This is a genomic window from Thetidibacter halocola (genome assembly GCF_018224955.1).
Taxonomy (GTDB): Bacteria; Pseudomonadota; Alphaproteobacteria; order Rhodobacterales; family Rhodobacteraceae; genus Thetidibacter; species Thetidibacter halocola.
In genome coordinates this window covers 279,281-335,070 of the sequence record NZ_JAGTUU010000006.1, presented here as the reverse complement: position 1 = coordinate 335,070, position 55,790 = coordinate 279,281, and the positions used below count along the sequence as shown (strand labels likewise).

The following is a 55,790-nucleotide window of genomic DNA, read 5'->3' as shown; positions in this document are numbered from 1 at the left end:
TGTCATTGCTGGATCATATCCTGCATCCGGGATCGGGCAAGATATCTTGCCGTGTGGATACGGCACCTTGGCAGCGGGCCTCTCGGTGCATGCCGACACCTCAGGGGGGGCACCCTTGCGCACAACCAGCCGGTTCCGCGGTCTTTCATCGGTGCATCCGGCCCCGGCGGGCCTCAGCCATAGCTCTGCTTCTGCGACCGGAACATCGCGGCATACAGGCCCTCTGCCGCCATCAGCGCCTCGTGCGGGCCTTCCTCGATGATCCGGCCGGCATCCATGACATAGATGTGGTCGGCGCCCACGACCGAAGAAAGCCTGTGCGCCACCATGATCGTCGTGCGCCCCTGTCCAAGCCGCCGCAGGGCGGTCTGGACCTTTTCCTCGGTCCGCTGGTCAAGGGCCGAGGTTGCCTCGTCCAGAAGCACGATGGGCGCCTGCCGGAGAAAGGCGCGGGCGATGGCAATGCGCTGTTTCTGCCCGCCCGACAGCTGGCTGCCCTTGGGTCCAAGCGGTGCGTCGCCGCGGCGATCCATCAGCTCGGCGATCTCGGCCGCCTCGGCGGCGGCGCGGATCTCGGCATCTGTGGCGTCGGGGCGGACATAGCGGATGTTCTCCCAGATCGAGGCGTTGAAGATGACGATGTCCTGCGCCACGACGGAAAAGGCGTCGCGCAGCGCGCGCACGCGGATGTCGCGAATGTCGATGCCGTCGATCGTCACCCTGCCTGCCTGCGTCTCGTAGAGGCGGGTCATCAGGCTGAGCACCGTGGTCTTGCCCGATCCGGTTGCGCCGACGATGGCGGTGGTGCGGCCACCCGGCATCACCATGTCCAGATCGTCGAACAGCGAGTGTTCCGGGTCGTATGCGAAACCCACACCCTCCAGCCGGATATCGCCGGCCGGGTCGAACCGGTCGGTCGCACCGGGTCGGTCGGCGATGGTCGGGGTTTCGCGCAACAGGCTGCGCAGCCCGTCCAGCAGGATCATGCTGGACTGAAGCTGGGCGAAATAGCCCGCCAACAGGCGCAGCGGGTCGAACAGGATCACCAGCCCTAGCAGGAAGGTGATGAGGTCGGCGGCATCGAAGGCATATTCGGGACTGATGACCATGTAGCCACCGCCGCCGATCACCAGCACGAAGACAAAGGCCGAGACCATGTCGATCGACGGCATGGCCAGCGCCTGCGTCGCCTGAAGGCGGACGGCCAGGTCGCGGATCCCGGTCGATGCGGCGAACAGGCGGTCGCGCTCGCGATCCTCCTGGCCGGCGATCTTGACCGTGCGCATGCCGTTCGACATCTCCTCGATGTCGGTCATGTAGTCGCCCAGGGCAGCTTGCGCGCGGGTCTGGATCGCCTTGATGCGATGACTGACGAACTGCATCACCAGGACGATGACCGGGATGACCACGATGGCCACGGTGAACAGCACCGGTGCCTTCCAGATCAGGTAGCCCGAGACGATGACGATTGTCACCGCGTCGCGCACGGCATTGGCGGTTGACTGCCCGATGAAACGCGCCATGCCCTCGGCCTGGTTCACCAGGCGCAGGATGATCTCGCCGGTGGTCGTGCGCTCGAACCATGACAGGTCGAGTGTCAGCAGATGCGCGATCAGGTCCTTGCGGATCGCCAGCACGGCATTCGCGGCCAGCCAGGCGGTCAGGCGCGGCGTGACATAGGACAATACCCCACGCAGCACGAACAGGACAAAGACCAGGACGCAGACACGGGCCAGTTGCGTGACTGCGCCCTCTTCAAATATCACGCGCAAGCCGTTTTCCGTCAGCGACAGGAATTGCTGGTAGACCAGGCCCTGACCGGCGATCAGCAGCAGCACCAGAAGCAGCCAGGGCGCCCTGGTGCGCAGGTAGCGGGTCCAGAGCCAGCGCAGGTTCTCGCGGTCGACAGGACGGAACAGGGCCTGGCGCGTCCTTGCGGTCCGACGGGCGAAGGGCAGTTTCATCGCGGCGGGCTCCTTATCCGGCCGCCGGGCGCGGCCTGCGGCGTCCGGCCCGCAATAAGGGCGGGCCCACACCGGGTCAAGCATGCGAGGCGGTGGCCTATTCCGGTTGCCAGACGGTGCGCACCCCGCCCGAGAATCGCAGGATCAGGTCGTCATCCTTGCCCACGGCCTCGATTTCCATGCGTCCGGCCTCGATGATGGCGCCCGGTCCGGTTCCGGTGACGGGCCCGCCGCTTTGGGCGGCGATCCGGTTGATCGAGGCGGTCAGCGAGTCGGTCCGCAACTCGAATCCGGCGTCGTTGCGGAACAGGACGTCGCCGCTCAGCACCATGTCGTCCTCGGCCTGCCGCATCAGCGCGCGCCGCGCGTCCAGCGTCACCTCGCCACCGTCGAGCAGGGTCATCCGGGCGGCAATGCCTTCGGCCTCGAAGTTGCCGTCGCCCACGGCGCGCACGGTTCCGGCGGTCATCGTCAGCATGTCGCCCCGCTCGGTCATCCCGGCATATGACGCCCGGCGGACGTTCTCCTGCCCGAGATCGGTCTCGGACAGCGCGTCCGAGAACGGTACGCGCATGTCCGGCTCGGACTTGCGCGACAGCAGGAACAGCGAGGACAGCAGCGCCAGCGCGATCATGGGCAGCAGGATCTTGAGCCACGCGATGACCCGCGAATATGCCCCGTCCCGTCGTGCCATGCCGATCCGTCCTTTGCCGATCCCGAAAGGGTGCGGGCCGACCGGCCCCCGACAGCCCGCGGGATGCCGTCAGGCCGGAAGGGATCCTGGCCCGACGCCGTTCTAAGGGGCGGGGCCCCTGCTGCGCAAGCGCCCGTGCGTCAGCCCAGCAACCCGCCGATCCGCTCGATCGCCTTCAGGATGTTCTCGGTCGAATTGGCGTAGGAGAAGCGGACATAGCCCTCGCCATACCGGCCGAAAGATGTGCCGGCGACGGTGGCGACCCCGGCTTCGTCCAGGAAACGGTCCTGCGCCTGTTTCGACGTCATGCCGGTGCCCTCGATGTTCGGGAAGGCATAGAAGGCGCCTGCCGCGTCGGGGCAGCGCACGCCGGGCAGGGCGTTCAGCGCCTCGACGATCACCTTTCGCCGCGCGTCGAACTGCGCGACCATGTCGCGGACCGCGTCCTGTGGCCCGGTCAGCGCGGCCAGACCCGCGTATTGCGTCGCCGCGTTCACGCAGGAATGGTCGTTGATGCAAAGACGGGTGACGTGATCCACCGCCGAGGCCGGCCAGACCGCGTAGCCCAGCCGCCAGCCGGTCATGGCGTAGGTCTTGGACCAGCCGTCCAGCATGATCAGCCGGTCGCGGATTTCCGGGTATTGCAAAAGCGAGACATGTTCCCGCCCATCATAGAGCATCTGCGAATAGATCTCGTCCGACAGGATCGCAACGTTCGGATGAGCGGCAAGTCCCGCCACCAGCTTGTCCACCTCTTCTCGGGGGGTGACCCCGCCGGTGGGGTTGGCAGGCGAGTTGATGATGATCAGCCGCGTGCGCGGCGTGATCTGGCCCAGCACCTCGTCGGCGGAAAAGGCAAAGCCGTTTTCCTCCTTCAGGGCGATCGGAACCGGGGTGGCGCCGGAATAGCGGATTACTGATTCGTAGATCGGGAAACCGGGGTTCGGATACAGGATCTCGGCCCCCGGCTCGCCGAACATCAGAACGGCAAAGAACATGGTGGGCTTGCCGCCCGGCACGACGACGACGTGATCGGGGTTCACCTCGACATTGTGGCGGCGGTGCAGGTCGGCGGCGACGGCCTCGCGCAGCGGACCGATACCGTTGGCTGGGGTGTAACCGTGATGGCCGTCGCGCAGCGCCTTGATCCCGGCCTCGACGATATGCTCGGGCGTGCGGAAATCCGGCTGGCCGATGCCGAGATTGATGATGTCGCGCCCCTGCGCGGCCAGCTGTCCCGCCCGCGCCAGCACGACAAAGGCCGATTCGGTGCCGAGGCGCGACAGGCTTTCGGCGAAGTGCAGTTGGGTCATGGTGTCCTCCCCTCGGTTTGCGGCGTTATCGGGGGAAAGCGGGAACTTGTCCACGTCCCCGCGTCGGCCGGATGCAACGCCCTTGTCAAACCGGGGTTGCCGGCGTATATGCCCCTCAACAGCGGTGCGCTGGGGTCCACACCCGGCGCCCACCGGACACCATCCGACGGGCCGCTGGCCCGTTTTTTTGTGCCTGAGATCACCCCCGGAAGGGAGAGCATGTCAAACCTGATCGCCAAGACCGGCATGGACAGCCGCCTGGCCGAGATCCTGACCCCTGTCATCGAGGACATGGGGTTCGAGCTGGTGCGCATCCGCCTGATGGGCGGCAACACGCCGACGCTCCAGATCATGGCCGAACGCCCCGAGGGCGGCATCGAGGTGGACGAGTGCGCCCGCATCTCGACCGCCGTCAGCGCAGTTCTGGATGTCGAGGATCCGATCGTCGAGGCCTACACGCTCGAGGTTTCCAGCCCGGGCATCGACCGACCGCTGACCCGGCTCAAGGATTTCGAGACCTTCGAGGGCTACGAGGCCAAGATCGAGACGACCGACATGATCGACGGCCGCAAGCGGTTCCGTGGTATCCTGGCGGGAGTCGAGGACGACGAGGTTCTGGTCAACCTCGACGAGGGCACCATCGGCCTGAAATTCGACTGGCTGGCCGATGCCAAGCTGGTCCTGACAGACGACCTGATCCGCGCCATGCTGAAGGCCCGCAAGGCCGCGCAGATCGACGAAAGCAAGTTCGACGAGATCGAGGCCGACGACGGCCCCCAGGAGGAGTGAGACGACATGGCAATCACCTCTGCCAACCAGCTTGAACTGTTGCAGACCGCCGAGGCGGTTGCGCGCGAGAAGATGATCGACCCGTCTCTGGTCGTCGAGGCGATGGAGGAAAGCCTCGCCCGCGCGGCCAAGTCCCGCTACGGCTCCGAGATGGACATCCGGGTCAAGATCGACCGCAAGACCGGCCGCGCCTCGTTTACCCGTGTGCGCACCGTGGTCGAGGACGAGGAGCTGGAGAACTATCAGGCCGAGATGACAGTCCAGCAGGCCAAGCAATACATGGCCGAACCCAAGGTCGGCGACACCTTCGTCGAAGAAGTTCCGCCGGTGGAACTGGGCCGGATCGCGGCGCAGTCGGCCAAGCAGGTGATCCTGCAAAAGGTCCGCGAGGCAGAGCGCGACCGCCAGTTCGAGGAATTCAAGGACCGCGTCGGCACGATCATCAACGGCACCGTCAAGCGCGAGGAATACGGCAACATCATCGTCGACGTGGGCCGCGGCGAGGCCATCCTGCGCCGCAACGAGAAGATCGGCCGCGAAAGCTATCGCCCCGGCGACCGGATCCGCTGCTACGTCAAGGACGTCCGCCGCGAGACCCGCGGCCCGCAGATCTTCCTGTCGCGCACCGCGCCGGAATTCATGGCAGAGCTGTTCAAGATGGAAGTGCCGGAAATCTACGACGGCATCATCGAGATCAAGGCCGTCGCCCGCGACCCGGGTTCGCGCGCCAAGATCGGCGTCATTTCCTATGACGGCTCGATCGACCCCGTGGGCGCCTGCGTCGGCATGCGCGGCAGCCGCGTGCAGGCCGTCGTGAACGAGCTTCAGGGCGAGAAGATCGACATCATCCCGTGGAACGAGGACATGCCGACCTTCCTCGTCAACGCGCTGCAGCCGGCTGAAGTGTCGAAGGTGGTCTTGGACGAGGATGCCGAGCGCATCGAGGTGGTGGTGCCCGACGACCAGCTGTCGCTGGCCATCGGCCGCCGTGGCCAGAACGTGCGTCTCGCGTCGCAGCTGACCGGCCTCGATATCGACATCCTCACCGAGGAAGAAGAATCGAAGCGCCGCCAGAAGGAATTCGAGGAGCGTACCCAGCTGTTCATGGACGCGCTGGACCTGGACGAATTCTTTGCCCAGCTGCTGGTCTCGGAAGGCTTCACCAATCTCGAGGAAGTCGCCTATGTCGACCAGGACGAGCTTCTGGTGATCGACGGGGTGGACGAAGACACCGCGACCGAACTGCAGACCCGTGCCCGCGAGCAGCTCGAAGAGCAGGCCCGCAAGGCGCTGGAACGCGCCCGCGAACTGGGTGCCGAGGACAGCCTGGTGTCCTTCGAGGGGCTGACGCCGCAGATGCTAGAGGCGCTGGCCGAGGACGGCGTCAAGACGCTCGAGGATTTCGCGACCTGCGCCGACTGGGAACTGGCCGGCGGCTGGACGACGGTGAACGGCCAGCGCGTCAAGGATGAGGGCCTGCTCGAGAAATTCGATGTCAGCCTCGAAGAGGCGCAGACCATGGTGATGACCGCACGGGTCCTGCTGGGCTGGGTCGATCCGACCGAACTCGAGGCCGAAGAGGCCGAAGAGGGCGATGCGGACGGGGAAACCGAAGAGCGGGAAGACTGAGCATGACCCGAGGGGGCCGCGACAAGGATCGGGACGACGGGCCGGAGCGCAAGTGCATCGCCACGCAAGCGGTGCATCCGCAGGCGCACCTGATCCGTTTTGTCGTGGCCCCCGACGGTGCGGTGGTGCCCGATCTGGCTGGAAAACTTCCGGGCCGGGGTATATATGTGATCCCGGATCGCGCCGCCCTGACCCGCGCCGCGACCAAGGGTCTTTTCGCCCGCGCGGCCAAGCAGCCGGTCACGGTGCCCGACGATCTGCCCGGTCTTCTGGAACGGATGCTGTCCCGCCGGGTTGTCGATCTGATCAGCCTTGCGCGGAAGTCGGGCGAGGCAGTCACCGGCTATGAAAAGGTCAAGGACTGGCTCCAGACCGAGCGGGCGACGGTGCTGATCCAGGCCGAGGATGGGTCGGAACGGGGCAAGTCGAAGCTCAGCACGCCCTACGGCGGCGACTATATCGGCTGGCTCACGGCGGACGAACTGGGGATGGCCTTTGGCCGCGAAAAGGTGATACACGCGGCGCTTGGCGCTGGCGGTCTTTCGCGGCGTGTTGTAGAGGAAGCCCAACGGTTGAAGGGTCTCCGCGTCGGAAGGGCTGACGCGGACCACGGCGGCAACGGTCGCCTGAAAGGATGAAGTAGCTTTATGAGCGATAACGACGGCAAGAAAACTTTGGGTCTGCGCGGTGGTGCCCGGTCGGGCAATGTGAAGCAAAGCTTCAGCCACGGTCGCACCAAGAACGTCGTGGTGGAAACCAAGCGCAAGCGCGTCGTGGTGCCGAAGCCGGGTGCGGCTGGCGGCAAGACGGGCGCGACTCCGACAAGTGCGGCCGTCACGGCGGCTGCCGCTTCGGCCAAGCGGCCCGCGGGGATTTCCGATGCCGAGATGGAACGCCGTCTGAAGGCATTGCAGGCCGCCAAGGCCCGCGAGGTCGAGGAACAGGCCAAGCGCGAAGAAGAAGAGCGTATGCGCACGGAAGAGCGTGACCGCCTCCGCGCCGAGAAGGAACAGAAGGAACGCGAGCAGCGCGAGGCCGAAGAGGCCCTGCGCCGCAAGGCCGAAGAGGAAGAACGCAAGGCGCTGGAGGCCGCGCAGGCGGCCAAGCAGGCGGCAGAGCCCGCCTCCGCTGCCCCTGCCGACTCGGCCGCCGCACGCGCACCCAAGCCGGTCAAGGAAAAGGTTGCGGCCGACGCACCCCGCAAGGCCGAGCGCGAGCGCGAGGAACGCGGCCGCGGCGGCAAGGTCCGCGACGACAACAGCCGCCGAGCCGGCAAGCTCACGCTGAACCAGGCGCTGGGCGGCGAGGGCGGACGGCAGAAATCGCTCGCCGCGATGAAGCGCAAGCAGGAGCGCGCCCGCCAGAAGGCGATGGGCGGCGCCCAGTCGCGCGAGAAGGTCGTGCGCGACGTGCAACTGCCCGAGACGATCACGGTGGCCGAACTGGCCAACCGGATGGCGGAACGCGTGGCGGACGTGGTCAAGTCGCTGATGCAGAACGGCATCATGGCGACGCAGAACCAGGCGATCGACGCCGATACCGCCGAACTCATCATCGAGGAATTCGGCCACCGCGTGACCCGCGTGTCCGACGCCGACGTCGAGGACGTGATCACCCGGGTCGAGGACAATCCCAAGGACCTGCTGCCGCGTCCGCCAGTCATCACGATCATGGGCCACGTCGACCACGGCAAGACCTCGCTGTTGGACGCGATCCGCAACACCCAGGTGACGCAGGGCGAAGCCGGCGGCATCACGCAGCATATCGGCGCCTACCAGGTGACGACGAAGAACGGCGATCTGCTGACCTTCCTCGACACGCCCGGCCACGCGGCCTTCACCTCGATGCGCTCGCGCGGCGCGCAGGTGACGGACATCGTCGTGCTGGTGGTGGCAGCGGATGACGCGGTCATGCCGCAGACGGTCGAGGCGATCAACCACGCCAAGGCGGCCAAGGTGCCGATGATCGTGGCGATCAACAAGGTCGACAAGCCCTCCGCCAACCCGACCAAGGTGCGCACCGACTTGTTGCAGCACGAGGTCGTGGTCGAGGAAATGTCCGGCGACGTCCAGGACGTCGAAGTCTCGGCCCATACCGGCCAGGGCCTGGACACCCTTCTCGAGGCCATCGCGCTTCAGGCCGAGATCCTGGAACTGAAGTCCAACCCCGACCGCAACGCGCAAGGCGCGGTGATCGAGGCGCAGCTGGACGTGGGCCGTGGCCCCGTGGCGACGGTGCTGATCCAGCACGGCACGCTGCGCCAGGGCGACATCTTTGTCGTGGGCGAGCAATTCGGCAAGGTCCGCGCGCTGATCAACGACAAGGGCGACCGCGTTGCAGAGGCCGGCCCGTCGGTTCCGGTCGAGGTGCTGGGCCTGAACGGCACCCCCGAGGCGGGCGACGTGCTGAACGTCGTCGAGACCGAGGCGCAGGCGCGCGAAATCGCGGAATACCGCGCCAACCTCGCCAAGGAAAAGCGCGCCGCAGCCGGTGCCGCGACCACGCTGGAACAGTTGATGAAGAAGGCCAAGGACGACGCCAACGTGTCAGAACTGCCGGTGGTCGTGAAGGCCGACGTGCAGGGATCGGCCGAGGCGATCGTGCAGGCGCTGGAAAAGGTCGGCAACGAGGAAGTTCGCGTCCGCGTCATCCACTCGGGTGTCGGCGCCATCACCGAGACCGATATCGGCCTGGCCGAAGCTTCGGGCTGCCCGGTGATCGGCTTCAATGTGCGTGCCAACGCGCCGGCCCGCAACGCGGCCAACCAGAAGGGCGTGGAAATCCGCTATTACAGCGTGATCTACGACCTCGTGGACGACGTGAAGGCGGCGGCCTCGGGCCTGCTGTCCAAGGAAGTGCGCGAGAAGTTCATCGGCTATGCCACGATCAAGGAGGTCTTCAAGGTCTCGAACGTGGGCAAGGTTGCGGGCTGCCTCGTCACCGAGGGCGTGGCGCGGCGCAGCGCCGGTGTTCGCCTGCTGCGCGACGACGTCGTGATCCACGAAGGCACGCTGAAGACGCTCAAGCGTTTCAAGGACGAGGTCTCTGAGGTTCAGTCCGGCCAGGAATGCGGCATGGCCTTCGAGAACTACGACGACGTGCGCCCCGCGGATGTCATCGAGATCTTCGAGCGTGAGGAAATCGAGCGCAAGCTCGTCTGACTCGCGCCATGCGGAAAAGGAAAAGCGCCCCTGCGGGGGCGCTTTTTTCGTTCATGGCCCACCCTTCGGGCAGGGTGGATAGGTCAGGCGCGCTGGCCGACAGGAAGCCCGGTGAAGATCCGATCACCCACGCGGACGGAAATCCGTCCGTCGGGCAAGGTCTTTTCCAGGAGGCCCTGCACGGACACGCAACTTCCGATGATGATCGTGCGCAGCATGGCAGCTTTTCCGAATGTCAATGCTCAGATATATATATGGTTGAATTCGAAAAAAATCGACAAGAATTTTGACACAAAAAACCGGCATTCGCCCAATTGTAAAGCGTTCCCGGAAGATGGAACGGTCAGAGCCAGTCGCGCAGGATCGGAATTAGCGGAATATCCGCCGGTGGCATGGGGTAGTCGCGCAAGGCGGCCGGCTTGACCCAGGCCAGGCGCTGTCCTTCCCGCGACTCGGGGATGCCGTTCCACTTGCGGCAGGCATAAAGCGGCATCAGCAGGTGAAAGCTCTCGTAGCTGTGCGAGGCAAAGGTCAGCGGGGCGAGGCAGGAAGCCCAGGTGTCGATGCCAAGTTCTTCCTGCAATTCGCGGATCAGCGCCGCCTCGGGCGTCTCTCCTGCCTCGACCTTGCCGCCGGGGAATTCCCAGAGGCCGGCCATGGACTTGCCTTCAGGCCGCTGGGCCAGCAGGACGCGGCCATCCGGGTCGATCAGGGCGACGGCGGAGACGAGGACGGTTTTCATGACGGGCATCCCGGTACGAGCCGGGAAGGGGGCTCTGCCCCCGCATGCCTGCGGCACGCCCCCCGGAGTTTGTCTGGCAAGATGAAGATCAGGACCGGTAGTCGGCGTTGATGCTTATATAGCCATGGGTCAGGTCGCAGGTCCAGATCGTGGCCTGGCCCTGTCCTAGGCCGATATCGGCATGGATCGTGAGGCTCTGGTTCTTCATGTAGCTGGCGCCCTGGTCCTCGCGGTAGCCGGGCGAGACCCAGCCGTTTTCGGCCACCAAGATATCGCCAAAGCGGATGGTCAGGCGGTCGCGATCGGCCGCGGCACCGGACTTGCCGATCGCCATGACGACGCGGCCCCAATTGGGATCCTCGCCCGCGATGGCGGTCTTGATCAGCGGCGAGTTGGCGATGGACAGGGCGTGCGTGCGGGCATCGGCATCGCTGGCCGCCCCCGTGACGCGAACGGTGACGAATTTGGACGCGCCTTCGCCGTCCTTCACCACCTGGTGCGCGAGGTCGAGCATCACGCTGTGCAGCGCGTCCTCGAAGGCGGCATGGCCCGTGACGTTGACACCCGAGGTGCCGGTCGCGCCCAGCAGCAGCGTGTCCGAGGTCGAGGTGTCGCTGTCAACGGTGATGCAGTTGAAGGTCTTGTCGGTGAGTCGCGTCAGCATCGGCTGCAGGTCGGCGCGGGCGATTTTCGCGTCGGTGAAGATGTAGACCAGCATGGTCGCCATGTCGGGCGCGATCATGCCGGAGCCCTTGGCGATGCCGACGATCTTCACGGGCTTGCCGCCGATCTCCACCGTCACCGTGGCTCCCTTGGGGAATGTGTCGGTGGTCATGATCGCCTGCGCGGCCTCTTCCAGCCTGGCCGCGTCCAGCGCCTCGGCCAGGGCATCGACCTTGGCGGTGATGCGATCATACGGCAGGCGTTCGCCGATCACACCCGTCGATGAGGTGAACACGCGGCTGGCTGGCAGGCCGGTGCGCTCTGCCACGGCTGCGCAGATCGCGGCGACGGACTCTTCGCCCGCCTTGCCGGTGAAGGCGTTTGAATTCCCCGAATTGACGATGATCGCGGCGCCCGCGTCGCTGTCGAGGCCGATCTTGGCCTGGCAATCGAGCACGTTCGCCGAGCGCGTGGCAGAGCGGGTGAACACCCCCGCCATGGTGCTGCCCGGCGCGAGATGTGCCAGCATCACGTCGCGGCGACCGGGATAGCGTACGCCAGCCTCGACCGTGGCAAGCCGCAGCCCATCGATCACCGGCAGGGAGGGAAAGGTTTCAGGCGCCAGCGGCGAGCGGGGATATTTGCCCATTCAGTCCTCCAGAAGGTCGAGATTGGACAGGATCGAGGTGTCGATCTCGGCCTTGTCGGTGCGGGTCACTTCGGCCTGTTCCACCAGGCCATCGATCAGGGCGTTCACCGCGTCCTGCTGCAACTGGCCTTCGATCTGCTCGCGCACCGCGTCCAGTGCCGGTGCCTGTTGCGTGCGGGTCTCGTTCAGCTTGATCACGTGCCAGCCGAACTGGGTCTGGACGGGGGCAGAGACCTGGCCCGCGGTCAGCTGTTCCACGGCGGTCTGGAAGGGCGCGACCATCATGCCGGGGCCGAACCAGCCCAGTGCGCCACCACTCGGGCCAGAGGGGCCCGTGGAGCGGGTGCGCGCCAGCTCGGCGAAATCCGCGCCGCCGGCGATCTCGGCGGCGATGGCCGCGGCTTCTTCCTCAGTTTCCACCAGGATATGGGCGGCGTTGTATTCCGTGCCGGCATCGCCATTGACGTATTGCGCGTCATAGGCGGCCTGCACCGCCTCGTCGGTGATGGCGTCGCGGGCAACGCGACCGATGACCTCGGCGGCCAGCAGGGAACGGCGTTCGTTTTCCAGCGCGATCTCGGCCTTGCGGGTGACCTCGGCGCGCGGGTCCTGGGCCAGCGACTCCTGCTGGATCAACTGGTCGAGGATGCCGTCCCAGAGCACGTCGGCGGGCAGTTCCTGATACTGCTCGGGCAGCGAGGCACGGACCATCAGCATGTGAGCCAGCGTGATCTCGGTGCCGTTCACCGTCGCGACCACGGTCGAGGCGGTCATCTCTTCGGCGGCCAGCGGCGAGGCCAGCAGCGCCAGCGCGGCGACGGAGCGTTTCAGAAGGGTCATCGACATGACAGGTCCTTTGCACGTTTTGCCGCGTCGAACGGGCGCGGCGTTGACACTTTTCGGCCCGCCCCTTACGTAGCAGCGTGGCTTTGCGAGGCCGGTCTTTTCCACCGTCATATGGGCTGTGTGCGAGGCGGGCAAGCAGATGCCGCACACGAGACCGTCAGACAGGACAGGCACACAGCATGCTGGGAAAAATCGCGCGCAAGGTCTTTGGCACGCCGAACGACCGCAAGATCAAGGCGACGCGCCCGCTGGTCGAAAAGATCAACGCCCTGGAACCCGAGTTCGAGAAGCTGGACGATGCCGGGCTGATCGCCCGCACCGAAGCATTCCGCGAGCGGGTCAAGCAGGGAGAGAGCCTGGAAGCGCTGCTGCCCGAGGCGTTTGCCAATTGCCGCGAGGCGGCAAAGCGGGCGCTGGGGCTGCGCGCCTTCGACGTGCAGCTGATGGGCGGGATTTTCCTGCACCAGGGCAATATCGCCGAGATGAAGACCGGTGAGGGCAAGACGCTGGTCGCTACTTTCCCGGCCTACCTTAACGCGCTGACCGGGCGCGGCGTGCACATCGTCACCGTGAACGACTACCTCGCCCGCCGCGACGCGGAATGGATGAGCAAGGTCTACCGGGCGCTGGGCCTGACCACCGGGGTCGTCTATCCGCGCCAGCCCGAGGAAGAAAAGAAGGCGGCCTATGCCGCCGACATCACCTATGCGACCAACAACGAACTCGGCTTCGACTACCTGCGCGACAACATGAAGTCCGAGTTGAACCAGATCTACCAGCGCGACCATTACTTCGCGATCGTGGACGAGGTCGACTCGATCCTGATCGACGAGGCGCGCACGCCGCTGATCATCTCGGGCCCGTCGCAGGACCGCTCCGAGCTGTATGTCGGCATCAACAAGCTAATCCCCGACCTGTCCGAGGATCACTACACGATCGACGAGAAGACCCGCAACGTCACCTATACCGACGAGGGCAACGAGTTTCTCGAAGAGCACCTGCACGCGCGCGGCCTGCTGCCGGACGGGCAGACACTGTACGACCCGGAATCGACCACCGTCGTGCACCACGTCAACCAGGCCCTGCGAGCGCACAAGCTGTTCCAGAAGGACAAGGATTACATCGTCCGCGACGGCGAAGTGGTGCTGATCGACGAGTTCACCGGACGCATGATGCCGGGCCGCCGGCTGTCGGACGGCCTGCACCAGGCGATCGAAGCCAAGGAAGACTGCCAGATCCAACCCGAGAACGTGACGCTGGCCAGCGTGACCTTCCAGAACTATTTCCGCCTTTACGACAAGCTGGCCGGGATGACCGGCACCGCCGCCACCGAGGCGGCCGAATTCGGCGAGATCTATGGCCTGGGCGTGGTCGAGGTTCCGACGAACCGCCCGATCGCCCGGATCGACGAGGACGACAAGGTCTATCGCACCGCACGCGAGAAGTACGAGGCCATCGTCGAGGAAATCCGCCGCGCCCATGGCAAGGGCCAGCCTGTGCTGGTCGGCACCACCAGCATCGAGAAATCCGAGATGCTGAGCCAGCTGCTGAAGCAGGCCGAGTTGCCGCACAACGTCCTGAATGCCCGCCAGCACGAACAGGAAGCCCAGATCGTCGCCGACGCGGGCAAGCTGGGCGCCGTCACCATCGCGACCAACATGGCCGGCCGCGGCACCGACATCAAGCTGGGCGGCAACGTGGAATTCAAGGTGATGGAGGCCATCGCCGCCGATCCCGAGCGCCACCCCGACGAGATCCGCGCCGAGATCGAAGAGGGCCACAAGGCCGACGAACAGGCGGTCAAGGACGCGGGTGGTCTGTTCGTTCTGGCCACCGAACGGCATGAAAGCCGCCGCATCGACAACCAGCTGCGCGGCCGTTCGGGCCGCCAGGGCGACCCGGGCCGCTCGGAATTCTTCCTGAGCCTCGAAGACGACCTGATGCGGATCTTCGGCAGTGAACGGCTGGACAAGGTGCTCAAGGGCCTCGGCATGAAAGAGGGCGAGGCCATCGTCCACCCGTGGGTCAACAAGTCGCTGGAACGCGCACAGGCCAAGGTCGAGGGGCGCAACTTCGACATCCGCAAGCAACTGCTGAAGTTCGACGACGTGATGAACGACCAGCGCAAGGTGATCTTTGCGCAGCGCCGCGAGATCATGGAGGCAGCAGACCAGTCCGAGATCGTTGCCGACATGCGTCATCAGGTGATCGACGACCTGGTCGACCAGCATTGCCCGCCCAAGGCCTATGCCGACCAATGGGACGTGCGGGGTCTCTATGCCGCCTGCATCGAGAAGCTGGGCCTGGACGTGCCGGTGATCGCCTGGGCCGAAGAGGATGGCGTCGATCAGGAGGTGATCCGCGAACGCCTCGACGAGGCCAGCGACAAGCTGATGGCCGAAAAGCAGGAGGCGTTTGGCCCCGACACGATGCGCCAGATCGAAAAGCAGGTCCTGCTCCAGACCATTGACGCCAAGTGGCGCGATCATCTGCTGACGCTCGAGCACCTGCGTTCGGTCGTGGGTTTCCGCGGCTATGCGCAACGCGATCCGCTCAACGAGTACAAAAACGAGGCGTTCCAGCTGTTCGAGGGGCTGCTCGACGGCCTGCGCGAGGACGTGACCGCCAAGCTGAGCCAGGTCCGCCCGATGACCGAGGAAGAGCAGCGCGCGATGATGCAGCAGATCCTTGCGCAGCAGGGCATGCTGAATCGTCCGCAGGCACAGCCGGCCCAGCCGGCAGACCCGGCCGCGACAGAGCCCGGGACACAGCCCGCGCCAGCCGTGATCGCCGAAGCGCAGACCGCGCCCGTGCCCGTGCCCGTGGCTGAGGCTGAGGCGCAACCCTTGGTCGAGGGCTTCGACGAAACCGATCCGGCCACATGGGGCGATCCGGGCCGCAACGATCCCTGCCCCTGCGGGTCGGGGAACAAGTTCAAGCATTGCCACGGACGGCTTGCCTGACCCGGAGCGGCGCGGAATTGCCCAAAAGGCTCCGCTGACACGCCTCATGCCCGCCACGATTGGCGGGCACAACCGCCAGTGTATCCATTTGGCGGGAGGCCGGCATGGCACGTCTCAAGATTGCACTGCCCCAGTTGGGAAAGCGGAAGGAAAAGGTCGCCGCAGCGCCGAAACCGGCCCGCGCCCCTGGCCAGCCTTCTGTTGGCAAGAGCCGCTATTCCCTTGCCGGGGCCACCCTGTGCTGCGCGCTGGGCATCGGCTACGTGATGCAATACGGCCTGCCGGGACAGGCGCCGCAGGGCCCCGTCGTGGTGTCCGACATCACGCCGACCTCGTCTGCTGCCGTGAAGCCGAAACTGCCGACGGAGATGTACGCAATGGGACTGCCGGGCGGATCGGTCACGCTCGCCGCGCTGGAGGATGACGCCCTGCCCGCCGCCCTGCCGCCGCTGCCCGGCGATGACGCCGCAACGGCCGGTGCGACGCTTCAGGGCAGTCTCGACTGCACGATCGCGATGACCGCCGAGCCTGTGGCTGGGGCGATGGTCGACCTGGGTCTGACCGCCCCCTGCAACGCCAGCGAACGCGTCACCATCCATCATCACGGCATGATGTTCACCGAGATCGTCCAACCGGACGGCAGGCTGACCGTGACCGTGCCTGCGCTGAACGATAACGCCGTCTTCATTGCGGCCTTCCCAAGCGGTGACGGCGCTTCGGCGGTGGCCGAGGTGAACGCGCTGTCCTTCTATGATCGCGTGGTCGTCCAGTGGAAGGGCGAGGCCGGTCTGCAACTGCACGCGCGCGAATATGGCGCTGCCTATTTCACGCCGGGCCATGTCTGGGCTGCCGCCGCCGGAGACCTGGGCAACGCCGCACGGGGTGACGGCGGTTTCCTGTCTCGGTTGGGTCGTGAGGACGCGCCCGACGCGCTGCTGGCCGAGGTCTATTCCTTCCCTGCCGGCACGGCGCGCCGCTCGGGCCAGGTGGCCCTGTCGGTCGAGGCCGAGATCACGGGTGCGAATTGCGATACCGTGGTCGAGGCGCAGACGCTGGAACTGCATGACGCGGGCGACTTGCGGGTGCGCGACCTGCAACTCAGCATGCCTTCCTGCGAGGCCAAAGGCGACTTTCTGGTGTTGAAAAACCTCGTCGGAGACCTGACAATCGCCGCCAGGTAATGGATCTGGCGGGGCAGGTTTTCCGATGCGACGGCTTCGTGCGGCGGTTTTCGCCGCACTTTTCTTTGCGCTGGCAGGGCAGGGCGCGCAAGCGCAGGATGTCACGCTGCGGTCGCGCGATGGCGCCATCGAGCTCAGCGGCACGCTGCTGGGGTTCGACGGCGAATTCTATCGCCTGCGCACGCGCTACGGCGAGTTGACGCTGGATGGCTCGGGCGTGCTCTGCGAAGGGATCGGCTGCCCGTCTCTGACCGATTACGTCGCCGAACTGACGATTTCCGGCTCTGCCACGATCGGTGCCGTGCTGATGCCCGCCTTGGTCGAGGCCTTTGCCCTGCGCGGCGGCTTGATGGCCGAACGAGAAACACTTGAGGATAGCGCCTTTCGCTATGTCCTGACCAGCCGTGCCACGGAAAAACCCGTGGGCCGCTTTACCTTTCGGATGACGAACACGGCCGAGGGGTTCGCCGACCTGATGGCGGACGAGGCCGATATCGTCATGGCGCTGCGCGAGATCCGCCCAGAGGAACGCCGAACCGCCGAGGCGGCGGGGCTGGGCGATCTCGCCGACGCCAACCGCTCGCGCGTGCTGGCGCTGGATGCGCTGGTGCCGATCGTGTCCCCCTCGAACCCGGTCGACACCCTGTCGTTGCCGCAGCTTTCGGCCCTGCTGACCGGCCGAATCGACAATTGGGCGGCGCTGGGCGGACCGGATGCGCCGGTCGTGCTGCATCTGCCTGGCGCCGAATCCGGCCTGGCGCAGCGGGTCGAGGACCGGCTGCTGCGGCCTGTCGCGGTTGGACTCGCGGGAGAGTTGCGGCGGCATGACGACAACGCCGCCCTGGCGCAGGCCGTCGCGCGAGACGCCTTTGGTCTGGGCCTTGCCAGCTTCTCCGAGACCGGCAATGCCAAGTCGCTGGTGCTGACCGGTGCTTGCGGGTTCCAGCTGCGCGCGGCGCGGCGGTCGGTCAAGACCGAGGATTACCCGCTGACGGCTCCGATTTTTCTCTACCTGCCGGCGCGTCGCCTGCCCGCCTTGGCGCGTGACTTCCTCGCCTTCACGCGGTCGCCCCCGGCGCAGATCGTGATCCGCCGCGCCGGTTTCGTCGACCAGGCGCCCGAGGAGGTGCCGCTGGACATGCAGGGCGACCGGCTGGCCAACGCGATCCGGGTGGCCGAAGGGGTAGACGGTCTCGAGACGTTGCGGCGCATGGTGTCGGAACTGGCGACGATGCGGCGCCTGACGACCTCGTTCCGGTTCGAGGCGGGCTCGGCCCGGCTGGACGCGCAGTCGCGGTCGAACGTGCAGCAACTGGCCCGCGAGCTGGAGGCTGGAACCTATGACGACCGACGGCTGGTCTTCGTGGGTTTCTCCGACGGTGTCGGGCCGGTTTCCGCCAACCTGGAGATCGCCACGCAGAGGGCGGAGGCGGTTCGGGCGGCGATTATCACTGCGGCAGAGGCGGCCGACCTGACCCGCATCGAGATCGCAACCGACGCGTATGGCGAGGCGATGCCCATGGCCTGCGACGACAGCGCCTGGGGCCGCGAGGTGAACCGGCGGGTCGAGGTCTGGGTGCGCTAAAGAAGCCCCTCGGCCCGAAAGCTGAGCTCGCGCGATTTGCCGATCACGAGGTGGTCGTGCAGCGTGATTCCCATCGTGTCGGCGGCCATCTGGATCTGCTGCGTCATGTCGATATCAGCGGCGCTTGGCGTCGGATCGCCCGAGGGATGGTTGTGCACAAGGATGATCGCCGAGGCGTTCAGCTCCAGCGCGCGCTTGATGACCTCGCGCGGATAGACGGGGACATGGTCGACGGTGCCGCGCGCCTGCGCCTCGTCGGCGATGAGCACGTTCTTGCGGTCGAGGAACAGGATGCGAAACTGCTCGATATCCGCGTGGGCCATCGCGGTCTGGCAGTATTGCAGCAGCGCGTCCCAGCTGCTGACGACGGGTCGGCGCAGGACTTTTGACCGGGCGAGGCGGTGCGCCGCGGCCTCGACGATCTTGAGTTCCGTCACGACGGCGTCGCCCACGCCCGCGACCTCTGCCAAGCGGGGGGGCGGGGCCGAGAGCACGCCGTTGAAATCGCCGAAGCGTTCCAGCAAGGCGCGAGCCAGGGGTTTTATGTCGCGGCGGGGAATGGCGCGGAACAGGACCAGTTCCAGCATCTCGTAATCCGGCAGGGCGTCGGCGCCGCCCACCATGAAGCGTTCGCGCAGCCGTGCCCGGTGGTCGCGGATGTAGGAGGGTAGCCGTTCCTGTCCCGGAAGGGCGGTTTCCGGCGCCTCGTCCCTGTCGAAGAGGGCGGCCTGGGAATCGGAGAAATGCACGGCTCTGGTCATGGCCGGAGCATCGCGCAGGGATGGTTAGCAGGTGGTTAACGGGACGGCGTCACGGCGCTCGTCTCCTGCGGAGACATCGCCCCGCCCGCCGTCCCATATCCCGCTTCGCGGCCCGGTTGGCTCCGGCGCCTAGCCCTTCATCGAATCCCAGAAGTTCTTGACCGAGGAGAAGAAGCTCTTGGATTCCGGGTTGTTGTCTTCGCTCAACGCCTCGAATTCCCTGAGCAGTTCCTTCTGCCGCGAGGTGAGGTTCACGGGTGTCTCAACGGCCAGTTCGATATACATGTCGCCGGTGCCGCCGCCGCGCAGGGCCGGCATTCCCTTGCTGCGCAGGCGCATCTGGCGGCCCGACTGGCTGCCGGAGGGGATCTTGACGCGCGAGCGGCCGCCATCAATGGTCGGCACTTCGATATCGCCGCCCAGCGCCGCCGCCGTGATCGAGACCGGGACGCGGCAATGCAGGTCGACGCCGTCACGCTCGAAGATCTTGTGCTTCTCGACCTCGATGAAGATGTAGAGATCGCCCGGCGGGCCGCCGCGCATCCCGGCCTCGCCCTCGCCGGCGAGGCGGATGCGGGTGCCGGTCTCGACCCCGGCGGGGATGTTCACCGACAGCGCACGGTCCTTCTGGACGCGGCCGTTGCCGCCGCAGCTCTTGCAGGGATTCTTGATGATCTGGCCCAGGCCCGAGCATGTCGGGCAGGTGCGCTCCACCGTGAAGAAGCCCTGCGTCGCGCGGACCTTGCCCATGCCGGAACAGGTCGGGCAGGTGGTGGGTTCGGCGCCGCCCTCGGCGCCGGAGCCCTTGCACGATCCGCAGGGGACCGAAGTGGGCACGGTTATCGTCTTTTGCAGGCCGGAATGCGCCTCTTCGAGCGTCACGCGCAGGTTGTAGCGCAGGTCGGCGCCGCGTGAGGCGCGCTGGCGACCGCCCTGCCGTCCACCCATGAAATCGCCGAAGAGGTCGTCGAATACGTCGGAGAAGGCGCTGGCGAAATCGGCGTTTCCGCCCATGCCGCCGCCGGGCCGACGTGCGCCGGCGCCGCCCATCCCGCCTTCAAAGGCCGCGTGGCCGAAGCGGTCGTAAGCAGCCTTCTTCTCGGCGTCCTTGAGGACGTCGTAGGCCTCGTTCACTTCCTTGAATTGGCTTTCCGCGTTCGGGTCGTCCTGGTTGCGGTCGGGGTGCAGTTCCTTCGCCTTCTGGCGATAGGCCTTCTTGATCTCGTCCGCCGAGGCACCCTTCTTGACGCCCAGGACGTCGTAGTAGTCACGTTTGGACATTGATGCCCTCCTTTGCGGGGGGCGGGGGCGGAACGACTAGGACCGGTCCGGTAAACGGACCGGCCCCCGATCAGAACCGCGCGACCCGCATCAGGCGCGCTTGCTGTCGTCGAGATCCTCGAAGTCGGCGTCGACGATGCTGTCGTCGTCCGCACCGCCGGCATCCGCTGCCCTCGGCTCATCATCACCCGAGTCGGACTGTGCCTTGTAGATCGCCTCGCCCAGGCGCATGGCCACTTCGGTCACGTTCTGGATGCCCGACTTGATCTTGTCGGCGCTGGCATTGTCCTTTTCCAGGTCGTCCTTGAGCGCGGCGATGGCCAGTTCGATCGCCTCGATGGTCGAGGGGTCGACCTTGTCGCCATGTTCCTCGATCGACTTCTCGGTCGAGTGGATGAGGCTTTCGGCCTGGTTGCGCGCCTCGACGAGTTCGCGGCGGCCCTTGTCGGCTTCGGCGTTCTCCTCGGCCTCGCGGACCATGCGATCGATATCCTCGTCGGACAGGCCGCCCGAAGCCTGGATCGTGATCTTCTGCTCCTTGCCGGTGCCCTTGTCCTTGGCACTGACCGACACGATGCCGTTGGCGTCGATGTCGAAGGTCACCTCGATCTGCGGCATGCCGCGCGGCGCGGGCGGGATGTTCTCCAGGTTGAACTGGCCGAGCATCTTGTTGTCCGCAGCCATCTCGCGCTCGCCCTGGAAGACCCGGATCGTCACGGCGTTCTGGTTGTCCTCGGCGGTCGAGAACACCTGGCTCTTCTTCGTCGGGATCGTCGTGTTGCGATCAATAAGGCGGGTGAACACGCCGCCCAGCGTCTCGATGCCGAGGCTCAGCGGTGTGACGTCCAGCAGGACCACGTCCTTGACGTCACCCTGCAGCACGCCGGCCTGGATCGCGGCGCCCATGGCCACGACCTCATCCGGGTTGACGCCCTTGTGCGGCTCCTTGCCGAAGAACTTGGTCACTTCCTCGATGACTTTCGGCATGCGGGTCTGACCGCCGACCAGCACGACCTCGTCAATGTCGCTGGTGGTCAGGCCGGCGTCTTTGAGCGCGGCCTGGCAGGGCTTGATGGAAGCCTTGATCAGGTCGCCCACCAGGCTTTCCAGCTTGGCGCGGGTCAGCTTCATCACCATGTGCAGCGGCTGACCGTTCGCGCCCATCGAGATGAAGGGCTGGTTGATCTCGGTCTGGCTGGACGAGGACAGCTCGATCTTTGCCTTTTCGGCGGCTTCCTTGAGACGCTGAAGCGCCATCTTGTCCTTGCGCAGGTCGGTGGCGTGTTCTTTCTGGAACTCGTCCGCGAGGTAGTTGACGATGCGCATGTCGAAGTCCTCGCCGCCGAGGAACGTGTCGCCGTTTGTCGACTTCACCTCGAACAGGCCGTCGTCGATCTCCAGAATGGTCACGTCGAAGGTGCCGCCGCCGAGGTCATAGACCGCGATCGTCTTGCTGTCCTTCTTGTCGAGACCATAGGCCAGCGCGGCGGCCGTCGGCTCGTTGATGATGCGCAGCACCTCGAGACCGGCGATCTTGCCGGCGTCCTTGGTGGCCTGACGCTGGGCGTCGTTGAAATAGGCGGGAACGGTGATGACGGCCTGCGTCACCTCTTCGCCAAGATAAGACTCGGCGGTTTCCTTCATCTTCTGCAGGATGAAGGCGGAAATCTGGCTCGGCGAATATTTCTCGCCGCGGGCGCGAACCCAGGCGTCGCCATTGCCGGCGTCGATCACCTCGAACGGCATGTTCTTGCGGTCTTTCGCAAGGTGCGCGTCGTCATAACGGCGGCCGATCAGGCGCTTGACACCGAAGACGGTGTTTTCCGGGTTGGTCACGGCCTGCCGCTTGGCGGGCTGGCCGACGAGACGCTCATTCTCGGTGAAGGCGACGATGGAGGGAGTGGTGCGTGCGCCCTCGGAGTTTTCAATCACGCGCGGCTGCGAACCATCCATGATGGCGACGCAGGAGTTCGTGGTCCCGAGGTCGATACCGATCACTTTACCCATGTTTCTAATCCCTTTCTTCAGGCGATGATATGGCCGGACCCTTTGGATTTCGGCATCCGGCCCATGGTTGATTTCAGCGGACCACATGGTGCAGCCCGTCAGGATCAGCGAGTATATAGGCACCGGGGAAAAACCCTGCAACAGGGATGCAAGAGGGATTGGAGGTATTTTTGCAACAGTTTCGCAAGGCGGCGCTCGATGGCTGAGCCGCGCCTGATCCGTGGCTTTGCCTTGTTCGACGGATTCCTGGACCGCCCCGCGCAAGAGGCGATGGTCGCGGATCTGCGCGGCGTTCTCGCCGCAGCACCGCTGGTCCGGCCGGAAACGCCGCGCGGCCAGAAGATGTCGGTGCGGATGAGCGCCTGCGGCGATTTCGGCTGGGTCAGCGACCGGCGCGGCTATCGATACGAGCCGCGGCATCCTTCGGGTGTGGCCTGGCCGCCGATCCCGCAGTCGGTGCTGCGCGTGTGGCAGGCGGTGTCGGGCTGCGATCGCCTGCCGGAGTGCTGCCTGGTCAACTGGTATGGCGAGGGCGCCCGGATGGGGCTGCACCAGGACCGGGACGAGGCGGATTTCGCTGCGCCTGTAGTCTCCGTCAGCCTCGGGGACGAGGGCCTGTTCCGCATGGGCAATACCGGGCGCGGCGGAAGCACCGAGTCGGTCTGGCTGCGCTCGGGCGACGTGGTGGTGATGGGGGGCGAGGCGCGGCTGCGCCATCACGGGGTGGACCGCATCCGGTTCGGATCGTCGACGCTGCTGCCCAATGGCGGGCGGATCAACCTGACGCTGCGGGTCGTGACCCCGGCCTAGAGCGGAATCCGCGTCACCTGGCCGAAGAAACGTTCGGTCTCGTCTCGGCGGCACAGGGCTGTGCCCTGCGTCGTGACGGCCGATGCCGCGGCGGCAGTGCCCCGGCAGCAGGCGGTGACCGGATCCTCGCCCCGGCTGATCGACAGGGCGAAGGCGCCGACGAAACTGTCGCCGGCACCGATCTTGGAGATCGGCACGACCATCGGGGGGCGGGTCAGGCCCACCCAGTCAGTGCAGGCGATCACGTTGCCCTGCGCGCCGGCGGCGATGATGACGATCTCTGCGACGCCCCCCGCGCGCAGGTCGCGGGCATAGGCCGCGATTTCGGCGATGCCCACCAGCGGGTGGCCCGACAGCTCGCGCGCCTCGGCATGGTCCATGCGCAAGGCGAACAGGTTCGCGGCGCGGTCGACGGCATGGCGCAGCGCCTCGCCGGACGTGTCCAGCATCATGCGCCCGCCACCCGCGTTGATCGCCGGTTGCAGGTCGAGGAAGAAATCCAGCGGCATGCCTGGCGGCAGAGAGCCCGAGGGGATCACCAGCGCACCGGGGCGGATCGCCGCGAGGATCGCCGCGCGGGCAGTATCGCAATCGCCTGTTGTCCAGTCCGGCCCGGGCATCATGAAGCGGTATTGCAGGCCCGTCGCCTGATCGCGGACCGAAACAGATTGCCGTGTTGGGTGGTCGACGCCCAGCGGCTCGGGTGTCAGACCCTCTTCGCGCAGCAGCGCAACCAGCATTTCACCGGTGGGTCCACCCCAGGCCAGCATCGGGTGGCTGTCGCCGCCAAGATTCGCGATGGCGCGGCTGACATTGACCCCGCCGCCACCCGGATGGACCAGTGGCGCGGTGCAGCGCAGCTTGCGGTCGGGGATCACCGCCGGCGCCTCTGTCGAGAGGTCGAGGGCGGGATTGACGGTGAGGGTGAGGATTTCTGTCATCGGTCCGGTCTGCTGGGGTTCGTCCCAGATTGCCAGTCCAAAGGGGCGCTGTCAGCCCCGAAGCAGGGCGGGTCGAAAACCCGCCCTGCCTGAGTCGCGTCCTGTCTCAGGCGGCCTTGCGGCCACGCGAGCGGCGGGGACGGCCCGCCTGTGCCTGCGGCGGGCGACTACCCTGCGGCTTGCCCCGGCCGCGCCCGCCACGAGAAGGGCCCTTGCCGGCGCCCTCCCACGGGGTACCACCGGCGACGGGGATATCGCGGCCCATCACCTTTTGCACGGCGCGGAATTCCGACATCTCTTCCTGCGCGCAATAGGCGATGGCGGTGCCGTCGCGGCCCGCCCGTGCGGTGCGGCCGATCCTGTGCACGTAATTGTCCGGCACGTTTGGCATGTCGTAGTTGTAGACGAAGCGGACCGAGGGAATGTCGATGCCGCGCGCAGCGACGTCCGTCGCCACCAGCACCGTTGCCTCGCCTTCCTTGAAGGCGCGCAGGGCGCGGTCGCGCTGGCCCTGGCTCTTGTTGCCATGCACCGACTCGGCGGCATAGCCGGCAGCCTCGAGGTGCTTGCGCAGCCGTTCCGCGCCATGCTTGGTCCGGGCAAAGACCAGCGCCGCCTGCGGCTGGTGCTGGGACAGGTGCTCGATCAGCAGGCCGGTCTTGGACGACTGGTCGACGAAGTGGACCGACTGGTCGATCTTCTCGACGGGCTTGCCCGGCGGAGAGACCTCGACCCGGACGGGGTTGTTCAGATAGGCCTGCGCCAGTTCCGCCATCTGCTTTGGCATGGTGGCCGAGAACAGCATGGTCTGGCGGTCGGCCTTGAGCAGCGGCGCGATGCGGCGCAGCGCGTGGATGAAACCGAGGTCGAGCATCTGGTCGGCCTCGTCCAGCACCAGGAATTCGGTCAGGTCAAGGCGCACGGCCTTGCGGTCGATCAGGTCGATCAGGCGACCCGGCGTCGCCACCAGCAGGTCGGTGCCCTTGGCCAGGCGCTGCACCTGCGCGTTGATCGAGCCACCGCCGACCACCAGGCCGATGCGGACAGAGGTGCCGTCGGCGTAGTCGCGCAGGTTGTCGAGGATCTGCTTGGCCAACTCGCGCGTCGGCGCAAGGATCAGGCCGCGCACCGATTTCGGCGCCGGGCGGCCCTCCATCCGCAGGATCGCGGACAGCAGCGGCAAGCCGAAGGCGGCGGTCTTGCCGGTGCCGGTCTGCGCGAGGCCCATCACGTCACGGCCGTTCATGGCGTGCGGGATGGCCTGCTTCTGGATCGGCGACGGCTCGGTGATCTTGAGGGTTTCGAGGTTGGTCAGAAGGCGGGCCGGCAGGCCCAGCATGGAAAAGTCCAAAGTCATATCCTTGTGTGCGGAAACGCCGGATGCGTGCCGCATGGCATGCGCACCCCGGACGGGGCCGCAAGCGTGGGTTCCGCCGCGAAGTGCGCAAGCCGACAGGATGCCAGACCGCGATGCGACGCTGGACCCCCGCGTGAATTGGGAACCGATTGGGATTGTCTGCCGTGCGGGCCGCTTGGTTTTATTCTTGGCGCCCAGCTGCTCCGCTCACGCGGCGGGTGCGGCAGGTAGGGGGCATATGGACCAGGGGTTGCGGGAAGTCAATGGAGCTTTCCGCAAACACGGCTTGATCGCGGCGGTTGCCGCCGCTATACGCCCCCGGTGGCCGCCAAGGCCCGACTCAGCAATCAAGAAACGCCGTGGTCTGCCCATCTTCGCTTCGCGGGCAGCATCCGGCAAAGGAGAAGCGACATGAAACTCAACGAACTGCGCGACAATCCCGGCGCAACCCGAACCAAGAAGCGCGTGGCGCGCGGCCCGGGCTCTGGCAAGGGCAAGACCGCCGGCCGCGGCATCAAGGGCCAGAAATCCCGTTCGGGCGTGGCCCTGAACGGCTACGAGGGCGGCCAGATGCCGCTCTACCAGCGTCTGCCCAAGCGCGGCTTCAACAAGCCGAACCGCAAGGCCTATGCCGTGATCAACCTGGGCATCATCCAGAAGTTCATCGAGGCGGGCAAGCTGGACGCCGGCAACATCACCGAAGATGCGCTGGTCGCATCGGGCGCCGTGCGCCGCAAGCTGGACGGTATCCGCGTGCTCGCGAAGGGCGATCTGACCACCAAGGCCGCGATCACCGTTACCGGCGCCTCGCAGGCGGCGGTCGATGCGGTGGCCAAGGCAGGCGGTTCGCTGACGGTCACGTCGGCAGCAGCGGCGGAATAACGCCTTGAGGGCGCGCGCAAGCACGCCTAAATAGCCTACAGTTTTCCATGAACGCCGCCGCCGGAGAACGCCCCGCGGCGGCGTTTGCCTGAAAAGAGAGATCCGCATGGTATCCGCAGCAGAGCAAATGGCCGCCAACACCAGCTGGGCGGCGCTTGGCAAGGCCACCGACCTGCGCAACCGCATCCTCTTCACCCTCGGCCTTCTGATCGTCTACCGGATCGGCACCTACCTGCCCGTTCCCGGCATCGACGGCGCGGCGCTGATCGACTTCGTCGAGCAGGCAGGGCAGGGGATCGCAGGCATGGTGTCGATGTTCACCGGCGGCGCGCTGGGCCGCATGGGCATCTTCGCGCTGGGCATCATGCCCTACATTTCGGCCTCGATCATCGTGCAGCTCCTGGCGGCCATGGTGCCGCAGCTGGAGCAGCTGAAGAAAGAGGGCGAGCAGGGGCGCAAGAAGATCAACCAGTATACCCGCTACGGCACGGTGCTGCTGGCGACGTTGCAGGCCTACGGCCTGGCCGCGTCGCTCGAAGCGGGCGACCTGGTGACCGATCCCGGCTGGTATTTCCGCGCGTCTTGCGTGATCACACTGGTCGGCGGCACGATGTTTCTGATGTGGCTGGGCGAGCAGATCACCCAGCGCGGCGTCGGCAACGGCATCTCGCTCATCATCTTCGTCGGCATCATCGCCGAGGTTCCCGCCGCATTGGCGCAGTTCTTCGAATCCGGCCGCACCGGCGCGATCAGCCCGGCGGTGATTGTGGGCGTCATCCTGATGGTGGTGGCGACGATCGCCTTCGTCGTGTTCATGGAGCGCGCGCTGCGCAAGATCACCATCCAGTATCCGCGTCGCCAGGTCGGCATGAAGATGACCGAGGCGCAGTCCAGCCACCTGCCGGTCAAGGTGAACCCGTCGGGCGTGATCCCGGCGATCTTCGCCTCGTCCTTATTGCTGCTGCCGGTCACGATCTCGACCTTCTCGGGCTCGGATACCGGGCCGGTCATGTCGACGATCCTGGCCTATTTCGGGCCGGGACAGCCGCTGTACCTGCTGTTCTTCGCGGCGATGATCGTCTTCTTCGCGTATTTCTACACGTTCAACGTGGCGTTCAAGCCGGATGACGTGGCCGACAACCTGAAGAACCAGAACGGCTTTGTCCCCGGAATCCGCCCGGGCAAGAAGACAGCGGAATACTTGGAATACGTGGTCAACCGCGTGCTGGTCATGGGCTCGGCCTATCTTGCAGCGGTCTGCCTGCTGCCCGAGATCATCCGCAACGAGTTCGCCGTGCCGTTCTACTTCGGCGGCACCTCGGTCCTGATCGTGGTGAGCGTGACCATGGACACGATCCAGCAGGTCCAGAGTCACCTGCTGGCGCATCAATACGAAGGCCTGATCCAGAAGTCGCAACTGCGCGGAAAGGGTCGGAAGAAACGAGGGGCACCGTCGCGTCGATGAACATCATTCTTCTGGGACCGCCGGGGGCGGGTAAGGGCACTCAGGCGCGGATCCTCGTCGAGGAACGCGGCATGGTGCAGCTCTCGACCGGCGACATGCTGCGCGAGGCCAAGGATTCGGGCACCGAGATGGGCAACCTGGTTGCCGGCGTGATGGCGCGGGGCGAGCTTGTGACGGACGAGATCGTGATTGGCCTGATCCGAGAAAAGCTGGAAACGGTGAAAGCCAACGGATTCATCTTCGACGGCTTCCCGCGCACGCTGGCCCAGGCCGACGCGCTGGGCGAGTTGCTGGCGGAGGAAGGCCAGACGCTGGACGCGGTGATCGAGATGCAGGTGGATGACGCGGCGCTGGTCGCCCGGATCACCGCCCGTTCGACCTGCGGCAATTGCGGCGAGGTCTACAACGACCAGACCAAGCCGATCCCGGCGGATGGCGTCTGCACCTCTTGCGGCCAGAAGGCCGAGTTCAAGCGCCGTGCCGACGACAACGAGGACAGCCTGCGCACCCGGCTGATGGAATACTACAAGAAGACCTCGCCGCTGCTCGGCTACTACTATGCCAAGGGCGACCTGAAGTCGGTCGACGGCATGGGCGACATGGACACGGTCAAGGCGGCGATCTCGGGCATGCTGGACGCCTGAATGCGGCGCTTCTACTGGAACGATAAAGCCCGGACACCCTCCGGGCTTTTTCTTGTCCTGATCATTCCTGCGGTGTCTGGCATGGTTGTCTGGCACCTGATCATCGAAGCCGCCATCGGCGGCTGACCATCCATCCGCGGATTTCGGGAACTTTCTGCACGCCGCCACCGTTTCTTTGGCAGAGCGAAAGGAGGTTCATCATGAACTGGGACCAGATCAAAGGCCAATGGTCGCAACTCAAGGGCGAAGTGCAGGCCCAATGGGGCAAGCTGACCGATGACGAGGTCATTCAGGCTGGTGGCGACCGCGAGAAACTGGCGGGGATCATCCAGGAACGCTATGGCGTCGCCAAGGAAGAGGCCCGCGACCAGATCGACAAGTGGGCGAAGAAGCACTGACGCTTCGACGCGAGATCAGGAAGGGCGGCGTCGAGCCGCCCTTTTTCATGCCTGCGCTGCCCGGTGGGTCAGTCGAGTTCCAGCTTGGTGCGGAAATCGACCGTGGTGTTTCCCGAAGGATAGGGAACATCGGGAACAGGCACACCAAGACCCGCGCAGAGCGCGTCCCACCCGTTACCCAGTTCCAGCTCGATCAGCCTGTCAGGCGCCACGCTGGAGCGGGCCCGTGCGATGTTGTCCGCGTAGCGTTCCAGCACGAAGTCCTTGTCGTCAGGCCGTCCCTCGAAATAGTCGGCGCCGACGACCAGCCAAGCCATCGAGGGCTGATCCTGCTGTTCCCGGAACCGCATCAGCGCGGGCAGGATCGTTTTGGAATAGCTGTTCCACCAGCTTTCCGGGCTGCGATGGGTCAGGACAACCTTGGCCTCGGGGTATAGCGCCGCGAGTTCTTCCCAGTAGCGGGCCGAGGGCCAGTCGACGGCGCAGTTGAACCCCTCGAAAAGCGAATCCCAGCCGATGTTCTCACCCACCGCCTTGGTCAGCCATCGTTGCTGCTGAACCTCGCTGGCCATGATCTCGTGCATGTGGTGGCAGGGTCCATAGCCGAGGATGTTGAGCGCTGACTTGAGCGAATCGGTGCCTGTCCGGCCAAAGCCGGCGCCAATGACGGAAAGCGACATGGTTTATTCCTTCTGGAAAAATGCGTCTGCGGAAAGGCTAGCAACCCGCGCATCCTTCTCCTAACGAAAGCAGAGAGAGGTGGCCAAACAATGTGCTTGACAGGGGGGTTGACCTTCCGGGTCGGCCCAAATAGTTAGCCCCATCCCGAAAGGGACTCCGCGCCCGAATCGAGCTGTATCGGTTCGGGACCATCACCTGAGATATGACAGACACCCGGTTTGCTGACGCGCCGGGTTTCCGTTGTGAAAAAAGGACCTGGGATCACGGGTCCGCAACGAAAGGAAAAGACAAGTGGCACGTATTGCCGGCGTCAACATCCCGACGCACAAGCGCGTTCCCATCGCGCTCACCTACATCACCGGAATCGGCCACACCTCGGCCCGGGCGATCTGCGATGCCGTGAGCATCGACCAGTCGCGCCGCGTGAACGAGCTTAGCGACGCCGAAGTTCTGGCGATCCGCGAGCACATCGACGCGAACTACACCGTCGAGGGCGACCTGCGCCGCGAAGTTCAGATGAACATCAAGCGCCTGATGGACCTCGGCTGCTACCGCGGCCTGCGCCATCGCCGCAACCTCCCCGTCCGCGGTCAGCGGACCCACACCAACGCACGCACGCGCAAGGGCCCCGCAAAGGCCATTGCCGGCAAGAAGAAGTAAGGGAGGGCGAAGCAAATGGCACGGGATACCCGTTCGCGCGGAGGCAAGAAGAAGGTCTCCAAGAACATCGCCGCTGGCGTCGCACATGTGAACTCCAGCTTCAACAACACCAAGATCCTGATCTCGGACGTGCAGGGCAATGCCATTGCATGGTCGTCCGCCGGCACGATGGGCTTCAAGGGATCGCGCAAGTCGACCCCCTATGCCGCCCAGCTGGCCGCCGAGGATGCGGGCCGCAAGGCGCAGGAACACGGCGTCAAGACGCTGGAAGTCGAAGTGCAGGGCCCCGGTTCGGGTCGTGAGTCGGCTCTGCGCGCACTGGCTGCCGTCGGCTTCAACATCACGTCGATCCGTGACGTGACGCCGATCGCGCACAACGGCTGCCGCCCGCCGAAGCGCCGTCGCGTCTGACGCGACACAGGATTTCGTCGGAGCCGGGCCAGTGGGCCTGGCTTCGGCTTTTGCCGTTTTACAACCTCGGGCGTCCAGTGGTTTAGGGCATGAGCCGCCGGGCAGGTATGGAGGGACTTTCATGATCCACAAGAACTGGGCCGAGCTGATCAAGCCGACGGCGCTGGAAATCAAGCCGGGTAACGATCCGGCGCGTCAGGCGACCATCGTCGCGGAACCGCTGGAGCGCGGCTTTGGCCTGACGCTGGGCAACGCGCTGCGCCGCGTGCTTTTGTCCTCGCTTCAGGGCGCGGCGATCACCAGCGTGCAGATCGACAACGTGCTGCACGAATTCTCCAGCGTGGCGGGCGTCCGCGAGGACGTGACCGACATCGTCCTGAACCTCAAGCAGGTCTCGCTGAAGATGGAAGTCGAGGGGCCCAAGCGCCTGTCGATCAACGCCAAGGGTCCGGGCGTCGTGACCGCCGGCGACATCTCGGAGTCGAACGGCATCGAGGTCCTGAACCGCGAGCACGTCATCTGCCACCTCGACGAGGGTGCAGAGGTCTACATGGAACTGACCGTCAACACGGGCAAGGGCTATGTCGCCGCCGACAAGAACAAGCCCGAGGACGCGCCTATCGGCCTGATCCCGATCGACGCGATCTATTCGCCGGTCAAGCGCGTCGCCTATGACGTTCAGCCGACGCGCGAGGGCCAGGTGCTGGACTATGACAAGCTGACCATGAAGGTGGAAACCGACGGTTCGGTCACACCCGAGGACGCGATAGCCTTCGCGGCGCGCATCGTCCAGGACCAGCTGTCGATCTTCGTCAACTTCGACGAGCCGGAGAGCGCCTCGCGCCAGGACGACGACGACGGGCTGGAGTTCAACCCGCTCCTCCTGAAGAAGGTGGACGAGCTGGAACTGTCCGTGCGTTCGGCGAACTGCCTGAAGAACGACAACATCGTCTATATCGGCGACCTGATCCAGAAGACCGAAGCCGAGATGCTGCGCACCCCGAACTTCGGCCGCAAGTCGCTGAACGAGATCAAGGAAGTGCTGTCCGGCATGGGCCTGCACCTGGGCATGGATGTCGAGGACTGGCCGCCGGACAACATCGAGGACCTGGCCAAGAAGCTCGAAGACAGCTTCTGAGGTCATTCGGGCGGGTCTCGGCCCGCCCGGTTTCCGGGCATCTGCCCCAAGGAGAGCCGGTGACACGCATCGCCGGCCTGACAAAGCAAAACCGCCCGTAGAGGGCACATAGGAGTAAGACACATGCGTCACGCAAGCGGCTATCGCCGACTGAACCGCACCCACGAACACCGCAAGGCCCTGTGGGCAAACATGGCCGGCTCGCTGATCGAGCATGAGCAGATCAAGACCACCCTGCCCAAGGCCAAGGAACTCAAGCGCGTCATGGACAAGCTGATCACGCTGGGCAAGCGCGGCGATCTGCACGCTCGCCGCCAGGCCGCAGCCCAGCTGAAGCAGGATGTCCTGGTCGCCAAGCTGTTCGACATCCTCGGCCCCCGCTATGCCGAGCGTGCCGGTGGCTATACCCGCGTGCTGAAGGCCGGCTTCCGCTATGGCGACATGGCGCCGATGGCGATCATCGAACTGGTTGATCGTGACTTGGACGCCAAGGGCGCCGCCGACAAGGCCCGCGTCGCCGCAGAAGAGACTGCCGACGAGGAATGACCTTGGTCATCCCGCAAGGATACAAGGCCCGCGCCATCCCGGCGCGGGCCTTTTCAATTCAAAGCACAAAATCCGCCGCATCCGCCTGCGCAAAGGCCAGGCCGCGGATCAGCAACGACCCCTCGCCGCCAATCGCGGTGAAATCCAGCAGCGTGGCGCCCCCGGCGTTCGACAGCGCAGGCGCGATGATGCTGGCGAAATCCGTCGCCCGGATGCCGAAGGCCGTCATGTCGATCCTGTCGACGCCGTTCTCGAAATCGGTGATCGTGTCGAACCCGGCGCGACGATAGAACAGGAACGTGTCCGGGCCCGCGCCGCCGCTCAGCGTATCGTCACCCTGGCCACCCGCCAGCGTATCGGCGTTACCGTCCCCGGACAGCCAGTCGTCGCCATCGTTGCCGAACAGCGCGTCGTTGCCCTGACCGCCTGAGACCTCGTCATTCCCGGTGCCGCCCCAGATCGTGTCGGCGCCGAACCCGCCGTCCAGCGTATCGTCGCCATCGCCGCCGGACAGCCGGTCGAACCCGGCATCCCCTGTCATCGCCTCGTCGCCCGACCCACCGCGCAGCGTATCGTTGCCGTCGCCGCCGGCGACCATGCCCGCGATTTGCCCGAGCCGTCCGTCATAGATGTCGTTGCCCGCGCCGAAATCCGCGTCGCCGATGAACAGCCCGGCATTCGTGACTCGGTCGACGACTGCGGCAAGGCTGAGATAGCTGTAATCGCCGCCAGACAGCGTGCCCGTGTTGACCAGTTCCACGTCAGCCAGGCCATCCCTGCCGTAGGGACAGTAAAATCCGTTGGCCTGTCCGGAAATCAGGCCGTCATTGAGGATCGTCGCATTAAGCACGTAGCCGAGGTAGATGCCACGTATCTGCCCGGTGATCGTGCCGGTATTAGAGAGTTGGAAGTCGGGATTTTCAAACGAGTCGGAAATGATCCCTTCGGTTCCGCCGCTGAGCAGGCCGGCATTGGCAATGCGGCATGACACACCTGAGATATTGAACAGCGCGGCCCCGGGGGCGGTCAGCGATGCCTGTGCGCCAATGGTGATAGTGGCCGTGCTCCCGTCCGCGACGATGCATTGCGCCTGCGTATCGTTGCCGGTCACCGCGATGACGCCCAGAACCGTGATGGAATTCAACGTCCCCTGGGCAATGATCCCGTCCTGTGACAGGACCAGTTCGCCTCTCGGCCCGATATACCCGGTTTCGGAGCCTGTCAGCAATTGCGGGGTGCTGCTGAACCCCGTGATCGAGAAGGACGCCATGGCCCACTCCTTGTTGCGTGACCGGCACGCAGACCAGAACACGCGACCATCCTGCCAGAAGGCGAAAGAGACCGAACCCTTTCGCTTTTGGCGCGACGCGCCGTGCCCGAGCCACTTGTAGACCTGACACGAGAAACCGTCACCGATTCTTCGGCCCAGGCCCTAGATCGGGCATGGCAAGGGTGAGACCTGCCTCTTCCGCCGGGTTGAAACCCGGCCCCGCGGTCGGCATATCTGATCCACCGCGACCGGAGACCCGTCGATGCGCCTTTTCGCCCTGCTGCTGAGCCTGATCCTCGCCGCGCCCGCATGGGCCGAGACGCGCGTCCCGCAGGACCAGGCCGAGATTTCCCTGTCCTTCGCGCCACTGGTGAAACAGGCCGCGCCCGCTGTCGTGAACATCTACGCAAGGCAGGTGGTGCAGGCGAAAAGCCCCTTTGCCGATGACCCGTTCTTCGGTCAGCTGTTCCGCGACTTCCAGGCCCGGCCACGGGTGCAGAACTCGCTCGGGTCCGGCGTGATCCTGTCGGCGGACGGCATCGTGGTGACCAATTACCATGTCGTCGGACAGGCGCAGGACATCCGGGTGGTGCTGAACGATCGGCGTGAATTCGCCGCCGCCGTGCTGCTGTCGGACGAGGAATCCGACCTTGCCATTCTGCAACTGGACGGCGCAGAGGACATGCCCAGCCTGTCCCTTCGCGACAGCGACACGGTCGAGGTGGGTGAACTGGTTCTGGCCATCGGTAACCCGTTCGGCGTCGGCCAGACTGTGTCCTCAGGCATCGTGTCGGGGCTGGCGCGGTCGGGTGCGGCCACGGGCAATGCGCGCGGCTATTTCATTCAGACCGACGCGCCGATCAACCCGGGCAACTCGGGCGGCGCACTGATTGACGTGGCCGGGCGGCTGATCGGGGTCAACACCTCGATCCTGACGCGCTCTGGCGGGTCCAACGGCATCGGCTTTGCCATTCCCTCGGCGCTGGTGGCACAATTCGTGACCCAGGCCAGGGCCGGCGAGACGCGGTTCCAGCGCCCCTGGGCTGGCGCGGCCGGGCAAGCGGTGGACGGAGACCTTGCCGCGACGCTGGGCCTGGACCGGCCGGGTGGCGTTGCGCTGGCGCATCTGCATCCGCAAAGTCCGCTGGCGCAGGCGGGCCTTCGGGTGGGTGACGTGGTCCTGGCGGTCGACGGCCTGCCCGTGAACAGCCCGCCCGAGATGCTCTACCGCATGTCGGTGCGTGGCATCGGATCGACCGCCGACGTCACCTTTCACCGCGCGGACGAGACCTTTAAGGCCACCGTGGCGATGATCGTCCCGCCCGACGACCCGCCGCGCGACGCGGTCACGCTGGGCGCGCGCGACCTGCTGCCCGGGCTCGAGGTGGCGCGGCTGAACCCCGCCCTGACGTCCGAGTTGAACCTGCCGATCGACGCCGCCGGAATCGTCGTTCTGCAACCCGGCCCCTATGGCGCGCGAGCGGGCCTGCAAACGGGCGACATTCTGCGTGGCATTGACGGCGCAGCGGTGGAAAACCCGGCCGAGGTCGGGCCGCTGCTGCAACGGGCGGCACCGCGCGTGCGGATCGACGCGCTGCGCGGCAACCGCCGCCTTGTCCTGTCCTTTCGGCTCTGACGCGATGGCCGACCTGTTCGACACCGGCACCCCCGTCGCACCCCCCGACAGCGCGCCGCGCCCGCTGGCCGACCGGTTGCGGCCCAGGACGCTGGCCGAGGTCATCGGGCAGGAACAGGTGCTGGGCCCGGACGCGCCGCTGGGCGTGATGCTGGACTCCGGCTCGCTGTCTTCGATTGTCTTCTGGGGCCCGCCCGGTGTCGGCAAGACCACCATCGCCCGGCTTCTCGCGGACGCGACCGACCTGCATTTCGTCCAGATCAGCGCGATCTTCACGGGTGTGCCGGACCTGCGCAAGGTTTTCGAGGCGGCAAAACTGCGCCGCGCTGGCGGGCAGGGGACACTCCTGTTCGTGGACGAGATCCACCGGTTCAACAAGGCGCAGCAGGACGGGTTCCTGCCACACATGGAGGACGGAACGATCCTGCTGGTGGGCGCCACCACTGAAAATCCCTCGTTCGAACTGAACGCCGCCCTACTGTCGCGCGCGCAGGTCCTGGTGCTGGAGCGTCTGGGCCTGGCCGACCTAGAACGGCTGGCTTCCCGCGCGGAACTGGCGTTGGGCCGGACGCTGCCCCTGACCGACGCGGCACGGCAGGCGCTTCTGGGCATGGCCGATGGCGATGGGCGGGCGCTGTTGAACCTCGTGGAACAGGTCATGGCCTGGAAGGTCGAGGCACCGCTCGATGCCGCGGCTCTGGGCTCGCGGTTGATGCGCCGCGCCGCGCAATACGACAAGTCGGGCGACGGCCATTACAACCTGATCTCGGCCCTGCACAAATCCGTGCGTGGCAGCGATCCCGACGCCGCGCTCTACTGGTTCGCGCGGATGCTGGATGCGGGCGAGGATCCCCGCTACCTGGCGCGCCGCATCACCCGCATGGCGGTCGAGGATATCGGCCTCGCCGATCCGCAGGCGCAGTCGATCTGCCTGCAAGGCTGGGAAACTTACGAGCGACTCGGCAGCCCCGAGGGCGAACTCGCCATCGCGCAGGCGCTGGTCTATCTCGCCCTCGCGCCGAAATCGAACGCGGCCTATGCCGGCTACAAGGCCGCCCGCGCCGCGGCCAGGAAGACCGGAAGCCTGATGCCGCCCAAGCATATCCTGAACGCGCCGACCCGGCTGATGAAGGACCACGGTTACGGCGCGGGCTATGCCTATGACCACGATGCCGAGGACGGGTTCAGCGGTCAGGACTATTTCCCCGAAACGATGGGTAGGACCGAATTCTACGCCCCGGTCGAACGCGGCTTTGAACGCGACCTGAAAAAGCGGGTCGAGTATTTCGCACGGCTGCGCGATCAGCGGAAAAAGACCTGACCTGCCGCTTCATCTTGCCCGACAAACTCCGGGGGAGGCCCGCAGGGCCGGGGGCAGAGGCCCCACTTGACAACCTCCACCCCACGCGCGAAGGCGAGACCATGACACCCCTGATCCAAGTCGCCCTCGGCGGCGCCATCGGCGCCAGCGCCCGTTACCTGACGGGCATCGCCGCTGCGCGCCTGCTGGGCAAGGGATTCCCCTGGGGCACGCTGATCGTGAACATCGCGGGGTCGTTCCTGATGGGCGTGCTGGTGATCGCCCTGCTTCAGTTCAACGGCAACCGCTATGCGCCGCTGCTGATGACCGGCATCTTGGGCGGCTTCACCACCTTCTCGGCCTTCTCGCTGGACGCGGTCACGCTTTATGAACGCGGCCAGATCGGACTGGCGGCGACCTATGTCGCGGGCTCGGTCATCCTGTCCATCGGGGCGCTGTTCGCAGGCCTCTCCCTTGCGCGGAGCCTGACATGACCGGCGTCCAGACCATCACCGTCGGCCCCGGCGACGGCGACCAGCGGCTCGACCGCTGGCTCAAGCGGATCTTCCCGCATCTCCAGCAGGGCCGCATCGAAAAGATGTGCCGCAAGGGTGAATTGCGGGTGGATGGCGCGCGCGCCAAGGCCTCGACCCGCCTTGCCGTGGGCCAGCAGGTGCGCATCCCGCCGCTGCCAGAGCCGGACGAAAAACCGGTCGCGCGCAAGGCGCCGACCGTCTCGGACAAGGATGCCGAGATGATCCGCGACGCGGTGATCTGGAAGGACGACCACATCATCGCCCTGAACAAGCCGCCCGGCCTTGCCACGCAGGGCGGCAGCGGCCAGACGCGCCATGTCGACGGCCTGGCCGAGGCGCTGACCTTCGGCCTCGATGAAAAGCCGCGCCTCGTTCACCGGCTGGACAAGGACACGTCCGGCGTCTTGTTGCTGGCCCGAACGCGCGAGATGGCGGCGAAACTGACCACCGCCATCCGCCACCGCGAGACGCGCAAGATCTACTGGGCGCTGGTCGCCGGCGTGCCGACGCCTTACCTCGGCGAGATCAAGTACGGCCTGGTCAAGGCGCAAGGCCATGGCGGCAAGGGCGAGGCGGAAAAGATGATCTGCGTGCACCCGCGCGACATCGACGGCACGCCGGGCGCGAAACGCGCCCGAACTCTCTACGCCACGCTCTACCGTGTGGCGGGTCGCGCCTCTTGGGTGGCGATGGAGCCGATCACAGGCCGCACCCACCAGCTGCGGGCCCACATGGCCGAAATCGGCCATCCGATCATCGGCGACGGCAAGTACGGCGGCTCGGGTCAGGAAAACAAGGGCGACGGCTGGGGCGCGCAACTGGGTGGTATGATCTCGAAAAAGCTGCACCTGCACGCCCGCCGGATGCAGTTCGAGCATCCCGTGACGCACAAGACCATCACCATCGACGCGCCCCTGCCCGAGCACATGGCGCAAAGCTGGGAGACGCTGGGCTGGGAGGAATCCTTTGCTGCCGAGGACCCGTTCGAGGATCTGCATTGACCCTGCGGCTGGTGATCTTCGACGTCGACGGCACGCTGGTCGACAGCCAGGCGGATATCCTCGCCTCGATGGAGGCGGCCTTTGCCGAGATCGGCCGCCCCGCGCCCGCCCGCACCGAGGTGCTGGGCGTGGTGGGCCTGTCCCTGCCCGGCGCCATCGCGCGGCTTGCCGGGGACGAGTCCGACGATCGGCTGGCGCGGATGGTCGAGGCCTACAAGACCAGCTACGCGCGGCTGCGTCACCAGAACGGCGCGGCCTCGTCGCCGCTGTATGATGGCATCCGGCCGCTGCTCGAGGCTCTTCATGCCCGCGACGACCTGTTGCTGGGCATCGCCACGGGCAAGTCGCGGCGTGGGCTGGAGGCGTTGCTGGACACGCTCGACCTGCGGCGCTTCTTCGTGACGGCGCAATGCGCTGACGATCACCCGTCGAAACCGCACCCTTCGATGCTGCTGACCTGCCTGGCAGAGACCGGCATCGATGCCGGCCGCGCGGTGATGATCGGCGACACTTCTTTCGACATCGACATGGCGCGCGCCGCGCGGATCCGCTCCGTCGGCGTGACCTGGGGCTATCACCCCGCGCCACACCTGTCCGGGGCCGACCGCGTGGTGGAGGACACCGCCGCGCTGGGCCGCGTTCTGGACGATCTGCTGGAGCTTGCGACATGAGCGAATGGGCCCCCAAACGCTTCTGGAAATCCGCCGAGGTCACGCCGCAGGGCGCTGGCTGGGCCGTGACGCTAGACGGCCGCCCGGTGCGCACACCGGCAAAGACGCCGCTTGTCGTCCCGACCGAGGCACTGGCCCGTCAGATCGCGGCAGAATGGGACGCGCAAGAGGCGCGGGTCAATCCTGCCACCATGCCCTTCACCCGGATGAGCAACTCGGCCCTGGACAAGGTCACGCTGCAACACGCCGAGGTGGCCGACATGCTGGGGGCCTATGGCGATGCCGACCTGCTGTGTTACCGTGCCGATCACCCCGAAGAACTGGTCAGCCGGCAGGCCGACGCATGGGATCCGGTTCTGGACTGGGCCGGGGCTGCGCTGGGCGCGAGGCTTGTGCCGCGCCTTGGCGTGATCCACGCGCCGCAGGATGCCGCCGCGCTGGCGCGACTGTCGGCGCGGGTCCACACGCTGGATGCCTTCCGGCTGGCTGCGTTCCATGATCTGGTATCGCTTACAGGGTCGCTGATTCTCGGTTTCGCCACGGCGGAACGGCTGCACGATCCCGACACGCTCTGGTCCCTGTCCCGCATTGACGAGACATGGCAGGCAGAGCAATGGGGCGCGGACGAGGAAGCGCAAGCAACGGCGGAGTATAAGCGCGGTGAATTCAACCATGCCGCGACGTATTTCCAGCTTGCGAACCCCGGCGCCGCCTAGGCCGCTGCTTTCCGTTTGGGCAACCTATGCAGGTCTGCCTGTTTTCCCGGCTCTTGGGTTGACGTTTTCGCAGGAATGCGCCCAAACTCATGACACTGAGCGGGGGACACCCTACTTTGGCAAGACAACCCGAAAAGGGATCAGCCGCATTCGTGCGGATAACAGGAAGAGGTAAACATGAAAAAATCCGTGTTTCTCGGCGCACTGACTGTCGCCGGCCTCGCGGCCGCCGCTGCGGGCGCCGCGACACTTGACGATGTGAAGGCCCGGGGCAAGCTGAACTGTGGCGTGACGACCGGTCTGGTCGGCTTTGCCGCTCCCGACGCAAACGGCCAGTGGGACGGTTTCGACGTGGGTGTGTGCCGTGCCATCGCTGCCGCCGTTCTGGGCGACCCGACCGCCGTCGAATTCGTGCCGACCACCGGCAAGACGCGCTTCACCGCGCTCGCCTCGGGCGAGATCGATGTGCTGGCTCGCAACACGACCTGGACCTTCTCGCGCGACACCGACCTGAAGTTCGACTTCGTGGGCGTCAACTACTATGACGGCCAGGGCTTCATGGTTCCGAAGGCACTGGGCGTGTCCTCGGCCAAGGAACTCGATGGCGCGACCGTCTGCATCCAGACCGGCACAACGACCGAGTTGAACCTCGCGGACTTCTTCCGCGCCAACAACATCAGCTACGAGCCGGTTCCGATCGAGACCAACGCCGAAGCGCAGCCGCTGTACCTGGAAGGCGCCTGTGACGTCTACACCACCGACGCATCCGGCCTGGCCGCGACCCGCGCCGCTTTCGAGACCCCGGCAGACCACATCATCCTGCCGGAAATCATCTCGAAAGAGCCGCTGGGTCCGCTGGTCCGCCACGGAGACAACGACTGGGGTGACATCGTCATGTGGACGCTGAATGCCCTGATTGCCGCCGAAGAATACGGCGTCACCTCGGCCAACGTCGACGAGCTGGCAGCCGGCACCGACAACCCGGAGATCAACCGCCTGCTTGGCACCGAAGGGGATCTTGGCCCGATGGTCGGTCTCGACAACCAGTGGGCGATGCGCGCCATCAAGGCCGGCGGCAACTACGGCGAACTGTTCGAGAAGAACATCGGCGAGAGCACTCCGATCGGTCTGGCACGCGGACTGAACGCGCAGTGGACCGATGGCGGCTTGCTCTACAGCCCGCCGTTCCGCTGACCTGACGACGGAGAGGGGCGCGGGCATTCCGCGCCCCTTTTTCTACCAGACATAACGAGAATTCCGCATCCGTCGAAAGAGCGGGCGAACCGCCAGGCGGCCAAGACGCGGACGAAACAGGGATACTCGCCATGACGACCCTCAGCGACCCGCCGTCGCAATCGTTCCAGTTTTCAAAACTGATCAACGACACGCGCTATCGCTCCTACACGTTCCAGTTCATCGCGCTGCTCTGCGTGATCGCGCTCATGTCCTACCTGGGTTGGAACCTGGTCCAGAACCTTCGGGCAGCCGGTCTGAACATCTCCTACGGCTTTCTCGGAAGCCCGGCAGGCTACGACATCAACCAACGCCTCATCGAGTATGACAGCCAGTCGACCCATTGGCGTGCCGCCATGGTGGGTGTGCTGAACACGCTGCTGGTCGCCTTCCTGGGCTGCATCACGGCAACGGTCATCGGCGTCTTCGTCGGCGTCTTGCGCCTGTCCAAGAACTGGCTGGTTCGCAAGATCATGTCGCTTTACGTCGAGATCTTCCGCAACGTGCCGGTGCTGATCTGGATCCTGGTCATCATGGCGATCTTCATCGCCGTGCTGCCACAACCGCGCGATTTCCGGGGCGACGACGCGACCGCGTCGATGCTGGGCGGGCTGTTCGCGTTCACCGGGCGGGGTTTCTACCTGCCGCGACCCTATTTCACCGCCGAATGGGCGGCTGGTGGCGCCGGTTGGCTGGTTGTCATCGGCGTTCTGATCGCCAGCTTCTTCGGCTCACGCAAGCTGTCGGCCTGGGCCAGCAAGACGCAGGAAGCGACCGGCGTCAGACCCACCACCTGGTACCTGACGCTGGGCATCTGGTTCGTGCCGCTTCTGATTGTCCTTTTGGCGCAAGGCCTGCACTGGGAAATCCCGGCGCTGGCTGGCTTCAACTTCCAGGGCGGGATCTTTGCCCGGAACTCCCTGATCGCGCTGTGGTTCGCGCTGTCGATCTATACGGCGGCCTTCATCGCGGAAAACGTCCGCGCCGGCATTCTCGCAATCTCCAAGGGGCAGACAGAGGCGGCGGCCAGCCTTGGCCTGCGCCCGAACCGGATCATGAACCTGGTGATCCTGCCGCAGGCGCTGCGGGTCATCATCCCGCCGCTGATCTCGCAATACCTGAACCTGACCAAGAACAGCTCGCTGGCGATTGCCGTGGGCTACATGGATCTGACCGGCACGCTGGGCGGCATCACGCTGAACCAGACCGGGCGGGCGATCGAATGCGTTCTGCTGCTGATGCTCTTCTACCTGACCATCAGCCTTGCGATCTCGGCAATCATGAACGCCTACAACAACGCCGTGAAGCTGAAGGAGCGCTGAGATGACGGAAAAAGCCTCCCTCGCCTTTGTCCGGGACACGATGCTGCCAGAGCAGCCGCCGCCTGCGTCGGAAACCGGGATCATCAAGTGGGTCCGTGCCAACCTGTTCCCGGATGTGCTGAACTCGATCCTGACGATTGTGGCGCTTTACCTGATCATCAAGATCGTGGTCGGCGCCTGGCCGTGGTTCGCCAACGGCATGTGGGCGACAAGCTCGCTGGCGGAATGCCGCGAAATCCTGCAAGGCACGACCGGGGCGTGTTTCTCGGTCCTGACCGAACGCTGGAATCAGCTTCTGTTCGGCTTTACCTATCCCAACGACCAGTACTGGCGGCCGATCCTGGCTTTTGTCCTGCTGGCCTTTGCGGCGGCGCCGATGTTGTTCGCGATGTTCCTGCCGCGCAAGCTGCTGCTGTTCACCGCGCTCTACCCGTTCATCGCCTTCTGGCTGATCTGGGGGGGCACCGTGCTGACGCCGCTCTTTGCGCTGCTGGGCTTCGTCGCGGCCGCGACGGTCTTTCCGCGGGTGGAAAAGGCATCGGGCTTTGCCTCGGCGCTTGGTGCTGCCGTGGTGACGGCGGCCATCGTCTGGTATGTCGGTGGCCTCATTGCCGGCACCACGCCGAACCTGATCGCGCTGGAGCCGGTGCCGTCACGCGACATGGGTGGGTTCATGCTGAACTTCATCCTTGGCACAGTCTGCGTGTCGCTGTCGCTGCCGCTGGGCATCCTGCTGGCGCTGGGCCGGCAGAGCAACATGCCGATCATCAAGTGGATCTGCGTCGTCTTCATCGAGTTCATCCGCGGCGTGCCGCTCATCACTTTGCTCTTCGTGGCGAACGTGGTGCTGGCCTACTTCCTGCCGCCGGGCACCAACTTTGACCTGATCCTGCGGGTCATCATCATGATCACGATGTTCAGCTCGGCCTATATCGCCGAGGTGATCCGTGGTGGCCTCGCAGCACTGCCCAAGGGCCAGTACGAGGCGGCCGACAGCCTTGGCCTCGACTATGCGCAGGCCATGCGGCTGATCATCATGCCGCAGGCGCTCAAGATCTCGATCCCCGGCATCGTGAACGTGGCCGTGGGCCTGTTCAAGGACACGACGCTGGTCTCGGTCATCTCGATGTTCGACCTGGTGGGCATGATCCGCGGGCCGATCCTTGCCTCGACCGAATGGAACGGCGTCTACTGGGAGCTGTGGGGTTTCGCGATCCTGCTGTTTTTCCCGGTCTGCTACGGAATCTCGCAATATTCCCAGTGGCTCGAGCGTCAGCTTGCCACGGATCACCGATAAACGCGCTGAGCAGCGAAGCGATAGCGCAAGAATCAGGAGTCGCCACAATGGCCGAAGCCGCAATGAAAGTCTCGAACGAGATAGCCATCACCATCGAGAAGATGAACAAGTGGTATGGCACCTTCCACGTCCTGCGTGACATCGACCTTACGGTCAATCGCGGAGAGCGGATCGTCATCGCCGGGCCGTCCGGCTCTGGGAAATCGACGCTGATCCGCTGCATCAACGCGCTGGAAGAGCACCAGAAGGGGCGGATCGAGGTGGACGGGACGGTGCTGTCCTCGGACATCAAGAACATCGACAAGATCCGCTCCGAGGTCGGGATGGTGTTCCAGCACTTCAACCTGTTCCCGCACCTGACCATCCTGGAAAATTGCACACTGGCACCGATCTGGGTCCGCAAGGTCCCCAAGCGCGAAGCCGAAGAAACGGCGATGCACTTTCTGACCAAGGTCAAGATCCCGGAACAGGCCAACAAGTATCCCGGCCAGTTGTCCGGCGGCCAGCAGCAGCGGGTGGCCATCGCGCGCTCGCTCTGCATGCGGCCCCGGATCATGCTGTTCGACGAACCGACCTCGGCGCTCGACCCCGAGATGATCAAGGAAGTGCTGGATACGATGGTCGAACTGGCCGAAGAGGGTATGACCATGCTCTGCGTGACGCACGAGATGGGCTTTGCCCAGGCGGTTGCGAACCGTGTGATCTTCATGGACCAGGGCCAGATCGTCGAACAGAACGAGCCCAAGGAATTCTTCAACAACCCGCAGAACGAGCGGACCAAGCTGTTCCTGAGCCAGATCCTCGGTCACTGAGGGCGGCGGCGCGCGGGGGGCAGCCGCCCGCGTTAAAGCTCTTTCGGCACGACGAAATGCAGCGCCCGGCCCGTGCCGGGCGTTGTTTCGTTCCACGGGGTGTCAAAGGCCGCGACCAGCGTGGCGCAGGTCGGCAGGGCGTCCCAGCGCTCATGCGCTGGCGGTTCGGCCAGCAGCATGTGTGCGAATTCGGTGATGCCTGGATTGTGTCCGACCATCAGCACGGTCTCTCCATCGGCCTCGCGCAGGCAATCCAGCATGATCTCCGGTTCTGCGTGATAGAGCGTTGGCAAGAACTGTGCCGCCGTGTCCAGCCCCAGCAGGCCAAAGGTTTCACGCGTGCGCCGCGCGGTCGACACCTGCGCCATGTCGGGCGCCAGCCCCTGTGCGCGCAGCCAGTCGCCCATCGCGCGCGCATTCGCGATCCCGCGGGCGTTCAGCGGACGCTCGTGATCCGGCTCGGCAAAGCTCCAGTCCGACTTGGCGTGGCGCATCAGGATCAGCGTGGGCATGGCCTAGTCTCCGAGAAAGGCGCGCATGTGGAAAGCGGATTGTTCCGGCAGCCGTCCGAACGCGCGGGATACCGGGCAGGCGCGCCGAACGAGGCAGCCCTGGCGGCACTCCCGCCCGGCTTCCGAGGTCACATGCGCCTTGCACGTCGCGACGTCATAGGCCTGCCCGGGTGCCATCGCCCCGACAGGGCAGGCGGTTTCGCAGGGCTTGGCTGCGCAGGTATCGCAGGGCATGGCGGGGGCGGCGGGCAGGTCCAGCCTGTCGGGCAGCACCACGGCGCCGCGATAGCTGGCGAACAGGCCCGCCGCCTCGTGCACCAGCAGGCCCACGGGCGCAACCCACGCGCGGCCAGAACGTAACGCCCATCCGATGAAGGGCGGCCAGGGCGGTCCATCCGAGGGAAAGACCGCCATCCCGCCCCATCGCGCGGCCAGAATTCCGATGACCCGTTTCGACCACCGGTCGAGCGGATCCGGCGCGCCATCGCCGTATTCCGGCGAGGCTGCGAACACCGGCCAGAAATCCGGCTCGTCCGGGCCAAGCAGGATCAGGGTGCCCGTGCCGTCAGGCGCGCCGTCCTCCGCTGTGGGGTGGAAGGCGCCCCGCACGGACAGTGCGCAGGCGGCGGCCTCACGCGACAGCGGCGCGAGGGTCATCCCCGCGGCGGGCGGTTCGGCGAGCGGATCATCGAGCCCGAGCCATGTTCGGTGAACAATTCCAGCAGGCAGGCATTCGGCACGCGCCCATCCACAATGACCACGGCGCGCACGCCCTGCTCGATCGCCTTCAGCGCGGTTTCGGTCTTGGGGATCATGCCGCCCGCAATCACGCCGTCGGCGGTCATCTGGCGCACATCCTCGGGGGTCAGTTCGGTGACGACCTCGCCTTCGGCATTCTTGACACCCGCCACGTCGGTCAGCAGCAGCAGGCGGTCGGCCTTCAGCGCGCCGGCAATGGCGCCGGCGGCGGTGTCGCCGTTCACGTTGAACGTCTCGTTGGCGTTCATGCCCGTCGCGACAGGCGCCACGACCGGGATGATGCCCGCCTTGAACAGGTCGCGCAGCACCTGCACGTTCATCTCGACCGGCTTGCCGACAAAGCCCAGTTCCGGGTCGTCGGGCTCGCACACCATCATGTCGTCGTCCTTGCCCGACAGGCCCACGGCGCGGCCGCCCTCATCCATGATCGCCTGCACGATGCGCTTGTTCACGAGACCGGTCAGCACCATCTCGACCACCTCGACCGTGGCCTTGTCGGTCACACGCTTGCCGCGCACGAATTCCGACTGGATGCCAAGACGCTTGAGCAGGTCGTTGATCATCGGCCCGCCGCCATGCACCACGACCGGGTTCACGCCGACCTGCCGCATCAGCACGATGTCGCGGGCGAATTCGGCCATCGCGTCCTCGTCGCCCATGGCGTTGCCGCCGAATTTCACCACGACGATGGCGCCGGTATAGCGTTGCAGATAGGGCAACGCCTCGGAGAGGGTCCGGGCGGTGGCGATCCAGTCTCTGTCCATTTTCTGCTTTCTCATCGTCATTCCTTCAGTGGCCTCGGGCAGTCTGCCCCGGCCGGCGCGGTTATGCCAGACCTGCAATGATGGCGCGCAGCGTCGGAATGCCGTCACCCGTCTCGCTGCTGGTGGTCACGATCTCGGGGAAGGCGGCGGGGTGCTTGGCCAGCTTCTCGCGCACCTGGGCCAGCACGCGGTCGCGGTCGGCGGCCTTGACCTTGTCCGCCTTTGTCAGGACGCACTGAAAGGTCACGGCAGAGCCGTCGAGCAGCGACATGATCTCTTCGTCCACCGCCTTGACCCCGTGGCGGAAGTCGATCAGCACGAAGGCCCGACGCAGGCCGACGCGCCCGGCCAGGTATTGCTTCAGCAGCGCCTGCCATTCCTTCACCTTGGCCAGCGGCGCGTTGGCAAAGCCATAACCCGGCAGGTCCACCAGGAAATGGCTGTCGGCCAGCGTAAAATAGTTGATCTCCTGCGTGCGGCCCGGCGTGTTAGACGCGCGCGCCAGCCCCTTGCGGCCCGTCAGCGCGTTGATCAGGCTCGACTTGCCGACGTTCGACCGCCCCGCAAAGCAGACCTCGACCCGGTCATCGGGCGGCAGCCCGTCCATGGCGACGACGCCCTTGAGGAACTCGACCTCGCCGACAAACAGCTTGCGTGCGGCCTCGGCGATGGCTTCGTCTGGGGTCTCGGTGATGGGAAAGGGCAGGGTGTTCATGCGCGGCGCACCTCGTCTCCGATTGCGATGGGGCCGCCTTCGATCACCTCGGCCCGGACCGAGAAATCCCGGTGGTCCCAGGTGTCGAGAACGGCCAGGACCGGCACGTCGCGGCGGCCGGTTTCGGGGTTGTTCTGCGTGGCAAGGCAGCGGTCGGTGCGTTCGCGCACCCGCAGGACCGCGCCGCCGATCCGGATGTCGCGGTCGATCCAGTCGAACTCTTCCCAGGGGGCGAGGCCGTCGATCCAGAGGTTGCCGCGCCAGCGGTGGATCGACAGGGGCACGCCGGCCTTCTGTTCCACGGCGCGGTGCGAGGCATGGTTGCACAGCGTGACCGAGGCGAAATCGCTGTCGGTAAAGGCCGGGCCCTGCGCCCGCACCACCCGCGCCGAGGGCGCGCGGTTCTCGGGGACAAAGCTGCCGGCCCAGTCAATCAGCCGGTCACCTTCGGTATCGGGATCGAATTCCAGCGGTTCACGCTCGGGATGGGTCAGTGTGACGCGCCCGGTTTCCGCGTCCAGCCGCGCCTCGATCGCCGCGAGGCCGGGCGCCTTGGACCCGCGCGAGAACTGCGTGCAGGGCGCCCAGGCGCGGCCATCAGCATCCGATTCGGCATGGGCGACCGCCCAGACCCGGTCCCAAGGCAGGGCGGACCCGGCCTCAAGAAGGGCAGAAGCCACGGACTCGCGTCCGTGGCTCTTGATCGGGTGACGCCATATCGCCGTCAGCCGGCCGGTCATTTTCCGCTCTTTGGCTTGGCGTCCCTGGGCTTGCCATCCTTGGGCTTGGCATCCTGGTTCGCCGAGGCCCCGGCCTTCTTGCGGGCAATACTTTTCTTGATGTTACCGAACACGTCCGGCTTGTGACCATGGCTGCGCATGATGATGTATTGCTGGGTGAAGGTGATCGTGTTGTTTGCGATCCAGTAGACCACCAGGCCGCTGGCAAAGCCGCCCAACATGAACATGAACACCCACGGCATCCAGGCAAAGATCATCTGCTGCGTCGGGTCGGTGGGCGCCGGGTTCAGCTTTTGCTGAAGCCACATCGAGATGCCCAGCAGCAGCGGCAGGATGCCGATGAAGACCAGCGCCATGATGGAGCCCGGCTCTGGCCCGTTGAAGGGCAGCAGGCCGAACAGGTTCAGGAGCGAGGTCGGGTCCGGAGCGCTGAGGTCGCGGAACGGGCCAAAGAAGTCGGCCTGCCGCAGTTCCAGCGTGACGAAGATCACCTTGTACAGGCTGAAGAAGATCGGGATCTGGAGCAGGATCGGCAGACAGCCCGAGGCCGGGTTGACCTTTTCCTTCTTGTACAGAGCCATCATCTCTTGCTGGAGCTTCTGACGATCGTCGCCGGTGCGCTCCTTGATTTTTTCCATTTCGGGCTGCAGTTCCTTCATCTTCGCCATAGAGACGTAGGACTTGTAGGCCAGCGGGAAGAGGACTGCCTTGATCAGTAGGGTCAGCAGGATGATCGCGACGCCCATGTTGCCGATCCACTGGTTCAAATAATGCAACACGGCGAAGATCGGCTTGGTCAGGAAGAAGAACCAGCCCCAGTCGATCGCGTCCAGGAACCGGTCGATGCCGTTCTTCTGGTAGGCGCGGATCGTCTCCCACTCCTTGGCCCCGGCAAAAAGCTGTGTCGTGACGGTCTGCGTCTGGCCGGGCGCGACCTGCATCGTCGGCAGGACGGCCTCGGTCTGGTAGATGTTGCGTGCCTCGTCGTATTTCGCGGTCTGCTTGAACGGGCTGCCGGACTGGGGGATCAGCGTGGTCATCCAGTAATGGTCGGTGAAGCCGATCCAGCCGTTTTCGGTGACCTGCGTGACCTCGGCCCGCGCGCCTTCGGCGGGCACGACGTCGAAATCGGTCATGTCGTCATACTTGTGCTGAGCGAGAATGCCATCTGCCATGCCGATGACGCCCTCGTGCAGGATGAAGAAGTTCTTCAGGTTCGCGGGCTCGCCATGGCGGGCGATGATGCCGTAGGGCGCCAGCGAGACGGTGCCTTCGCCGGGGTTCTCGACCGTCTGGGTGACGGTAAACATGAAATCCTCGTCGATCGCCACGGTGCGGCGGAACACCAGCCCCGAAGGGCTGTCCCAGCGCAGGGTCACCGGCGCCTCGGTGGTCAGCGTCGTGCCGGTTTCCAGCGTCCAGTCGGTATTGGCGCCCGGCACGTCCTCGACCGCGAGGCCGGCGCCTGGGGCCCAGCCATAAAGGGCGTAATAAGGGGACGTCGCTCCGACGGGGTTCAGGACCTGCACGATGTCGGCGTCCGGTTCGATCGAAACCCGGTAGTCCTTGAGCCGCAGATCGTCGATCCGGCCGCCCCTCAAGGAGATCGTGCCCGTGATCCGGGCCGTGTCGATGGGAAGGCGCGGCGCATTCGCGGTTTCCTGCGCAGCCTGTTCGACCGCGGGCGTCGTGCCGGGCGCGGCGCTGGGTGCGTTGGCGACCGATGGGGCGGGGGCTGTCTGTTCGGTTGCTGCTACGGGCTGATCCACCGGGGGTTCCGGTGGCGGGAACAGCACGAACCACGTCAGGATGACGGCGAAGCTGAGCGCCGTTGCGAGGAGCAGGTTCTTGTTCTGATCGTCCATTGGACCGCCATTTCCCTTCGTCGACTCCGGCAGGGTTCAACCGCCCCACGCCTCAAAGGTCAAGCGGATTCCCGTTCACATCTGCCGCTGGAGCCGCAGCAAGGCACGGTTTGTCCGGAATCGGGTGTCGTGGCGCTTGTCCGGAGGGGAACCGACGCGTCACCGCCGGGCGTGGACGCGGCTCATGCAGAGCGTGGAACGGGCGTCGCCGATGGCCGAGGCATCGCGTCGCGGGAGTCGGAGTGGCCGAGTAGCAGGTCAGCCGGCGCTGCGACCGAGGCGTTGCGCGTCGGCGATCTTCTCGGCGTGGCTGCGCGCCCAGTCGACCATCTGGTCCGCGGGCATCGGGCGTGCGATGCCGAAGCCCTGGACATGATCGCAGCCGAGTTGTGCCAGCAAGGCATGCTCGCCGACCGTTTCCACCCCTTCGGCCAGCGTCCCGAGGCCCAGGCGATCGGCCATTCCCAGCACGGCGGCCATCATGCGACGTTGATCCTCGTCCCGGTCGATGCGGGTGACAAAGCTGCGGTCGATCTTGATCCGGTTGACGGGAAAGCGGCGCAGCGAGGTGATCGAGGAATGGCCGGTGCCGAAATCGTCGAGGTCGATATGGCAACCCAGCTTGCCCAGTTCCTCGATGTTGCGGGCTACGATGCCGTCCGGCGATTTCGCGATCACGGTTTCCAGAACCTCGACGCCCAGGCGGCAGGCGCTGAGGCCGAAGCGGTCGAGTTCCCAGCGGATGCGCTCGACCAGGTGCGGGTCCTGCAATTCGGAGGACGAGAAGTTGACGCTGACGCGCGGAACCTCGAGGCCGGCGTGGTCCCAGCTGCGCAGCGCGGTCAGGCTATGTTGCAGGATCACCTCGCCCAGGCGGCTCATCTGGCCGGCCTCTTCGAGGCTGCGCAGGAATTGCGCGGGCGAGACCAACCCGCGTTCGGGATGGATCCAGCGCGCCAGCGCCTCGACGCCGCTGATCGCGCCGGTCGAGGTGCAGACCTGCGGCTGGAACCAGGGCTGGATCTGGCCATTGTTCAACGCGCGCTTGACCTCGGCCAGCAGCATCTTGTGGGCGTCATGCGCGGCATGCATGTTTTCCGACCAGGCGCGGATGGCTGAGGGACCGTGCAGCGAGGCCTCGGCCAGCGCGATGCGCGCCGCCTCGACCATCTTTTCGCCGCTCGCGCCAGGGCGCAGGCGGGACGAGTTGCAGAACCCGATATTGGCCGAGAGATAGCGCGACACGGTCTCGATCGTGACGGGTTCCTCGACTGCGGTCTGCAGCCGTGCCGACAGTTGCAGCAGCGCCTCGAGATCCAGCCGCAGCGACGGCCCCAGCACGATCACGAAGCGCGAGTCGGAGATTCGCGCGGCGATGTCGTCGCGCCGCAAGGTGTTGCGCAGCCGCGCCAGAGTCAGGTCGCGCAGGCTGTCGGCCGCCTCGTCGCCGTGATGCTTGCCCACCTCGTCCAGGCCGAGGATCTCGATCATGATGCAGGCGGTGGCAAGCTTGGCCTCTGCCGCGTCGTCGAGCGCCCGCTGCGCCATTTCGGCGGCGCCGATGGAGGTGGTGAGTTCGCCGGGCGCCTGGGCGAGGCTCGCCGCCGTGGGCACCATCAGGTCGCGGGCAAACAGCATGTAGACCAGTGGCAGACCGAGAGAGACCGCGGCCAGCACCGCCTCGCCCCCCAACCAGAAGGCCGCCAGCGCAATGGCCGGCAGAAAGGCCAAGGCCTGCGGCCCCCGGATCATGGCGCGCAAGCCATCCCGAAGATCGCCGAATCTGCCCGTGAGCGAGGCTTTCATCGCGGTGTCCTTTCATCCGTCGTGGAACGGACGCTAGAACAAACCGGTAACTCGGACATTAACGCCGCCGGTCTATTTCCGCTCAATCCTCTGTTTCGGGTCGCAGTGAAAGGCCGGCGAAATCGAACAGCTTGGGGTCCAGCATGTGCGAGGGGCGGATGTTGGTCAGGGCGCGGAACATCACCTGGCGGCGGCCGGGGCTGTTGCGTTCCCAGCCGTCGAGGATCTGCTTGACCTGTTGGCGCTGCAACCCGTCCTGCGATCCGCACAGGTCGCAGGGAATGATGGGATAGTTCATCGCCTTGGCGAATTTCTCGCAATCGGCCTCGGCCACATGGGCGAGGGGGCGATACAGGAACAGATCGCCCTCTTCGTTCACCAGCTTGGGCGGCATGGTGGCCACGCGACCGCCGTGAAACAGGTTCATGAAAAAGGTTTCGAGGATATCGTCGCGGTGGTGACCCAGCACCACCGCCGAACAGCCCTCTTCGCGGGCAATGCGATACAGGTTCCCACGCCGCAGCCGCGAGCACAGCGCACAATAGGTGCGGCCGGCGGGGACCTTTTCAGTGACGATGGAATAGGTGTCCTGGTATTCGATCCGATGCGGCACACCCATCTTTTCCAGGAAGGCGGGCAGGACTGTGGCCGGAAAGCCCGGCTGACCCTGGTCGAGATTGCAGGCCAGCAGGTCGACGGGCAGCAAACCGCGCCATTTCAGCTCGTGCAGGATCGCCAGAAGCGTGTAGCTGTCCTTGCCGCCCGACAGGCAGACCAGCCAGCGCGCGCCGGGTTCGATCATGCCATACTGGTCCACCGCCTCGCGCACGTTCTGCACGATGCGTTTGCGGAGCTTCTTGAACTCCGTCGTCTTGGGCGCCCCGTAAAAAAGCGGGTGGATGTCGTCGGCGTCGTCCAGCATGGCCACGCAGATAGGCTCAATCGGGAACGTTGTCGATGCCCGACCCGCCCCAGGGATGGCAGCGGGCGATGCGGCGGGCGGCAAGCCAGGTGCCCTTGATGGCGCCGTGCCGTTCCAGCGCCTCCAGGGCATAGGCCGAACAGGTCGGATGATAGCGGCAGCCATGTCCGACCCAGGGCGAGAAGATCAGGCGATAAGCCCGTACGGGCAGCGCCACGATATGGGCGAGCGGGGTCATTGGTGGATCTTCCGCAGGGCACGGCGCAGGTCGTCCTGCATCGCGGCAAAGTCGCGGCTGGCAGTGTCGCCCGCGCGGCCGATCAGGACATAATCCCAGCCGTCATGCCCCGCCTCTGGCAGGACCAGCCGCGCGACCTCGCGCAGGCGGCGCTTGGCGCGGTTCCGCGCCACGGCGTTGCCGACCTTCTTCGAGCAGGTGAAGCCCACGCGAATCCCTTCGGCCTCGCCCTCGGCCCGCTGGCGCGCCTGAAGCAGGAAGGCGGGTGCGGGCGCGCGGCGGGCCTTTGCGGCACGCAGGAAATCGGCGCGTTTCGTCAGCATGGACAGGCGCATGACAGAAAAGGCCGCCTCCGGAGTCTCCGGGGCGGCTTTTTCGGCGTGTTCCAAGCGCTCCGCCATCAGCGAAGCGGCACGGATCAGGCGCTCAGGCTCTTGCGGCCACGGGCGCGGCGGGCGTTCAGAACCTTGCGGCCACCCTTGGTCGCCATGCGCGCACGGAACCCGTGGCGGCGCTTGCGAACCAGGTTCGACGGCTGATAGGTGCGTTTCATCGCGGCTACTCCATTCCATGGCGGGACAGCGGATTCGCCCCGACAGTGTCGTTCGAAGCCCGGTCTATAGGGGCGGTCCAGACCCATGTCAAACGCTTGAGCAGGGGATTCTGCAACATTTTCGCCGCGTCCCGGGGGGCAAATGTTACAGAGTCGCGGTTTCCTTGGGCGATGACGCGGGCACCGATCAAGCGCCCGTGACGCCCCCTGTCGCCTCCTGCCCTTGCGCGCCACATCAGGTCAAAGCACAAGCAAAGGCGGACGCAGGATGATGAGCGACATGACGGAAACCCCGAAATCGGCGCGCACGCGTCTCTTGCCGCTGGCGGTGATTGCCGTGGTGGCGGTGGCAGGCGCGCTGACCTTGCGGGACGTCCTGTCCTTCGAAGCGCTGCGCGAGAATCGCGAGGCGCTGCTGGCCTTCCGGGATGCCAACTACGCGGGCACGGTGGCGGCCTTCATCCTGGCCTACGTCGCCATCGTCGCCTTCTCGCTGCCCGGCGCGACCGTGGCGACGCTGACCGGCGGGTTCCTGTTCGCGACCTTCCCCGGCGCGCTCTACAACATCACCGGCGCCACGATCGGCGCCGTGGCGATCTTTCTCGCCGCGCGCTGGGGGCTGGGCGAACGCCTTGCCGCGCGGATGGAGGCCTCGGACGGCATGGTGAAGCGTATCAAGGACGGGATCGACGAAAACCAGTGGTCGATGCTGTTCCTGATCCGGCTGGTCCCGGCGGTGCCCTTCTTCGTCGCCAACCTCGTCCCCGCCTTTGTCGGCGTGCCGTTGTGGCGCTTTGCGGTGACGACCTTCCTCGGGATCATCCCCGGCGCGGTGGTCTATACCTCGGTCGGCGCGGGCCTGGGCGCGGTGTTCGAGCGGGGCGAGACGCCCGACCTCGGCATCCTGTTCGAGCCGCATGTGCTAGGGCCCATCCTCGGGCTGTGCGCGCTGTCGGCCCTGCCCATCGTGCTGAAGGCCGTCCGCGGCCGGAAGGGGGTCTGAGATGGAGACGATCCAGACTGACCTGCTGGTGATCGGCGCGGGCTCTGGCGGGCTGTCGGTGGCGGCGGGTGCCGTACAGATGGGCGCATCTGTCGTGCTGCTCGAAGGGCACAAGATGGGCGGCGACTGCCTGAACTATGGCTGCGTGCCGTCCAAGGCGCTGATCGCGAGCGCGAAACAGGCCTGGGCGATGGGTCATGCCGCGCCCTTTGGCGTGGCCGACGCCACGCCGGCTATCGACTATGCCGCCGCCAAGGACCATGTCGCGCAGGTGATCGAGACCATCGCCCCGGTCGACAGCCAGGAGCGGTTCGAGGGGCTGGGCGTGCGGGTCATCCGCGATTTCGGCCGTTTCATCAACCGCGAGACGGTTGAGGCAGGCGAATATCGCATCAAGGCCCGGCGCATCGTGATCGCCACCGGTTCGTCGCCGCTGGTGCCGCCGATCCCGGGGCTCGACACGGTGCCATATCTCACCAACGAAACCCTCTGGGATCTGCGTGAGCGGCCCGACCACCTGCTTGTCATCGGCGGCGGCCCCATCGGCATGGAGATGGCGCAGGCGCATCGCCGGCTGGGCTGCAAGGTGACGGTGATCGAAGGCGCAAGGGCGCTGGGCCGGGACGACCCGGAAATGGCCGCGATGGTGCTGGAGGCGCTGCGCGGCGAGGGGATCGAGATCGTCGAAGAGGCGCCCGCCAAGGTCGTGCGCGGCAAGGCAGGCGCCATCGAGGTCGAGACGCAGGACGGGCGTGTGTTTGCCGGCTCGCATCTGCTGGTCGCGGTGGGGCGCAAGGCCAATCTCGACCGGCTGGACCTGGACAAGGCGGGCATCCGCACCTCGAAGACCGGGATAAAGGTCGATGCGGGCCTGCGCACCGCCAACCGCCGCGTCTACGCCATCGGCGACGTGGCGGGCGGGCTGCAATTCACCCATGTTGCGGGGTATCACGCCGGGATCGTCGTGCGGAACGCGCTGTTCGGCCTGCCCGCCAAGGCGCAGACCGACCATATCCCCCGCGCCACCTACACCCAGCCGGAACTGGCGCAGATCGGCCTGACAGAGGATGAGGCCCGCAAGAAACATGGCTCGGCGGTCGAGATCGTGCGCTTTGACCAGCACCACAACGACCGCGCCATAGCCGAGCGCGAGACGCGCGGTCGAATCAAGCTGCTGGTGGTCAAGGGTTGTCCCGTGGGCGTGTCCATCGTCAGCCACCAAGCCGGCGAACTGGCGAGCCTGTGGTCGCTGGTTATCGCCAACCGGCTGAAAATGTCGCAGGTTTCGAGCATGGTTTCGCCCTATCCGACCATCGGGGAACTTAACAAACGAGTCGCCGGCGCCTATTTCTCTCCCAGATTGTTTGAAAACGACACTGTGAAAAAGGTGGTGCGTCTGGTCCAGCGCTGGTTGCCCTGACAGGAGACGATGCTGAATTCCCTCTCCGGCCGATTTCTTATCCTGACGACGATCTTCGTCATGCTGGCCGAAGTGCTGATCTTCGTCCCGTCCGTGGCCCGTTTCCGAGAGGATTACCTGCTGGACCGGCTGGAACGGGCGCAGATCGCCTCGCTGGCGCTGCTGGCCGACGACATGATCGCGCCGGAACTCGAGGCCGAACTGCTGGCCAATGCCGAGGTGTTCAACGTCGTGTTGCGGCGAGACAACGTGCGGGAACTGGTGCTGTCCTCGCCCATGCCCTCCGAGATCGCGGACACGTTCGATCTGCGCGACCCGTCGGCCTTCATCCTGATCCGCGATGCGCTGGTGCGCTTGGCCGACTCCCAGAACCGGATCATCCGCGTGATCGGCGCGCCATCCCGCGAGGCCGGAGAGCTGATCGAGGTCACGATGGAAAGCCTGCCGCTGCGCGCGGCGATGATCGACTATGGCCTGCGTATTCTTGTCCTGTCGGCGGTGATCTCGGTCGTCACGGCCTTCCTGCTGTTCCTCGCGG

55 protein-coding genes (1 of these 55 cut by a window edge) are annotated in these 55,790 nt (G+C 65.7%); 30 read left to right on the top strand and 25 right to left on the bottom strand.

All coding sequences use genetic code 11. The features are described 5' to 3' along the window. Positions 1–173: 173 nt before the first annotated feature. From KB874_RS16370 to KB874_RS16360, 3 genes are all read right to left on the bottom strand, one after another. Complete coding sequence (locus KB874_RS16370) at positions 174–1,964, bottom strand: ABC transporter ATP-binding protein (protein WP_212537624.1); 1,791 nt, start codon at positions 1,962–1,964, stop codon at positions 174–176. 97 nt (positions 1,965–2,061) lie between these two features. Further along, on the bottom strand, positions 2,062–2,658 hold the full coding sequence (lptC, locus tag KB874_RS16365; protein WP_212537623.1) for an LPS export ABC transporter periplasmic protein LptC: 597 nt from the start codon (positions 2,656–2,658) through the stop codon (positions 2,062–2,064). Between the two features lie 140 nt (positions 2,659–2,798). Continuing rightward, entirely contained in the window at positions 2,799–3,971 is a 1,173-nt protein-coding gene (locus KB874_RS16360) for a pyridoxal phosphate-dependent aminotransferase (RefSeq protein ID WP_212537622.1), read from the bottom strand. A 219-nt stretch (positions 3,972–4,190) separates the two neighbouring features. Here KB874_RS16360 and rimP point away from each other — a divergent pair, with 219 nt between their 5' ends. The 4 genes from rimP to infB are packed head-to-tail and all read left to right on the top strand — an operon-like array spanning position 4,191 to position 9,550. Next, positions 4,191–4,760 carry a ribosome maturation factor RimP gene (gene rimP / locus KB874_RS16355; RefSeq protein WP_212537621.1) on the top strand — a complete coding sequence of 190 codons (570 nt, stop codon included), beginning with the start codon at positions 4,191–4,193 and terminating at the stop codon, positions 4,758–4,760. A 6-nt stretch (positions 4,761–4,766) separates the two neighbouring features. Further along, positions 4,767–6,389 (top strand): transcription termination factor NusA, encoded by a 1,623-nt coding sequence (nusA, locus tag KB874_RS16350; protein ID WP_212537620.1) that lies wholly within the window; start codon positions 4,767–4,769, stop codon positions 6,387–6,389. Positions 6,390–6,391: 2 nt separating this feature from the next. Further along, positions 6,392–7,027 carry an RNA-binding protein gene (locus tag KB874_RS16345; protein WP_212537619.1) on the top strand — a complete coding sequence of 212 codons (636 nt, stop codon included), beginning with the start codon at positions 6,392–6,394 and terminating at the stop codon, positions 7,025–7,027. 9 nt (positions 7,028–7,036) lie between these two features. Next, positions 7,037–9,550, top strand: a complete 2,514-nt coding sequence (infB, locus tag KB874_RS16340; RefSeq protein ID WP_212537618.1) for a translation initiation factor IF-2 — start codon at positions 7,037–7,039, stop codon at positions 9,548–9,550. A gap of 83 nt (positions 9,551–9,633) precedes the next feature. Here infB and KB874_RS23210 read toward each other — a convergent pair whose 3' ends face one another. From KB874_RS23210 to KB874_RS16325, 4 genes are all read right to left on the bottom strand, one after another. After that, positions 9,634–9,768, bottom strand: a complete 135-nt coding sequence (locus KB874_RS23210) for a hypothetical protein (RefSeq protein ID WP_283054847.1) — start codon at positions 9,766–9,768, stop codon at positions 9,634–9,636. Between the two features lie 125 nt (positions 9,769–9,893). Next, positions 9,894–10,292, bottom strand: a complete 399-nt coding sequence (gene mutT / locus KB874_RS16335; RefSeq protein ID WP_212537617.1) for an 8-oxo-dGTP diphosphatase MutT — start codon at positions 10,290–10,292, stop codon at positions 9,894–9,896. Positions 10,293–10,380: 88 nt separating this feature from the next. Further along, on the bottom strand, positions 10,381–11,604 hold the full coding sequence (gene argJ, locus KB874_RS16330; protein WP_212537616.1) for a bifunctional glutamate N-acetyltransferase/amino-acid acetyltransferase ArgJ: 1,224 nt from the start codon (positions 11,602–11,604) through the stop codon (positions 10,381–10,383). Beyond that, positions 11,605–12,450, bottom strand: a complete 846-nt coding sequence (locus KB874_RS16325) for a peptidylprolyl isomerase (RefSeq protein ID WP_212537615.1) — start codon at positions 12,448–12,450, stop codon at positions 11,605–11,607. Positions 12,451–12,629: 179 nt separating this feature from the next. Here KB874_RS16325 and secA point away from each other — a divergent pair, with 179 nt between their 5' ends. The 3 genes from secA (at position 12,630) to KB874_RS16310 (ending at position 18,179) form a co-directional block, all read left to right on the top strand. Beyond that, the gene (gene secA, locus KB874_RS16320) at positions 12,630–15,413 is read left to right on the top strand and encodes a preprotein translocase subunit SecA (protein ID WP_212537614.1); all 2,784 of its coding nucleotides are present in this window, start codon (positions 12,630–12,632) and stop codon (positions 15,411–15,413) included. 104 nt (positions 15,414–15,517) lie between these two features. Beyond that, on the top strand, positions 15,518–16,594 hold the full coding sequence (locus tag KB874_RS16315; protein ID WP_249200550.1) for a translocase: 1,077 nt from the start codon (positions 15,518–15,520) through the stop codon (positions 16,592–16,594). A 25-nt stretch (positions 16,595–16,619) separates the two neighbouring features. After that, on the top strand, positions 16,620–18,179 hold the full coding sequence (locus tag KB874_RS16310) for a phosphate ABC transporter substrate-binding/OmpA family protein (RefSeq protein ID WP_212537613.1): 1,560 nt from the start codon (positions 16,620–16,622) through the stop codon (positions 18,177–18,179). Here the strand turns inward: KB874_RS16310 and radC are convergent. The 3 genes from radC to dnaK all read right to left on the bottom strand — a co-directional run bounded on the left by radC (position 18,176) and on the right by dnaK (position 22,228). Continuing rightward, the gene (radC, locus tag KB874_RS16305) at positions 18,176–18,940 is read right to left on the bottom strand and encodes a RadC family protein (RefSeq protein WP_212537612.1); all 765 of its coding nucleotides are present in this window, start codon (positions 18,938–18,940) and stop codon (positions 18,176–18,178) included. The genes KB874_RS16310 and radC overlap by 4 nt on opposite strands. 129 nt (positions 18,941–19,069) lie before the next feature. After that, positions 19,070–20,221: a molecular chaperone DnaJ gene (gene dnaJ / locus KB874_RS16300; RefSeq protein WP_212537611.1), complete on the bottom strand. Its 1,152-nt coding sequence runs from the start codon at positions 20,219–20,221 to the stop codon at positions 19,070–19,072. 90 nt (positions 20,222–20,311) lie between these two features. Beyond that, the gene (dnaK, locus tag KB874_RS16295) at positions 20,312–22,228 is read right to left on the bottom strand and encodes a molecular chaperone DnaK (protein WP_212537610.1); all 1,917 of its coding nucleotides are present in this window, start codon (positions 22,226–22,228) and stop codon (positions 20,312–20,314) included. Between the two features lie 198 nt (positions 22,229–22,426). Between dnaK and KB874_RS16290 the strand changes: the two genes are divergently transcribed. Beyond that, entirely contained in the window at positions 22,427–23,038 is a 612-nt protein-coding gene (locus KB874_RS16290; RefSeq protein WP_212537609.1) for an alpha-ketoglutarate-dependent dioxygenase AlkB family protein, read from the top strand. On the opposite strand, the gene KB874_RS16285 is transcribed toward KB874_RS16290, so the two are convergent. Next, positions 23,035–23,979 carry a 1-phosphofructokinase family hexose kinase gene (locus tag KB874_RS16285; RefSeq protein ID WP_212537608.1) on the bottom strand — a complete coding sequence of 315 codons (945 nt, stop codon included), beginning with the start codon at positions 23,977–23,979 and terminating at the stop codon, positions 23,035–23,037. The genes KB874_RS16290 and KB874_RS16285 overlap by 4 nt on opposite strands. A gap of 106 nt (positions 23,980–24,085) precedes the next feature. After that, positions 24,086–25,336: a DEAD/DEAH box helicase gene (locus KB874_RS16280; RefSeq protein ID WP_249200549.1), complete on the bottom strand. Its 1,251-nt coding sequence runs from the start codon at positions 25,334–25,336 to the stop codon at positions 24,086–24,088. Positions 25,337–25,747: 411 nt separating this feature from the next. Between KB874_RS16280 and rplO the strand changes: the two genes are divergently transcribed. The 5 genes from rplO (at position 25,748) to KB874_RS16260 (ending at position 28,725) form a co-directional block, all read left to right on the top strand. Next, positions 25,748–26,218 carry a 50S ribosomal protein L15 gene (gene rplO, locus KB874_RS16275; RefSeq protein WP_212537607.1) on the top strand — a complete coding sequence of 157 codons (471 nt, stop codon included), beginning with the start codon at positions 25,748–25,750 and terminating at the stop codon, positions 26,216–26,218. 106 nt (positions 26,219–26,324) lie between these two features. Further along, on the top strand, positions 26,325–27,683 hold the full coding sequence (secY, locus tag KB874_RS16270) for a preprotein translocase subunit SecY (protein WP_212537606.1): 1,359 nt from the start codon (positions 26,325–26,327) through the stop codon (positions 27,681–27,683). Further along, positions 27,680–28,327 carry an adenylate kinase gene (locus KB874_RS16265; protein ID WP_212537605.1) on the top strand — a complete coding sequence of 216 codons (648 nt, stop codon included), beginning with the start codon at positions 27,680–27,682 and terminating at the stop codon, positions 28,325–28,327. The genes secY and KB874_RS16265 overlap by 4 nt, the downstream gene beginning before the upstream one ends. Continuing rightward, the gene (locus KB874_RS23205; protein WP_283054838.1) at positions 28,328–28,453 is read left to right on the top strand and encodes a hypothetical protein; all 126 of its coding nucleotides are present in this window, start codon (positions 28,328–28,330) and stop codon (positions 28,451–28,453) included. A 74-nt stretch (positions 28,454–28,527) separates the two neighbouring features. Further along, positions 28,528–28,725, top strand: a complete 198-nt coding sequence (locus tag KB874_RS16260; protein WP_212537604.1) for a CsbD family protein — start codon at positions 28,528–28,530, stop codon at positions 28,723–28,725. Positions 28,726–28,793: 68 nt separating this feature from the next. Here the strand turns inward: KB874_RS16260 and KB874_RS16255 are convergent, their stop codons facing one another. After that, positions 28,794–29,405, bottom strand: coding sequence for a sulfotransferase family protein (locus KB874_RS16255; protein ID WP_212537603.1), 612 nt, complete (start codon positions 29,403–29,405; stop codon positions 28,794–28,796). Between the two features lie 292 nt (positions 29,406–29,697). On the opposite strand from KB874_RS16255, the gene rpsM reads away from it, so the two are divergent. The 4 genes from rpsM (at position 29,698) to rplQ (ending at position 32,161) form a co-directional block, all read left to right on the top strand. Continuing rightward, complete coding sequence (gene rpsM / locus KB874_RS16250; protein WP_212537602.1) at positions 29,698–30,066, top strand: 30S ribosomal protein S13; 369 nt, start codon at positions 29,698–29,700, stop codon at positions 30,064–30,066. 15 nt (positions 30,067–30,081) lie between these two features. After that, entirely contained in the window at positions 30,082–30,477 is a 396-nt protein-coding gene (rpsK, locus tag KB874_RS16245; protein ID WP_212537601.1) for a 30S ribosomal protein S11, read from the top strand. Positions 30,478–30,598: 121 nt separating this feature from the next. Continuing rightward, complete coding sequence (locus KB874_RS16240; RefSeq protein WP_212537600.1) at positions 30,599–31,615, top strand: DNA-directed RNA polymerase subunit alpha; 1,017 nt, start codon at positions 30,599–30,601, stop codon at positions 31,613–31,615. A gap of 123 nt (positions 31,616–31,738) precedes the next feature. Beyond that, positions 31,739–32,161, top strand: coding sequence for a 50S ribosomal protein L17 (rplQ, locus tag KB874_RS16235; protein WP_212537599.1), 423 nt, complete (start codon positions 31,739–31,741; stop codon positions 32,159–32,161). A gap of 58 nt (positions 32,162–32,219) precedes the next feature. On the opposite strand, the gene KB874_RS16230 is transcribed toward rplQ, so the two are convergent. Further along, positions 32,220–33,431, bottom strand: coding sequence for a calcium-binding protein (locus KB874_RS16230; RefSeq protein WP_212537598.1), 1,212 nt, complete (start codon positions 33,429–33,431; stop codon positions 32,220–32,222). Positions 33,432–33,693: 262 nt separating this feature from the next. On the opposite strand from KB874_RS16230, the gene KB874_RS16225 reads away from it, so the two are divergent. The 10 genes from KB874_RS16225 (at position 33,694) to KB874_RS16180 (ending at position 43,955) form a co-directional block, all read left to right on the top strand. Further along, positions 33,694–35,067: a trypsin-like peptidase domain-containing protein gene (locus tag KB874_RS16225; RefSeq protein WP_212537597.1), complete on the top strand. Its 1,374-nt coding sequence runs from the start codon at positions 33,694–33,696 to the stop codon at positions 35,065–35,067. Between the two features lie 4 nt (positions 35,068–35,071). After that, positions 35,072–36,388, top strand: a complete 1,317-nt coding sequence (locus KB874_RS16220; protein WP_212537596.1) for a replication-associated recombination protein A — start codon at positions 35,072–35,074, stop codon at positions 36,386–36,388. Positions 36,389–36,489: 101 nt separating this feature from the next. After that, a complete protein-coding gene (crcB, locus tag KB874_RS16215; protein WP_212537595.1) occupies positions 36,490–36,861 on the top strand; it encodes a fluoride efflux transporter CrcB in 372 nt (123 codons plus the stop codon). Then, positions 36,858–37,904: an RluA family pseudouridine synthase gene (locus tag KB874_RS16210; protein ID WP_212537594.1), complete on the top strand. Its 1,047-nt coding sequence runs from the start codon at positions 36,858–36,860 to the stop codon at positions 37,902–37,904. The genes crcB and KB874_RS16210 overlap by 4 nt, the downstream gene beginning before the upstream one ends. Continuing rightward, positions 37,901–38,575, top strand: a complete 675-nt coding sequence (locus tag KB874_RS16205; RefSeq protein WP_212537593.1) for an HAD-IA family hydrolase — start codon at positions 37,901–37,903, stop codon at positions 38,573–38,575. The genes KB874_RS16210 and KB874_RS16205 overlap by 4 nt, the downstream gene beginning before the upstream one ends. Continuing rightward, positions 38,572–39,291 (top strand): ATP12 family chaperone protein, encoded by a 720-nt coding sequence (locus KB874_RS16200; protein WP_212537592.1) that lies wholly within the window; start codon positions 38,572–38,574, stop codon positions 39,289–39,291. The genes KB874_RS16205 and KB874_RS16200 overlap by 4 nt, the downstream gene beginning before the upstream one ends. 177 nt (positions 39,292–39,468) lie before the next feature. Continuing rightward, positions 39,469–40,485, top strand: coding sequence for an amino acid ABC transporter substrate-binding protein (locus KB874_RS16195; protein ID WP_212537591.1), 1,017 nt, complete (start codon positions 39,469–39,471; stop codon positions 40,483–40,485). Between the two features lie 131 nt (positions 40,486–40,616). Next, positions 40,617–41,846: an amino acid ABC transporter permease gene (locus KB874_RS16190; protein ID WP_212537590.1), complete on the top strand. Its 1,230-nt coding sequence runs from the start codon at positions 40,617–40,619 to the stop codon at positions 41,844–41,846. Between the two features lies 1 nt (position 41,847). After that, a complete protein-coding gene (locus KB874_RS16185; protein ID WP_212537589.1) occupies positions 41,848–43,143 on the top strand; it encodes an amino acid ABC transporter permease in 1,296 nt (431 codons plus the stop codon). A gap of 47 nt (positions 43,144–43,190) precedes the next feature. After that, on the top strand, positions 43,191–43,955 hold the full coding sequence (locus KB874_RS16180) for an amino acid ABC transporter ATP-binding protein (RefSeq protein WP_283054829.1): 765 nt from the start codon (positions 43,191–43,193) through the stop codon (positions 43,953–43,955). A 32-nt stretch (positions 43,956–43,987) separates the two neighbouring features. Here the strand turns inward: KB874_RS16180 and KB874_RS16175 are convergent, their stop codons facing one another. The 11 genes from KB874_RS16175 to rpmH all read right to left on the bottom strand — a co-directional run bounded on the left by KB874_RS16175 (position 43,988) and on the right by rpmH (position 52,829). Continuing rightward, positions 43,988–44,467, bottom strand: a complete 480-nt coding sequence (locus KB874_RS16175; protein ID WP_212537588.1) for a SixA phosphatase family protein — start codon at positions 44,465–44,467, stop codon at positions 43,988–43,990. A 3-nt stretch (positions 44,468–44,470) separates the two neighbouring features. After that, positions 44,471–45,124: a ferredoxin gene (locus KB874_RS16170; protein WP_212537587.1), complete on the bottom strand. Its 654-nt coding sequence runs from the start codon at positions 45,122–45,124 to the stop codon at positions 44,471–44,473. Continuing rightward, on the bottom strand, positions 45,121–46,005 hold the full coding sequence (gene argB / locus KB874_RS16165; protein ID WP_212537586.1) for an acetylglutamate kinase: 885 nt from the start codon (positions 46,003–46,005) through the stop codon (positions 45,121–45,123). Before argB ends, KB874_RS16170 begins: the two co-directional genes overlap by 4 nt. Positions 46,006–46,051: 46 nt before the next feature. After that, on the bottom strand, positions 46,052–46,705 hold the full coding sequence (gene yihA / locus KB874_RS16160; protein ID WP_212537585.1) for a ribosome biogenesis GTP-binding protein YihA/YsxC: 654 nt from the start codon (positions 46,703–46,705) through the stop codon (positions 46,052–46,054). After that, positions 46,702–47,445, bottom strand: a complete 744-nt coding sequence (locus KB874_RS16155) for an MOSC domain-containing protein (RefSeq protein WP_212537584.1) — start codon at positions 47,443–47,445, stop codon at positions 46,702–46,704. The genes yihA and KB874_RS16155 overlap by 4 nt, the downstream gene beginning before the upstream one ends. Next, on the bottom strand, positions 47,442–49,310 hold the full coding sequence (yidC, locus tag KB874_RS16150; protein WP_212537583.1) for a membrane protein insertase YidC: 1,869 nt from the start codon (positions 49,308–49,310) through the stop codon (positions 47,442–47,444). Before yidC ends, KB874_RS16155 begins: the two co-directional genes overlap by 4 nt. A gap of 258 nt (positions 49,311–49,568) precedes the next feature. Beyond that, entirely contained in the window at positions 49,569–51,116 is a 1,548-nt protein-coding gene (locus tag KB874_RS16145; protein WP_249200548.1) for a putative bifunctional diguanylate cyclase/phosphodiesterase, read from the bottom strand. 82 nt (positions 51,117–51,198) lie between these two features. Further along, positions 51,199–52,038, bottom strand: coding sequence for a tRNA 2-thiocytidine(32) synthetase TtcA (gene ttcA / locus KB874_RS16140; protein WP_212537582.1), 840 nt, complete (start codon positions 52,036–52,038; stop codon positions 51,199–51,201). Positions 52,039–52,054: 16 nt separating this feature from the next. Further along, entirely contained in the window at positions 52,055–52,276 is a 222-nt protein-coding gene (gene yidD / locus KB874_RS16135; protein ID WP_212537581.1) for a membrane protein insertion efficiency factor YidD, read from the bottom strand. Next, positions 52,273–52,677, bottom strand: coding sequence for a ribonuclease P protein component (rnpA, locus tag KB874_RS16130; protein WP_212537580.1), 405 nt, complete (start codon positions 52,675–52,677; stop codon positions 52,273–52,275). The genes yidD and rnpA overlap by 4 nt, the downstream gene beginning before the upstream one ends. Before the next feature lie 17 nt (positions 52,678–52,694). Continuing rightward, positions 52,695–52,829 carry a 50S ribosomal protein L34 gene (rpmH, locus tag KB874_RS16125; protein WP_212537579.1) on the bottom strand — a complete coding sequence of 45 codons (135 nt, stop codon included), beginning with the start codon at positions 52,827–52,829 and terminating at the stop codon, positions 52,695–52,697. Between the two features lie 271 nt (positions 52,830–53,100). On the opposite strand from rpmH, the gene KB874_RS16120 reads away from it, so the two are divergent. The 3 genes in view from KB874_RS16120 to KB874_RS16110 are tightly spaced (at most 9 nt apart) and all read left to right on the top strand, a layout consistent with a single transcriptional unit that may run on beyond the window. Continuing rightward, positions 53,101–53,832, top strand: a complete 732-nt coding sequence (locus KB874_RS16120) for a TVP38/TMEM64 family protein (protein WP_212537578.1) — start codon at positions 53,101–53,103, stop codon at positions 53,830–53,832. Between the two features lies 1 nt (position 53,833). Further along, positions 53,834–55,252 (top strand): dihydrolipoyl dehydrogenase family protein, encoded by a 1,419-nt coding sequence (locus KB874_RS16115; RefSeq protein ID WP_212537577.1) that lies wholly within the window; start codon positions 53,834–53,836, stop codon positions 55,250–55,252. 9 nt (positions 55,253–55,261) lie between these two features. Next, positions 55,262–55,790 carry the beginning of a sensor histidine kinase gene (locus tag KB874_RS16110; RefSeq protein WP_212537576.1) on the top strand. It continues 854 nt past the right edge of the window, so 529 of the gene's 1,383 nt are visible here — the first part of the coding sequence; it begins with the start codon at positions 55,262–55,264; its stop codon lies beyond the right edge, outside the window.

Excerpts from the sequence above, each read along its gene's own strand:
- rplO (WP_212537607.1), top strand. The coding sequence starts at position 25,748 with ATGAAACTCAACGAACTGCGCGACAATCCCGGCGCAACCCGAACCAAG.
- argB (WP_212537586.1), bottom strand. The coding sequence starts at position 46,005 with ATGAGAAAGCAGAAAATGGACAGAGACTGGATCGCCACCGCCCGGACC.
- KB874_RS16240 (WP_212537600.1), top strand. The coding sequence starts at position 30,599 with ATGATCCACAAGAACTGGGCCGAGCTGATCAAGCCGACGGCGCTGGAA.
- rimP (WP_212537621.1), top strand. The coding sequence starts at position 4,191 with ATGTCAAACCTGATCGCCAAGACCGGCATGGACAGCCGCCTGGCCGAG.
- KB874_RS16290 (WP_212537609.1), top strand. The coding sequence starts at position 22,427 with ATGGCTGAGCCGCGCCTGATCCGTGGCTTTGCCTTGTTCGACGGATTC.
- ttcA (WP_212537582.1), bottom strand. The coding sequence starts at position 52,038 with ATGCTGGACGACGCCGACGACATCCACCCGCTTTTTTACGGGGCGCCC.
- KB874_RS16175 (WP_212537588.1), bottom strand. The coding sequence starts at position 44,467 with ATGCCCACGCTGATCCTGATGCGCCACGCCAAGTCGGACTGGAGCTTT.
- KB874_RS16170 (WP_212537587.1), bottom strand. The coding sequence starts at position 45,124 with ATGACCCTCGCGCCGCTGTCGCGTGAGGCCGCCGCCTGCGCACTGTCC.
- KB874_RS23205 (WP_283054838.1), top strand. The coding sequence starts at position 28,328 with ATGCGGCGCTTCTACTGGAACGATAAAGCCCGGACACCCTCCGGGCTT.
- infB (WP_212537618.1), top strand. The coding sequence starts at position 7,037 with ATGAGCGATAACGACGGCAAGAAAACTTTGGGTCTGCGCGGTGGTGCC.
- KB874_RS16115 (WP_212537577.1), top strand. The coding sequence starts at position 53,834 with ATGGAGACGATCCAGACTGACCTGCTGGTGATCGGCGCGGGCTCTGGC.
- KB874_RS16260 (WP_212537604.1), top strand. The coding sequence starts at position 28,528 with ATGAACTGGGACCAGATCAAAGGCCAATGGTCGCAACTCAAGGGCGAA.
- yidD (WP_212537581.1), bottom strand. The coding sequence starts at position 52,276 with ATGACCCCGCTCGCCCATATCGTGGCGCTGCCCGTACGGGCTTATCGC.
- KB874_RS16280 (WP_249200549.1), bottom strand. The coding sequence starts at position 25,336 with ATGACTTTGGACTTTTCCATGCTGGGCCTGCCGGCCCGCCTTCTGACC.
- nusA (WP_212537620.1), top strand. The coding sequence starts at position 4,767 with ATGGCAATCACCTCTGCCAACCAGCTTGAACTGTTGCAGACCGCCGAG.
- KB874_RS16285 (WP_212537608.1), bottom strand. The coding sequence starts at position 23,979 with ATGACAGAAATCCTCACCCTCACCGTCAATCCCGCCCTCGACCTCTCG.
- KB874_RS16230 (WP_212537598.1), bottom strand. The coding sequence starts at position 33,431 with ATGGCGTCCTTCTCGATCACGGGGTTCAGCAGCACCCCGCAATTGCTG.
- KB874_RS16265 (WP_212537605.1), top strand. The coding sequence starts at position 27,680 with ATGAACATCATTCTTCTGGGACCGCCGGGGGCGGGTAAGGGCACTCAG.
- KB874_RS16155 (WP_212537584.1), bottom strand. The coding sequence starts at position 47,445 with ATGACCGGCCGGCTGACGGCGATATGGCGTCACCCGATCAAGAGCCAC.
- KB874_RS16360 (WP_212537622.1), bottom strand. The coding sequence starts at position 3,971 with ATGACCCAACTGCACTTCGCCGAAAGCCTGTCGCGCCTCGGCACCGAA.
- KB874_RS16185 (WP_212537589.1), top strand. The coding sequence starts at position 41,848 with ATGACGGAAAAAGCCTCCCTCGCCTTTGTCCGGGACACGATGCTGCCA.
- KB874_RS23210 (WP_283054847.1), bottom strand. The coding sequence starts at position 9,768 with ATGCTGCGCACGATCATCATCGGAAGTTGCGTGTCCGTGCAGGGCCTC.
- KB874_RS16310 (WP_212537613.1), top strand. The coding sequence starts at position 16,620 with ATGCGACGGCTTCGTGCGGCGGTTTTCGCCGCACTTTTCTTTGCGCTG.
- mutT (WP_212537617.1), bottom strand. The coding sequence starts at position 10,292 with ATGAAAACCGTCCTCGTCTCCGCCGTCGCCCTGATCGACCCGGATGGC.
- dnaJ (WP_212537611.1), bottom strand. The coding sequence starts at position 20,221 with ATGTCCAAACGTGACTACTACGACGTCCTGGGCGTCAAGAAGGGTGCC.
- KB874_RS16180 (WP_283054829.1), top strand. The coding sequence starts at position 43,191 with ATGGCCGAAGCCGCAATGAAAGTCTCGAACGAGATAGCCATCACCATC.
- radC (WP_212537612.1), bottom strand. The coding sequence starts at position 18,940 with ATGACCAGAGCCGTGCATTTCTCCGATTCCCAGGCCGCCCTCTTCGAC.
- KB874_RS16195 (WP_212537591.1), top strand. The coding sequence starts at position 39,469 with ATGAAAAAATCCGTGTTTCTCGGCGCACTGACTGTCGCCGGCCTCGCG.
- KB874_RS16220 (WP_212537596.1), top strand. The coding sequence starts at position 35,072 with ATGGCCGACCTGTTCGACACCGGCACCCCCGTCGCACCCCCCGACAGC.
- KB874_RS16190 (WP_212537590.1), top strand. The coding sequence starts at position 40,617 with ATGACGACCCTCAGCGACCCGCCGTCGCAATCGTTCCAGTTTTCAAAA.
- KB874_RS16120 (WP_212537578.1), top strand. The coding sequence starts at position 53,101 with ATGAGCGACATGACGGAAACCCCGAAATCGGCGCGCACGCGTCTCTTG.
- KB874_RS16210 (WP_212537594.1), top strand. The coding sequence starts at position 36,858 with ATGACCGGCGTCCAGACCATCACCGTCGGCCCCGGCGACGGCGACCAG.
- KB874_RS16315 (WP_249200550.1), top strand. The coding sequence starts at position 15,518 with ATGGCACGTCTCAAGATTGCACTGCCCCAGTTGGGAAAGCGGAAGGAA.
- yihA (WP_212537585.1), bottom strand. The coding sequence starts at position 46,705 with ATGAACACCCTGCCCTTTCCCATCACCGAGACCCCAGACGAAGCCATC.
- KB874_RS16225 (WP_212537597.1), top strand. The coding sequence starts at position 33,694 with ATGCGCCTTTTCGCCCTGCTGCTGAGCCTGATCCTCGCCGCGCCCGCA.
- rplQ (WP_212537599.1), top strand. The coding sequence starts at position 31,739 with ATGCGTCACGCAAGCGGCTATCGCCGACTGAACCGCACCCACGAACAC.
- crcB (WP_212537595.1), top strand. The coding sequence starts at position 36,490 with ATGACACCCCTGATCCAAGTCGCCCTCGGCGGCGCCATCGGCGCCAGC.
- KB874_RS16255 (WP_212537603.1), bottom strand. The coding sequence starts at position 29,405 with ATGTCGCTTTCCGTCATTGGCGCCGGCTTTGGCCGGACAGGCACCGAT.
- KB874_RS16145 (WP_249200548.1), bottom strand. The coding sequence starts at position 51,116 with ATGAAAGCCTCGCTCACGGGCAGATTCGGCGATCTTCGGGATGGCTTG.
- KB874_RS16370 (WP_212537624.1), bottom strand. The coding sequence starts at position 1,964 with ATGAAACTGCCCTTCGCCCGTCGGACCGCAAGGACGCGCCAGGCCCTG.
- yidC (WP_212537583.1), bottom strand. The coding sequence starts at position 49,310 with ATGGACGATCAGAACAAGAACCTGCTCCTCGCAACGGCGCTCAGCTTC.
- KB874_RS16345 (WP_212537619.1), top strand. The coding sequence starts at position 6,392 with ATGACCCGAGGGGGCCGCGACAAGGATCGGGACGACGGGCCGGAGCGC.
- KB874_RS16325 (WP_212537615.1), bottom strand. The coding sequence starts at position 12,450 with ATGTCGATGACCCTTCTGAAACGCTCCGTCGCCGCGCTGGCGCTGCTG.
- KB874_RS16200 (WP_212537592.1), top strand. The coding sequence starts at position 38,572 with ATGAGCGAATGGGCCCCCAAACGCTTCTGGAAATCCGCCGAGGTCACG.
- dnaK (WP_212537610.1), bottom strand. The coding sequence starts at position 22,228 with ATGGGTAAAGTGATCGGTATCGACCTCGGGACCACGAACTCCTGCGTC.
- rpmH (WP_212537579.1), bottom strand. The coding sequence starts at position 52,829 with ATGAAACGCACCTATCAGCCGTCGAACCTGGTTCGCAAGCGCCGCCAC.
- rnpA (WP_212537580.1), bottom strand. The coding sequence starts at position 52,677 with ATGGCGGAGCGCTTGGAACACGCCGAAAAAGCCGCCCCGGAGACTCCG.
- secY (WP_212537606.1), top strand. The coding sequence starts at position 26,325 with ATGGTATCCGCAGCAGAGCAAATGGCCGCCAACACCAGCTGGGCGGCG.
- rpsK (WP_212537601.1), top strand. The coding sequence starts at position 30,082 with ATGGCACGGGATACCCGTTCGCGCGGAGGCAAGAAGAAGGTCTCCAAG.
- lptC (WP_212537623.1), bottom strand. The coding sequence starts at position 2,658 with ATGGCACGACGGGACGGGGCATATTCGCGGGTCATCGCGTGGCTCAAG.
- secA (WP_212537614.1), top strand. The coding sequence starts at position 12,630 with ATGCTGGGAAAAATCGCGCGCAAGGTCTTTGGCACGCCGAACGACCGC.
- argJ (WP_212537616.1), bottom strand. The coding sequence starts at position 11,604 with ATGGGCAAATATCCCCGCTCGCCGCTGGCGCCTGAAACCTTTCCCTCC.